The sequence below is a fragment of the Sphingomonas sp. genome (assembly GCF_042095875.1).
Taxonomy (GTDB): domain Bacteria; phylum Pseudomonadota; class Alphaproteobacteria; order Sphingomonadales; family Sphingomonadaceae; genus Sphingomonas.
The window spans coordinates 1-40,689 of sequence record NZ_JBELMJ010000029.1; the positions used below are offsets into that span (position 1 = coordinate 1).

The following is a 40,689-nucleotide window of genomic DNA, read 5'->3' on the forward strand; positions in this document are numbered from 1 at the left end:
GGGTTGATGCCGTTGCCGCCGTCCTGGAGCGCGGCGACCGCGGCGGCGAGCTGCAATGCCTCGGGCGCGGACAGGTTGGTGATCGAGGTGCCGAACAGCAATCGCGAGAGCAGTTCGTCCTGCGGCAGCGCGGGCGTGCTGCTGAAGGTGATCTCCGGCTTCTGCGCGACGCCGGTCACGCGGATGGTGGCGTTCAGCCCGGTCGTGTCGGCGTCCGCCTCGATGTCGAGCGCGGGGTTCGCGGGCGCCTCGCCGCCGAAGCGCAGCACGCCGCGTTCGAGCTCGAACTCGCGGCCCGCGAACTCGTAGTCGCCGCGGATCAGGTCGGCGCGACCGGTGATCGCGGGATTGTCGGGGGTGCCGGCGATGTTGACGTCGGTCGACCATTCGGAGGTCAGCCCCAGCCCGCTGACGCTCAACCCGCCCTTCGCGCGCGCGTGAACCGCGAGCGTCCAGGGCGCGGGACCGGCGTCGTCGTCGGTCTCCCCCGCGGCGCCCGGCGCATTACCGGGCAGGTTGATCTCGCGCACGTTGAGCCGCGGCAGCGCGCTCGCCACCGTCGCCTGGCCGAGGCGATAGCGGCTGGCGTCGAGCCGCACGTCGCCCGCGATCCGCCCGCCCGACCCGTCGGAGGTGAAGGTGAGCGGCCCCGTAACGGTCGCGCCGATATCGTCGCGGTCGATCAGCACCGCGCGGTTCGCCTGCATGCGCAGGTCGAGCGCGACGCCGTTCGCGCCCGCGAAGTCGAACCGCCCGGTGCCCGTCACCGTGCCGCCGCGCCCGGCATCGGCGGTGAACGTCTGTACCTGCAACTGCGAGCCCGCGAAGCGACCCGTCGCCTGCACGTTGGTGAGCGCGGTGCCGGTCGTCGCGCTGCTGATCCGCGCGCCGCTGGCGCGGACCTGCCCCCTGATCTGCGGCGCGCGCACGCTGCCCGACACGTCCGCGGCGATCGAGACCGGGCCGGCGAGGTCGAACAATTCGACCCGCGTCAGCCGCCACAGCGTGTCTGCCGGTCCCGCGTAGCGCAGTTGCGCGAACAGCCCCGCGCCGGCCAGCCGCTCGATCACGTCGCCCTGACCCAGCGGGCGCAGCAGCGCCTGCGCGCGGCCGATCGTGCGCCCGTTCGACGCCATCACCGCGCGCACCCCCGCCTTGTCCGCGGTCAGCACGCCCGCGATCCCCAGATCGATCGGGGTGGAGGATTGCAGCAGCCCCGAGCGCGTCAGCCCGCGCACGGTCATGTCGACGCGGCCGGTCGGCGCCTCGCCCCCGCGCGCGGCGTAACGGAGCGTACCCGACGCATTGCCGCCGAGCCCGAGCCCGGCATAGCCGATGTCGAGCACCGACAAGGGCATCGCGTCGACGGAGAGGTCGACCGCGGTGTCGACCGCGCCGAAGCGTCCCGACACCCGCGCGCGGCCGCCCGCGAACGCGAGGCTGGTGGGGGCGAGCAGCCAGTCGTCGCCGTCGCGCGTCAGCCGCGCGGGCGTGTCGAGCCGGATCGGCTGGTTGCCGACCTTCCCTTGCGCCTGCACCGAATAGCCGTCGGCGGCGATCTGCGTCACCGTCTGGATCTGGAACCCCGCGCCGCGCGAACCGGCGACGGAGGCGCGCACCTCACCAGCGTCGCCGTTCAGCCGCGCGGTGCCGGCGAAGCGCGCGATACTGAGCGAGCCGCGGCGCAGGCCCGTGCCGGTCGCGGTCGCCTCCACCCGCGTGCCGGCGGGATCGAGCAAGGTGGTGAAATCGACGTGACCCTGACGCACCGCGACGGTGCCGAGCCGCGCGGCGCGCGCGTCGAGCGCGCCCGCGATCCGCTGGATGTCGCCTTGCGGCGCGAAGTCGAGCGTGCCGGAGATGCCGCCGCCCGCGACGGTCATCCGCCCGAGAAAGCCGCCCGGCATGATGTCGAGCGCACCGGCCGCGCGCGTGCCGCTGACGTCGAGCCGCGCGACCGCGATGCGCGCGGTGCCGCCCCTGGGAAGCAGGATTTGCCCCTCCGTGGTGAACGGCCCGATCCGTGAGCCACCGGCGGCGGTGAAGGCGAAGCCGGTGGGCGTCGGGTCGAGGTGCGCGCGCACGCCCGTCAACCCAAGCGCGGCGTTCGGCCGCTGGAACACGAGGTCGATCGTCGGGCGCTCGATCTGCCCGTCGAGCCGGATCGTCAGCGCGCCGTAGCTCGCCTGCCGCCCCGCTCCTTTGAAGTGGAAGGTGCCGTCGCGGCGGCGATAGCCGTTGCCCGTGAGCCGGATCGACGGCGCGGTGAGCACGAGGTTGGTGAAGTGGAGTATGCCGTCAGGGGTGCGCTCCAGCAGCGTCTCGACGTGCGGCAGTCCGCCCGCGAGGCTGCGGAAGAAGGCGTTGTCGAGCCGCACCACCTGCGCGCTGCCGCGACCGACGACGCGCGTGCCGCGCCCGCCGGGGCCGGGCACGACGCTCAGGCGCGATTGCACGTCCACGACGCCGAGCCCCGGGATCAGCAACCGCCCGAGCGCGCCGTTGACGCCGACGTCGAACTGGCCAGTCGAGAGGTCGAATTGCAGGTTGATGCGCCCGATCAGCTTGTCCGAGCGGACGCGCAGGTCGTCGCCGGTCACCAGTTTCGAGGTGACGCGCAGCGTGCCGTCGACGGCCAGATTACGCAGGATGCCGCCCGCGACGTTGCCGACGCCGGTGACACGCGCGGCGGTGAAGCGGACGGGCAGCGCGACGGGCGCCTTCGACCAGCGGCCGCGCCCGGCGGCGCGCGCCTGCTCGAACCCGGTCTGGTCGAACGAGAAGCGCTGCGCGGTGATGCGGTAATCGAACGCGAACGCTCGCAGCGGCCCGTCGAGGATCGCGCGCAGCTCCATGCCGGTCGCGCGCATGTTGCGGAACAGCGCCTCCGGCCGGAGCAGCCGCGCGCGCAGGCGAAGGTTGTCGAAGCGCGCGCGCGCGAGGTCGACCACGCCCGTCGCCTCGGCGGCGAGCGCGGCGGAGCGGAGCGACAGCGTGCCGTCGAGGCGGCGGTTGGCGAAGGTGGCGGCGCCGTTGACCGCGACCCGCGGGGCGGTGAGCGCCTGGAGTTTGCCGCGCGTGATGCTGGCGGGTGCGATGCTGCCGGTCAGCGTGTAGCGCCCCGCGTCGTTGCCGAGCGCGAGGTCGAGCACGCGCGCGCCGCCCGCCTCCCCGCGCGCGGTCCCGCGCCAGCGCCGCCAGTCGCCGACGCCGTCGACGTCGAGCGCCACCGCGCGGCGCAGGCCGGTCAGCTGCGCGAGCACGCCCGACGCCGCGCCGCGCGCGCGTACGTCGAGGTCGAAGCGCCCGGCTTCCGGCACCGCGTCGATCCGCGCGGTGACGCGGTCACTGCCTTCGATCAGGGCGGCGAGGTCGACCGCGGCGTGGCCCGAGCGGATGTCGGCGCGCCCCTCCAGCCGGCCGTAGCGCAGCCTGCCGGTGACGCGCGGCGCGACGACGAGGCGCGAGACGCGCAGCCGGCCGATCGCGATGTCGAAGTCGGGCAGGATCGGCGCCTGCTTGCCCGTGTCGATCGTGCGCGGCAGCTTGGCGAGCGTCGCCTGCGGGATATCGAGCGCGGTGATGTCGAGCCGGTTCGACACCCAGGCGAACGGGTTCCAGTGGAGGTGCGCGCGCGGCACCGCGAGGAAGACGCCGTCGAGATCGCTCAGGCGGACGTCGACCAGTTCGGCGCGCGAGTAGAGCGAGCCGTCGATCCGCCCGACGTGGAAGCGCAACCCGTTGGCGGGGCGGAGCGCGTTGACGCGGTCGGCGACGAAGCGGTGGCCGAGATCGGTGTCGAGCACCAGCGCGGTGATCGCGACCAGCGCGGCGAGCGCCGCGACCGCGACCGCGAGCCAGCGCAGCAGCCGCCTCAAAACGCCTGCCCCAGCGACACGTAGACCGCGATGCGGCTGTCGCCCGGCTGCGGGTTGAGCGGGGTGCCGACGTCGAGGCGGATCGGGCCGAAGTTGGAGTAATAGCGCACGCCAATCCCGGCGCCGTATTGCAGCCCGCTGAAATCGGGCACGCCGCCGGTGTAGATGTTGCCGCCGTCGAAGAACGGCACCACACCGAAATTGCCGAACGCCTTGACGCGCGCCTCGATCGAGAATTCGGCGAGAGAGCGCCCGCCGATGGGATCGTTGTTGACGTCGCGCGGGCCGATCGCCTGGAAGCCGTAGCCGCGCACCGACGCGCCGCCGCCCGCGTAGAAGCGGCGGGACGGCGCGATCTGGTCGCGCGGCGCGCCCAGGATGGTGCCGACGCGGACGCGCCCCGCGAGCGTCACGCGGCCGGTCGCGGGCAGGTACGCGCTCGCGTCGGCCTGCGCGCGGGCGTAGCCGAACACGCTGCCCTGCAGGCTCGCCTCCGGGCTGAAGCGGCCGGACAGGCGGAATCCGCGCGACGGGTTGAGCAGGTCGTCCGACCCGTCGTAGCCCAAGCTGGTCGGCAGCGCGCCGATGAAGAAGGTGCGGCGGCGCGGCGCGCCGGTCGAGGCGATCACGTCGCGCTCGTCGGTGGCGACCAGCTCGGCACCGAGCGACCAAGTCCAGGTCTTCTGGAAGAAAACGTTGGTCTGCCGCTCGAACGTGCCGCTGAGCGTCAGCGTGTCGGCCTCGAACGCGTCGCGCTGAAGGTGCGCGACCGAGAATTGCCCCGTCAGCACCTGATCGCGGCGGCGGAAGTTGTTGCGGCGGAACACGACCGCGCCCAGTTGCTCGCGCGTGCCGAGCACGCCCCGCAGCGTCAGCGCGCCCTCGGGCGGGAACAGGTTGCGGTGCGTCCAGCTGACCTCCGAGCGCGCGCCCTCGCCGGTGCCGTAGCCGAGCTCGGCCGCGACCGTGCGCGGCGGCGCGGGCTCCAGCCGGACGTTCAGGTCGACCGTGTCGGGCGCGGCGCCGGGCACCGGCGTCACCTGCGCGGTGGAGACCAGCCCGGTCTGGATCAAGGCGCGGCGCAGGTCGTCGACGCCGGAGGTGGTGTAGGGATCGCCGGGAGAGAAGCGCGCGATTTCCGCCACGTGCGCGGCGTCGAACACGCGGTTGTTCGGGTTGGCGGTGATCCGGCCAAAGCGGCGCGCGCTGCCGGGCGCGACGTCGAGCGCCAGGGTCGCGGTGCGCGTCGCGTGATCGACCACGATCTCGGGCTCGCCGACGCGCGCGAACGGGAAACCCTGCTCGCCCACCGCGGTGCGCAAGCCCGCCTCGGCGGCGGCGACCCGGTCGGCGTTGACGGGATCGTCGTTCTCGACCGGGAACGCCCGTTCCAGCGCGCCGGCCTTGCTGCCCGCGGCGTCGATGCCGTTCAGCGTCACGCCGGCGAAGCGGTACAAGGGGCCGGGCGTCGCGCGGAGCACGATCACCGGGCGCCGGTCCGCGCGGGTCACCGCGGTGGCGACCGCGGCGTCGTAATAGCCCTCGCCCTTCAACAGCGTGACGAGCAGGTCGGCGTCCTCGCGCGCGCGGCGGTCGAGCTGCGCGGCGTTGGCGACCTTGTTGTGATTGGCGGCGAGCGTCGACAATTGCTCGAACCGCTGACGCAGCAGCGCGGAGGCGACGCCGTCGATCCCCTCGACGCGGTAATCGTAGCGGGTCGCCGCGTCGACCTCGGCGCGCTGCGTCGCGGCGCCGGCGGGCGATGCCGACAGGTCGGGCCAGTCGACCCCGATGTCGCGCATGGCGGCGAGCGGCGCGCCGGGATCGAGGTCGACCACGTCGCCCGCCTGCGGTGCGGCGGCGACCGGCGGCGGGGCAGCGGGCGCGGGAACGGGACGCGCGGGCGCTTGCTGCGCCTCCGCGCCGGCGGCCAGACCCAAAATTCCGCCCGCGGCGCACAGCAGCACGCGGCGGCGCCCCACACGCGGACCCATGACCGCGGCTTAGCCCGCGCGCGCGCGCCGCAACAGGGGCAATGCGCGTATGGCGGCGCGGATCGATAACGGCTGGTCGCGCCGGTGGCTGGGCTGGCGGCGCCGGTGGCGCTGGGGCTGGCGGCGCTGGCATCGCCGCGGCCGACGTGGCACAGCGCGCGGCATGAGCCAGCCGACCCCATCCTCCGCCGCGGGCGGGTTCTTCATCGCGCTGGGTGCGCTGGGCGGGACGATCGCGGGCCTCTCGCTGCGCCAGCCGTCGCTCGGCTTCCTGGCTGGGCTGGCGATCGGCGCGGCGATCGCGCTGGCGGTGTGGCTGATCGACCGGCGACGCCGCGGGGAGTAGCGCGCGGTCGCTCACTCACGTCATCCCGGACTTGATCCGGCATCCCGCTGCCTTCTCACGCTCGAGAAGCGGGACCCCGGATCAAGTCCGGGGTGACGAACGGCCTCACAGGTCGCGCAGCAGCAGCCGGGCGCGGCCGATCACCGCGACGTCGCGCTGGGCGCGCTCGATCGGCGGGTAGGCGGGATTGTCGCTCTCGATAACCAGCGTCGCGCCGCGGCGGCGCACGCGCTTCAACGACAGCAGGTCGTCGACGCGGATCACGAACAGGTCGCCGCCCGCGGGCACCGCGCGCGCGCTGCCGTCCACCAGCACGCGGTCGCCGTCGCGGATGTCGGGCGCCATCGAGTCGCCGCGCACGTCGATGATCGACGCCGACGCCGCCGCGACCCCGGCGGCGCGCAGCGTCTCGGGCGCGAACGGCTCGTACCGCCTCACCTCCTCGCCCACGACCGCGGCGCCCGGCCCGGCCGATGCGGCGAGCGCGAGATAGGGCACGCGCAGCAAGGCCGGGGCGTCGCGCGGCGGCCCGCCGAGCACCGCCTCCTCCACGTCGAAGAAAGCGGCGAGCAGCCGGCGGTCGCGCTCGGGCAGGTCGCGCGGCGTACCGCGTCGGACGTATTGCTGGAGATAGGCGATGTTGCGCCCCAGCATCCGCGAGAGCGCCGCGAGGCTGGTGCCGCGCGCCTGCGCCAGGCGATCGAGCGCGTCGCGGGGTGTCTCAACCATGGACGAGCGATAGCGCAGGAAATTTCCTAGACAAGTTGGAAAATGCGGAACAGACCGTGAACATGTTCGCAGGAACATGGAATGGTGGAGTGCGCCGAATGACCTTGCTGACCGACATCGACCGATACCTGCGCCGCACCGGCATGCCCGAAACCAAGTTCGGGCGGCTGGCGGTGCGCGACCCCCGGCTCGTTCACGACCTGCGCCGCGGGCGAGTGCCGGGGCCGAGCATCTGCGCGCGCGTGGCCGCGATGCTGGAGCAGCGCTGATGCGTGCCGCGGAACGCTTCGAGCGCGCGCTGCGTACCTCGGCTGCCTGCGCGGGCGCGCCGATCCGAATCGCGAGCCACGCGGCGAGCGAGTGGCGCTCCGCCACGTTCAACGGCGCGCGTCACGTCGTGGAGGCCAGCGGCGCGCGCGGCGCCGCGCTCGACGCGTGGCTCGCCGCGCTGGAGCAGGACGAACTGAGCGTGCCGGGGCACATGGTCGCGGAACTGCGCGTCGGCGCGCGCGACCACGCCGGGGCGGACGCGCGCTTCAGGCTGGAAGGAGTGACGGTCGCGCTGGCGTGACCGATCAGCCCGCGGCGAGCCGGCGCAGACGCTGCAGCGTCTCGTCGAGCGAGACGGGTTCGGGCTCCGAGTCGGGCGGCGCGGCCGCCGCGGTGGCGGCGGGCGGCGCGGGAGACGTGACGAGCGCCGTGGCGACGATCCGCCGCTGCGCCGCGCCGCGCTCCAGCCGCGCGAGCAGCCCCGCGATCGAGTCGTCGTTGATCGGCTCGGGCTCCGGCGCAGCGATCGGCGAGAGGGCCGGCTCGGCAGCCGCGCGGTGCGGTGCTGCTGGGGCCTCTGCCAGAGGTGACTCTGGCTGCAGCACCGGGGCTTCGATCTCTACCGGTTCCGGCTGGAGGGAACGAGGCCACGGTGCGCTCACCGGTTCGGCTGCCTCGATCTCGTGCAGCGTCGGCGCGGTTTCGACTTCGGGCGACTCGGCCCATGTCGGCGTGATCGACGGCGCGTCGTCAAACGCGGTGGCCGGCTCGACTGCCGCGGGCGATGCCTCCGCGAGCGGCACGGGCGCGGCGGGCGCCGGTTCGTCCGCCTCGTCGGGCGCGAGCCAGGCGAAACGCGGCGGCGCGGGCTCGGTCACCGGCCCAGCCTGGCTAGACGCCGCGACACTCGGCGCGGCGGGTCGGGCGAGCGGTGCGACCGGCTCGGGCGGCGCCATCGGGCGCAGCGGCACCGCCGCGGGGTCGAAGTCGGCGAGCGGTTGGTCGAGGTCGTCGGGCAAGGAGCGCTCGGCGGGTGGCGGCAGCGGCGCGGAGCGGCGATCCTCCTCGCCGAAGATCGGCAGCGGATCGCCCAGGTCGCTCGCCGCGCGGATCGGGCGGCGCGGCGGCGCGTCGGGGTGAGCGTCGGCGCGGCGGACGACCGGCGCCTCGTCGCCGTCCGCCGTCGCGGCGCGCGGGCGGCGCGCGAAACCGTCGACCCGCGCGACCAGCATCGCCTTGCCCCGCGGCACGAAGCCCAGTGCCGCGATCAGCAACCCCGCGAGCAGCGCGATGACCGTGCGCCCGGTCGCGCCGATCGGCGAGGCCGCGGCGGGCAGGATGCCGGAGAAGCCGCCGCGGTCGACCGCGGCGTTCAGCACGTCGCTCGGCACCGTGGCGATGCCGACCGCGACGCCCAGCCCGATCAGCGCGGCGACTGCGGGGATGATGTGATGCCTCACGCGTTCAAGGGTGAATGTGGCTGCCATGTTCCGTCCTGCCGCGCGCGCGCGATTGTTTGGTAAACGGGTTCGTAGCGCGCAATATTTGACGACCAGTTACGCTCGGCCTCGACGAAGGCGCGCGCGCGCCGGCGCCGCGCGGGCCATTCGCTCCGGTCGGCGAGCAACCGGGCGAGCGCGTCGGCGATCGCGGCGGGATCGTCGGCGCGGAACAGGGTACCGGTGTCGCCGTCGCGGATCAGCTCGCGGTGACCGCCGACGTCGGAGGCGGCGACGATCCGCTCCTGCGCCATCGCCTCCAGCGGCTTCAAGGGCGTGACGAGGTCGGTCAGCCGCATGTGCTTGCGCGGGTAGGCGAGCACGTCGACGAGGCCATAATAGCGCTCGACCTCGGCGTGCGGCACGCGCCCGATGAAGCGGATCGCGGCGGACACCGGCGACGCCGCCGCCTGCGCGCGCAGCGCACCTTCCATCGGCCCGCCGCCGACCAGCAGCAGTTGCGCCGCCGGCCGCGCCGCGACCAAAGCGGGCATCGCGGCGATCAGGTCGTCCAGCCCCTCGTAATCGTAGAAGCTGCCGATGAAGCCGACCACCTCGTCCCCCAGCCCCAGCTGGCGCGCGAGCGACTCGTCGCGCACCGGCGGCGTGCCGAACAGGTTCAGGTCGACGCCGTTGGGCGACACGACCATCTTCTCGGCCGGGATGCCGCGCGCGACCAGGTCGCGGCGCAGCCCCTCGCAGATTACCGCCACCGCATCGGCGCGGCGGCACAGCCACGTCTCCAGCGCCCGCGTCGCGCGGTAGCGCGCGCTGCCCTGGCGCCCCGTGCCGTTGCCGACCGCGGCATCCTCCCAGAAGGCCCTAATCTCGTAGAGCAGCGGCAGGCTTCGCTTGCGCGCGACGCGTAGCGCGGCGAGCCCGCCCAGCACCGGCGAGTGCGCGTGGATGACGTCGGGGCGGAAGCGCTCGGCCACCGCGTCCGCGCGCGCCGCCAGCGCGGCGATCTCGCGCACTTCGCCGAGCGGTGCGGGCAATCGGCGCGGCGGCGCGGTGCGGAAGAAGTCGATCCCGTCGACCCGCTCCTGCGCCGCGGCGGTCGCCCCCTGCCGCGCGCCCGTGACCGCCGCGACCTGCCACCCGCGCGCCATCTGCGCGTGAAGGATCGCGCGGGTGCGAAAGGTGTAACCGCTCTGCAACGGCAGCCCGTGGTCGAGGACGTGGAGGATGCGCATGGCGACCCTCCTGCCCCAACCAGGTTTAACGCCGCGTCAACCGCGCCGCGGCTATCGCGTCACCGATGGGAACGCGGCGGCCATGATCGACAATTTCGCGCTGGGACTGGCGCACGGGTTGATGATGCTCGCCGCGATCATGCTGCTGCGCCGCCCCGAGCTCGACCGCGAGGGCAAGGCGCCAGACGCGATGGAGCGCCGCCGCCGTCGTGCGTGACCTCGCGTTCATCGGATTCCTGCTGGCATTGTGGGGAACGGGGTTTCGCCGCCCGTTCCTGTTCGTGCTCGCCTACGTCTATATCGACATCATCTCGCCGCAGCGGCTGACCTATTACATGCTCAACAGCGTGCCGATCAGCCTGATCGCGGTGGTGCTGGTGGTGCTCGGCTGGGCGATCGCGGACGACAAAAAGGACAGCCGCTTCGCGCCGCGCCAGGCCTTGTTCCTGCTGCTGCTGGCTTACTGCTACGCGACGACGAAGGCGGCCGATTTCCCGCTGGAAGCGCTCGATAAATGGGAGTGGGTGTGGAAGAACCTGGCGTTCGCCGCGTTCCTGCCGCTCACCCTGCGCACGCGGCTGCGGATCGAGTCGCTGCTGCTGTTCGTCGTGCTCTCCGCCGCGTCGATCATCATCGTCGGCGGGATCAAGACGCTCGCCTCGGGCGGCGGCTACGGCGAGCTGAACCTGATGGTCGCGAACAATTCGGGGCTGTACGAGGGCTCGATCATCTCGGCGGTGGCGATCTCGCTGATCCCGATCATCCTGTGGCTGGCGCGCGACGGTACGTTGTTCGTGCCCGACTGGCGGGTGAAGCTGTTCGCCTACGCGCTCACCTTCTCGTGCCTGCTGATTCCGGTCGGCACCTCGGCGCGCACGGGGTTGCTGTGCATCGCGCTGCTCGCGGTGCTGATGCTGCGCACGGTCAAGCGGCGGATGCTGTACCTCGGCGCGCTGGCGTTCGCGGGGCTGGTCGCGGTGCCGTTCCTGCCGTCGGCGTTCAGCGAGCGGATGGGTACGATCAAGACCTACAAGGCGGACGAATCGGCCTCGACCCGGTTGGCGGTGTGGCAGTGGACGTGGGACTACGCCAAGACGCACCCGTTCGGCGGCGGGTTCGAGGCGTATCGCCAGAACCAGATCCGCTATGACACGGTCAGCGTCCAGGGGTCGGGTGCGGGCACCACGGTCAAGCGCGACCTGACGGTCGACAAGAGCCGCGCCTATCACTCGAGCTATTTCGAGATGCTGGGCGAGCAAGGCTATCCGGGGCTAGGGCTGTGGCTGCTCATCAACCTGATCGGGCTCGTCCGCATGGAAGTGGTGCGGCGGCGCTACATCCGCGACGAGGGTGAGGAGAGCGACGGTCGCGCCTGGGCCGGGCGGCTGGCGGAGGCGTTGCAGCACGCGCAACTGATCTACCTGCTCGGCGGCGCGTTCGTCGGCATCGCGTTCCAGAGCTACCTCTACTTCGTGCTCGGCGCGCAGATCGGGCTCGACACCTATCTCGCGCGGCTGCGCAAGGAAGCCGCGTTCGCGCCGATGCAGCGCCGCCGCCCGGCGCGCGGCGCGCAGGTGGCGGCGGCCTAGCTTCGTCATCCCGGCCTTGAGCCGGAATCCCGCTGCCTTCTCTACCCGTGAGACAAGAAGCGGGACCCCGGATCAAATCCGGGGTGACGGAACTTCGATGGTTCCGGGTGCTGGCGGATCAGGCGTCCTCGGCCGCCGCGACCTGCGTCAGCGCCTTGATGATCGCGTCGTTGAACGCGGGGATGTCGTCGGGCTTGCGGCTGGTGATGAGGTTGTCGTCGACCACCACCTGCTCGTCGACGACGTCCGCGCCCGCATTCTCCAGGTCGGTGCGCACCGACGGCCAGCTCGTCACCGTGCGCCCGTCGACCACGTCGGCCTCGACCAGCAGCCACGGCGCGTGGCAGATCGCGGCGACGATCTTGTCGTCGTCCATGAACTCCTCGACGATCTCGACCGCGCGGTCCTGCAGCCGCAGCTTGTCGGGATTGCCGACGCCGCCCGGCAGCACCAGCGCGTCGAATTCCTCCGTATCGACCTGGTCGAGCGTCACGTCGGGGGTGATCGACTTGCCCTTCTCGCTGTCGTTGACGACGCCCTGGATCGCGTCGGTCTTGATCGAGGCGAGCGTCACCTGGACGCCCGCGTCGAGCAGCGCCTGGCGCGGTTCGAACAGTTCGGCTTCCTCGAAACCGTCGGTGGCGAGCATCAGCACGCGCAGGGTGGATAGGTCGGCCATGTCGGGAAACTCCGTGAAAGGGGTCTGCCTGAACCCCCGCCCCCGCGCGCTCGTTCCGGGAACGAAGGCGGCACGCACGCATTTGCTGAGAGGACCAGGAGGCGACGGCGGGCGTGACGGCGACGATCAACTATTGCGACGACAGCGAGCCGGGCATCACCCGCGAGAAGACGCGCGGCGGCAAGTGGAGCTACTGGACGCCCGACGGCGAGCGCGTCACCGACCGCGACGAGATCGATCGGCTGAACGCGATCGGCCTGCCCCCGGCCTACGTCAACGCCTGGTACTGCCTCGATCCGTTCGGCCATATCCAGGCGGTCGGCTGGGACGAGAAGGGTCGCAAGCAGTATCGCTACCACACCGAGTTCCGCGCCGCGCAAGAGGCCGCGAAATATTCCAAGTGCGTCAGCTTCGGACTAGCGCTGCCCAAGTTGCGGCGGCAGGTGGAGGAAGACCTGGCGCATCGCCGCCACGACAAGGAGCGCACGCTCGCCGCGGTGATCAAGCTGCTCGACACGCACAACTTGCGGATCGGCAACGAGACCTACGCCAAGACCAACAAGAGTTTCGGGCTGACCACGCTGCGCGACCGCCACGCGCGGATCGCGGGCAAGACGTTGAAGCTCAAGTATCGCGCGAAATCGGGCAAGGAGCGGATGCTGACGATCACCGATCGCAGCCTCGCGCAGTTCGTCAAGCGGTGCCAGGATCTGCCGGGGCAGAAGCTGTTCCAGTACGTCGACGCCGATGGCGAGCCGCGCCCGATCACCTCGTCCGACGTCAACGCCTATATCAAGGAAGCGATGGGCGAGGATTTCAGCGCCAAGCATTTCCGCACCTGGGGCGCGAGCGTCGTCGCGTTCGAGACGCTGGCGACGGCGGACGAGCCGATCACGCTCAAGACGATGCTGGAGCCGGTGGTCGAGCGGCTGGGCAACACGCCGTCGATCGCGCGCAAGTCCTACGTCCACCCCGACCTGATCGAACTGGGCAAGAGCAAGCCCGCGCAGATCGCGTTTCGCCAGCAGCTGAAGCTGCCGCGCGCCACGCCCTACCTCAGCCGCGCCGAGCGCGGGCTGATCGCATTCCTGAGCACGGAGAACGAGACGGCAGTCGCCGCCTGACGGGTTCCCCGCGCGAATGACAGAAAACGGATGACTGTAACCAACAACGCAGCCGCGGCTGCCACTAAACCGAAAATCGACCCCGCAGAGGTGCAGGACCAGCTCGAGGGGCTGATCGGCTCCAGCGCCCTGTGGCTACGCACCCACTGGCTGCAGATCCTGATCGGCGTTGCCGCGGGCGTGGCGATCGCCGCCGCCTTGTTTTGGCTTCGCGGCCTCGGACCCAGGCTCAGTGCGCGCAGCCGCACCGGCCTGGGTTGGTCCGCCGTGTTCGGCCGCGCGGTGGAGCGGACGCACGGCTTCTTCATCGTGCTGCTGTCGGCCAAGCTGGTCGTCGGCTACGCGGGGGCGCCCGCCGACGTGGCATCCACGGTCACCTTCCTGTTCACCGTCGCCGCGGTGTTCCAAGTCGCGATCTGGGCGCGCGAGATCATCCTGGGCGCGATCGAGCATCGCACCCGCGACGAGCGGATCGGCGGCGAGGCGCTGGGCAGCGCGATGGGGCTGATCCGCGTGCTGGTCAGCTTCGCGGTGTTCGCGATCGCGTTCGTCGTCGTGCTCGACAATCTGGGCGTCAACGTGACCGGGCTGGTCGCGGGTCTGGGCGTCGGCGGCATCGCGATCGGTCTGGCGGCGCAGGGCATCTTCGCCGACCTGTTCGCCGCGCTCGCGATCATCTTCGACCGCCCGTTCCGCCGCGGCGACGCGGTGACCTACGACAATACGTCGGGCAACGTGGAGGAGATCGGGCTCAAGTCGACGCGCATCCGCGGCATCGACGGCGAGTTGCGCGTCATCAGCAACAAGAACCTGCTCGACAAGGAAATCCAGAACAACACGGTGCGCGAGCGTCGCCGCTCCACCTTCACGATCGGGCTCGCCTACGAGACGCCGCCCGATCTGCTCGAACGTTTCCCCGACATGATGAAGGAGGAGATCGAGCGGTGCGGCATGACGTTCGTGCGCTGCGGCTTCTTCCAGTTCGGCGCGTCGAGTCTCGACTTCGACGTCCGCTTCGACAGCCCCTCGGCCGACTTTATGGAAGCGTATAACGGGCGCCACCGCACCGGCGTCGCGATCATGCGCCGCTGCAACGAGGAAGGGCTGACGATCGCCTATCCGATGCAGGTCAACTACCTCGCCGCGCCCGACGGTCGCCTGGTCGATCCGTCGGCCGCCGCGTCGCGCGCGCCCGGTGGCTGACGCTACGGAAACTCGAATAAACGGCCGATATCACTCTTTTATGTCGGATCGTTTCGGCTAAAGGCCGGGTCGAAGATGACCCACGTACCGCTCCACGAAACGCTGCGGCAGTCGGCGATTACGGGCGCGGTGTTGCGGGTGCTCCACCTCAACTGGCCGCATCCGCTCGACCTGGCGCCGTCGACGCTCGACCCCGCCGCGGTCGGCGAGGATGGCCTGTTCGTGCAGTCGATCAGGGCACTGGTCGACGAAGGGCTGATCGCGATCGAGGCATTGCTGATCGGCGCCGGGGACGAGCCGGTGGCGCGCGGCGCGCTGCTGACGCACAAGGGCGCGGCGATGCTCGATCAGGTCACGCGTCCGATGTGATGGGCGCGAGCAGCCGCTCCTCCAGCCGCGACTCGATCAGGTGGACGACCACCTCGGCCAGCTTCTTGAGCACGGACAGCTCGCGCTCGCTCACGCTGCGGGGCTTCGCATCGATCACCGCCAGCATCCCCAAATTATGCCCGTCCGATCCCTTGAGCGGAACGCCGGCGTAGAAGCGCAACCCGAAATCGCCCGCGACCAGCGGGTTCGACAGCGCGCGCACGTCGACCGCGGCATTCTCGATCACCCAGGGATTGTCCTGCATCACCGCCGACCCGCACAGCCCCTCGTCGCGCGCCAGCTGGTCGAGCCCGTCGATACCGGGGGACGCCTTCAACCAGATGCGGTCCTTGCCGACCAGGCTGACGATCGCGATCGGGCAGTCTAGTGAGAGCGCCGCCACCTCGGCCAGTTCGTTCAGCATCGCATTGGGCGGTCGGTCGATCGCGTCGAGCCGCAACAGGCTCGTCAATCGCGCGCGCTCCCGCTCGTTCACTTGATCCATGTCTATCTCCGCGGCGGAAATCCCACATAGCCCGACGCCGACGCCGGGCAAGAAGCGGTGAGACGATGAACCCTGCCGATCTGTTCCGCGTTGGACGCGCGAAGGAGATTGATCGATGATCCGCAATGCCTTGTTCTCGGTCGCCGCGATGGCGACGCTGACCGCACCGATGGTTGCCACCTCGGCGGACGCGCAGCGGCGCGACCGCGATTATCGCTGGCACGGTGACGACCGGAACTGGAACCCGCGCGACGATTATCGCCCGCGCCGCGGCGAAGGCCGCCGGCTGGGGCGCAACGACCGCATCTACCGCGGGCAGGACGGACGGGCGTACTGCAAGCGCAACGACGGCACGACGGGGCTGGTGATCGGCGGCGTCGGCGGCGCGGCGCTCGGCAACCTCGTCGGCGGCGGGCTGCTCGGCACGCTGGCGGGCGGCGGCGCGGGCGCGCTGCTCGGCCGCTCGATCGACCGCGGCAACGTCAAGTGCCGCTGATCGGCTGAGCGCTCAGGTCAACGTCGCGGCCGGGTACCTCACGGTGCCCGGCCGTCGCCGTACTCGCGTCAGATGCCGCCCTCGTCGAGGCTGAGCAGCGTCGCGTTGCCGCCGGCGCTGGTCGTGTCGACCGATACCGCGCGCTCGGCGCAGAAGCGGTAGAGGTAGTTCGGCCCGCCCGCCTTGGGCCCAGTGCCCGACAGCCCCTCGCCGCCGAACGGCTGCGATCCCACGACCGCGCCGATCATCGAGCGGTTGACGTAGAGGTTGCCGACCGCGGCCAACGCCTCGGTCACCTCCGCCGCGCGCGCGATGCGGCTGTGCAGCCCCATCGTCAGCCCGTAGCCCTTGGCGTTGACGCGCGCGATCGTCCGCTCCAGCTCGCCCGCCTTCCACGTCGCGACGTGTAGGATCGGGCCGAACCACTCGCGATCGAGCTCCTCGATTTCACCGAGCCGGATCAGCGTCGGCGGCACGAAAAGCCCGTCCGCGCGCGCGTCGATCGTCTTGACCCAGCGACCCCTCACGCTGTCACGGTAGGTCATCAGCCGGTCGTAGGCGTCGCGGTCGATCACCGGGCCGACATCGGTCTTCGGGTCGGACGGATCGCCGAGCGTCAGCAGGTCCATCGCGCCCGACAGCATCTCGACCAGCCCGTCGGCGATGTCCTCCTGCACCAGCAGCAGGCGCAGCGCCGAGCAGCGCTGCCCCGCCGAGCGGAACGCGCTGGTGACGACGTCGGCGACGACCTGCTCGGGCAGCGCGGTCGAATCGACGATCATCGCGTTGATCCCGCCCGTCTCGGCGATCAGCGGCACGATCGGCCGGCTCGGACCTCCGTCCTCGCCATCGTCGAGCAGGCTGCGCGCGATCTTCTTCGCGGTGGCGGTCGATCCGGTGAAGGCGACGCCCTGCACGCGCGGGTCGGCGGTCAGCGCGGCGCCGATGTCGGGCCCGCCTGGCACTAGGATCAGCGCGTCGGCGGGGATGCCGGCCTCGTGCGCCAGCTCGACCGCGCGGCGCGCGATCGCGGGCGTCTGCGGCGCAGGTTTGGCGACCACGGTGTTGCCCGTCACCAGCGCCGCGACCGTCTGCCCCAAGAAGATCGCGAGCGGGAAGTTCCACGGCGCGATCGTCGCCCATACGCCGCGCCCGTCGACGTGGAGCATGTTGCGCTCGCCGGTCGGCCCGGGCAGCTCGATCGGCTGCATCTTCGCGCGCGCCTGCATCGCGTAATAGCGGCAGAAGTCGGCCGCCTCGCGCACCTCGCCGATCGAGTCGGCGATCCCCTTCTTGGCTTCCTGGACGCAGATCGCCATCAGTTCGTCGCGGTGGCGCTCGAGCAGGTCGGCGAGGCGGTCGAGGCAGTCGGCGCGCGCCTCGACCGGCGTCGCCCGCCACGCGGGGAAGGCGGCGTGCGCGCGCGACACCGCGTCGCGGACCGCCTCCGGGCTCACCGGCGCGACCGACAGGGTCACTGGCGCGCGCACCGCCTTCGTCGTCGCCTCCAGCACGTCGCGCTCGGCCAAGTCGATCCCCATCGAGTTGCGGTGCCCGTCGGCGGCGCGGAACAGGTCGACCGGCAGCGGGATCGACGGGTGGCGCGCGCCGCCGACGCCCGCGATCTTCACCACCGGGTCGGCGAGGATCTCGTCCTCGGTCAGCCGCGCGTCGGCGAGCTGGTGGACGAAGCTGGAGTTGGCGCCATTCTCCAGCAGACGGCGGACGAGATACGCCAGCAGGTCGCGGTGCCCGCCGACCGGCGCGTAGATGCGGCAGTGGTAGCCGTTGTCGCGCACCAGCCGCTCGTACAGCCCGTCGCCCATGCCGTGCAGCCGCTGGAACTCGAAGTCGCGGCTGTTGCCCGCCCATTCGACGATCGTCGCGACGGTCAGCGCGTTGTGGCTGGCGAAGGCGGGGCGGATGTTGGGCGCGTCGAGCATGTCGCGCGCGACCGCGAGGTAGCTGACGTCGGTCGACGCCTTGCGCGTGAACAGGGGATAGTCCGCCAGCCCCTCGACCTGCGTGCGCTTGATCTCGCTGTCCCAGTACGCGCCCTTGACCAGCCGCACGTTCATCACCCGGCCGAGCTCGTTTGCCCAGGCGACGATCGGGCGCGCGCGCTTGCCGTAGGCCTGCACCGCCATGCCGAACCCGTCCCAGCCCTTGAGCGACGGGAGGGCGGCGACGTTGCCGATGATGTCGAGGCTCATGTCGAGCCGCTCGCTCTCCTCCGCGTCGACGGTCAGCGCGATACCGTTCCCCGCCGCCTGCACCGCCAAAGCCTCGAGCATTTCGGTCAGCGCAGGGACGCACTCGTCCCACTTGGCGACCTCGTAGCGCGGGTGAAGCGCGGAGAGCTTGACCGAGATCGAGTGGCCGGCGGACGGGTCGCGCCCGACGGCGTCGATCGCGTCGGCGTAGGCCTTGAGGTAGCGCTCGGCGTCGGCGGTGGTGCGCGCCGCCTCGCCCAGCATGTCGAAACTGGCGGTGAAGCCGCGATGGTCGGGCTTCTTCATCCGGCGCATCGCCTCGTCGATGGTGCGACCCATCACGAAGATCTCGCCCATCATCTTCATCGCGGCGCCGACCGCCTGGCGCACGAACGGCTCGCCCGCGCGGCTCAGCAGGCGCTTGAGCGGCCCCGCCTCGCCCTCGCCGACCAGCGCGCGGCCGACCACCAGCCCCCAAGTCGCGGTATTGACCAGCCGCGAGTTCGACTGACCGGCGTGACTGCGCCAGTTCGCCTCGCCCAGCTTATCGGAGATCAGCAGGTCGGCCGTCTCTGGATCGGGCACGCGCAGGAACGCTTCGGCGAGGCTCAGCAGCGCGACGCCCTCCGACGAGTTGAGGCGATATTCCTGCAGGAACTGGTTCACCCAGCCGCGGCCCTGCGCCGCGCGCAGGTCGGCGAGCAGCCCCGAGGCAGTGTCCATCACCCGCTCGCGCGAATCAGGCGTCAGCGCGGCGCGGGCGAGCAGCGGTTTTAGAACATCCGGTTCGCTCGCGCGGTGCAGGCGACGCATGGTTTCGCGGGTTGCTGACGCTACGGCAGAGGACATGTTCAGGTTTCCGGTTCGTGGACTACTTGCGGGATGGGCCACCCCGCGCTTATGCAGTGCCGCAATGCAGCGCGGCGCCGACGCGTCGCTGTAGCGTGTCGTATCTCGAAGGGGAATTCGTCGTGACCGCAGACGAGATGAAGGCCAGCATCGGCCAGGAAAGCGTGTCCGACTGGGTCGAGGTGACCCAGGACATGATCAACAAGTTCGCCGACGCGACCGGCGACCACCAGTTCATCCACGTCAACCCGGAAATGGCGAAGCTGACGCCGTTCGGCACCACGATCGCGCACGGCTTCCTGACGCTGTCGCTGCTGCCGCAGCTCGCCGCCAAGACGCCCGACGCGCCGCGGCTCGACGGGGTGAAGATGGGGGTCAATTACGGCGGCAACAAAGTCCGCTTTCTCGCCCCCGTCCCCTCTGGCTCGCGCGTGCGGGGCCGCTCCAGGATCGTCCAGTTCGACGAGAAGCGCCCCGGTCAGTATCAATACACCACCGAGACGACGATCGAGATCGAAGGGTCGGACAAGCCCGCGATGATCGCCGAATGGATCACGCAGGTCTTCAACTGACCTACGCGTGAACCTCCACTTTCTCCACTTCGCATCCTGAAAGGCCCGCCCATGCGTTCCGCCGTTATCGTCTCCACCGCCCGCACCCCGATCGGCCGCGCTTACCGCGGCGCGTTCAACAACCTGCCCTCCCCCACGCTCGCCAGCCACGCGATCAAGGCCGCGGTCGAGCGCGCGAAGATCGACGGCGGCGAGGTCGACGACGTCGTGCTCGGCTCCGCGCTGCAGCAGGGGCACCAGGCCGGCAACATCGCGCGCACCTCGCTGCTGCGCGCCGGTCTGCCGACCACCGTGTCGGGCATGTCGCTCGACCGGCAGTGCGCGAGCGGACTGATGGCGATCGCGACCGCGGCGAAGCAGGTGGTGGTGGACGGCATGGACGTGACGATCGGCGGCGGCGTCGATTCGATCAGCCTCGTCCAGACGCCGCAAATGCGCGTCGCGCCCGACCCCGAGCTGTTGGCGATGCACAAGAACATCTACATGCCGATGCTCCAGACCGCGGAGATTGTCGCCAAGCGCTACGGCATCAGCCGTGACGCCCAGGACGAGTACGGCTACCAGTCGCAGATGCGCACCGCCGCCGCACAGGCTGCGGGCAAGTTCGACGACGAGATCGTGCCTGTCACGGCCACGATGGCGGTGACAAACAAGGAGACCAAGGAAGTCTCCCACAAGGAAGTCACGCTGTCGAAGGACGAGGGAAACCGCGCCGACACGACGCTGGAGGGTCTGAAGTCGTTGAAGCCGGTACTGGGCCCCGACCTGAACATCACCGCGGGCAATGCGTCGCAGCTGTCGGACGGCGCGTCGGCCAGCGTGCTGATGGAGGAGAGCGTCGCGGGGAAGAAGGGGCTGACCCCGCTCGGCCGCTACGTCGGCATGGCGGTGGCGGGTACCGAGCCCGACGAGATGGGCATCGGCCCGGTGTTCGCGATTCCGAAGCTGCTCGAGCGCAACGGCCTCAAGATGGACGACATCGGGCTGTGGGAGCTGAACGAGGCGTTCGCGGTGCAGGTGCTCTACTGCCGCGACAAGCTAGGCATTCCTGACGAGCTGCTCAACGTCAACGGCGGCGCGATCTCGATCGGTCACCCGTACGGCATGAGCGGAGCCCGCATGACCGGCCACGCTTTGATCGAGGGCAAGCGCCGCGGCGCGAAGTACGTCGTCGTCACGATGTGCGTCGGCGGCGGCATGGGCGCGGCCGGATTGTTCGAGGTGCTGTAATTGAACCGTCAGGATCGATACGCTATGTATCGATCCGGCGACTTCATCGGCGCCTTTCTGTGAGGAGCCCCGGCCGTTGCAGCGGTCGGGGCTTTTCGCGTTTGGGGTCCGGGTTGCAGCCCGAACCCCGCCCGTGTGCTAGTCCTTGCGAGCGACTTCGATCACCTTCACCACCAAGGTGGCGAATGCGATCATCAGCCCCAAGACCAGGCACAGATCGGCAACCTTCATCGGTTGTTCTCCATGAGGTCGACGGCGACAATGCCGCCGCCGGTGATCCAAGCAGGTCCGATACGCCCGCGCAACCAACGCCCCGCCCTCTCGTTCTCCGCTCGACACCTTAACAAGGAGAGACGACGATGGCCGACGCCAACACCGATCCCAAGAAGCTCAAGACCGACATGTGGAAGAAGATGGCCGAGAGCCCGTACCTGATGGTCGGCCCGGCGGACGGCAGCACGCATAGCGAGCCGCTGGCGGTGCAGCTCGACCAGGATCAGGTCGACACTTTGTTCTTCTTCATCGGCAAGGACAATCGCGTCGCTGGCAAGGACAAGCTGATGGTGCAGTTCGTGTCAAAGGGCCACGATTTCTTCGCCTGCATGCACGGCCGCGGCCACATCAACAACGATCGCTCGCTGATCGACAAATTGTGGGACAACCAAGTCGAGGCGTGGTTCCCGGGCGGCAAGGAAGACCCCAACCTCGCGCTGCTCCAGGTCGAGATCGACAGCGCCGAGCTGTGGGAAACCGACCTGTCGATCTCGGGCAAGGTGAAGCAGCTGTTCGGCGGCACCATCAAGGCCGGCGAGGAAGGCAGCCACGCCAAGGTGCAGACCACCGCGGAAAACTCGAACGCCTGAGCCGAGCCGCAGCGTCACGAGAGAGCCGGTCGCGTCCCTCGCGGCCGGCTCTCTTCGTATCAGGCGTTCGCCGTGATGAACTGCTCCACCACCGGCGCGATACGATCGCGCCACTTGGAGCCGTTGAAGATGCCGTAGTGACCGACACCCTCGGCCATCAGATATTGCTTCTTCTCGTCGGCCAGGTTGGTCGCGAGCGTCAGCGCCGCCCTGGTCTGTCCCAGCCCCGAAATATCGTCACGCTCGCCCTCGATCGCGAGCAGCGCCACGTCGGTGATCGCGCCCAGGTCGACCGCGCGGCCGCGATGCGTCATCATGCCGCGCGGCAGCTTGTGCTCCTGGAACACGACGTCGATCGTCTGGAGGTAGAATTCGGCGGTCATGTCGGCGACCGAGCGATATTCGTCGTAGAAGTCCTTGGTCGCCTGCGCGCTGGCATCGTCGCCCTGGATCAGGTGCTTGAACATCTCCCAGTGGCTCAGCATGTGGTTGCCGAGGTTCATTGACATGAAGCCGGTGAGCTGCAAGAAACCGGGATAGACGCGGCGGCCGGCGCCGGAATGGCACGCCGGGACGGTCGCGATCACGTTCTGCTCGAACCAGGCGAACGGCCGCTCGGTCGCGAGCGTGTTGACCGCGGTCGGCGCCTCGCGCGTGTCGATCGGGCCGCCCATCATCGTGAGCGACTTCGGCCTCGCCGGGTTCTTATCCGCGCTCATCACCGCGACGGCGGCGAGGCTCGGTACCGAGGGTTGGCAGACCGCGAGCATGTGCGTGCCGCCCTGCCCCTCGTTGCTGCCCATCGCCTCCAGGAAGGCGACAAGATAGTCGACGTAATCGTCGAGATCGAAGCGGCCCGCCTCTACCGGCACGTTCTTCGCGTCGTGCCAGTCGGTGATGTGAACGTCGGCGAACGGCAGCATCCGCTCCACGGTGCCGCGCAGCAGCGTCGCGAAATGCCCCGACATCGGCGCGACGATCAGCAGCTTGGGGCCACCCTCCACGCCCTCGCGACGGAAGCGTTTAAGGTCGCCGAAGGGGCGCCCGAGCACGACCTCCTCGGTGACCGCCACCTCGCGCCCGTCGATCGTCGTCGCGTGCAGGCCGAAAGCGGGCTTGCCGCGCGACGCGCTGGCGTGCGCGAACACTTCCAGCGCGCTCGCCATGACCGGGCCACCGCCGAGATAGGCGAACGGGTTTGCCGGATCGTTGAGCCAGCCGGCGGTCGCGGTCGCCAGCGCGCTAGCGGACGAGAGCCAGCTGCGCTGGAATTCGTAAGCGTCATAGAACATCGGGTATGCCTCTCTCGCCCCTAGATAGGGGCTTGTGATCGTAGCGGAAACGCTGCGCTGCACAATGATGTTGCATGCGCCCGCGCGCGGTGGTGCATCGTGGTGGCGATTGAGCCACACCCACCGCGCTGCTAGGGCGCGGCCATGGCCAGCGCACCCCCCGCCGCCGCTTCGACCGAGGTCGTCCCCTCGCGTCGTATCGGCAATCTCTCGATGGTCTGGCACGCCGCGCGGCGCTACCCGGCGCAGATCGCCGCGGCCTGCGTCGCGCTCGCGGTCACGTCGGCGGCGACGATCGCGATCCCGTACAGCTTCAAGCGCGTGATCGACCGCGGCTTCGGCAGCGGCGGCGACAGTGCGGCGGTATCGGGCGCGTTCCACTACATGCTGATGATCGTCGTGGTGCTGGCGATCGGCACCGCGTTCCGCTTCTATTTCGTGTCGTGGCTGGGCGAGCGCGTCGTCGCCGACATCCGCGCGCAGGTGCAGCGCCACCTGCTGACGCTCACCCCGCGCTTCTACGAGGAGAACCGCCCGTCGGAGATCGCCAGTCGGCTGACCGCGGACACCGGACAGATCGAGACGGTGGTCGGCAGCACGGTGTCGATCGCGCTGCGCAACGCCTTCACCAGCGTCGGCGGACTCGTTTATCTGTTCACCATCTCGCCCAAGCTGACCGGGCTGCTGGTGATCGCGATCCCCCTGATCATCGCGCCGATCGCGCTGCTCGGCAAACGCGTGCGCGGCTACTCGCGCACCTCGCAGGATCGGATCGCCGACGTCGGCTCGATCGTGACCGAGACGCTGGGCGCGATGAAGATCGTCCAGGCATTCGGGCAGGAACGCCGTGAGGGCGAGCGGTTCGGCGACGCGGTCGAGGCGACGATGGCGGCGGCGCGTCAGCGCATCCTGCTGCGCGCGATCATGACCGCGATCGTCATCGGGTTGGTGTTCGGCGCGATAACCTTGGTGATGTGGGAGGGCGCGATCGACGTCGCCGCCGGGCGCCTGTCGGGCGGCGCGATCGCCGCGTTCGTGCTGACCGGCGGCATCGTCGCGGGCGCGTTTGGTGCGCTGACCGAGGTGTACGGCGACCTGCTGCGCGGGGCGGGCGCGGCCGGGCGGCTGGCGGAGCTGCTCGCCGAGCGGCCGGAGATCGCAGCCCCCGCGCGACCGGTCGCGCTGCCGCAGCCGGCGCAGGGCCGCGTCGACTTCGCTGAGGTCGAGTTCCACTATCCCACCCGGCCCGACGTCGCCGCGCTGCACGACTTCACGCTGTCGGTCGCCCCCGGCGAGACGGTGGCGGTCGTCGGCCCGTCGGGCGCGGGCAAGTCGACCCTGTTCCAGCTCATCCAGCGTTTCTACGATCCCGCCGCAGGCACCGTCAGCGTCGACGGCGTGGCCTTGCGCGATGCCGATCCCGCAGAGGTGCGCGCGCGGATCGCGATGGTGCCGCAGGAGACGGTGATCTTCGGCACCTCGGCACGCGACAATCTGCGTTACGGCCGCTGGGACGCGGACGACGCCGCGATCTGGCGCGCGGCGGAGGCGGCCAACGCCGCCGACTTCCTGCGCGCGCTGCCCGACGGGCTCGACACGTTCCTGGGCGAGGGCGGCGCGCGGCTGTCTGGCGGTCAGCGGCAGCGCGTCGCGATCGCGCGCGCGCTGCTGCGCGACGCGCCGATCCTGCTGCTCGACGAGGCGACCAGCGCGCTCGACGCGGAGAGCGAGCGTCTCGTGCAGGACGCGCTGGAACGGTTGATGGCCGACCGCACCACGATCGTCATCGCGCACCGCCTCGCCACCGTGCGCGCGGCCGACCGGATCGTCGTGATGGACACAGGGCGCATCGTCGAGGAGGGCAATCACGCCTCGCTGTTCGCGCGCGGCGGGCTCTACGCGCGGCTCGCCAGCTTGCAGTTCAACGAGGCGGCGTGAGCGTGGTCAGCCGCCCCGACTATCTATTTTCGGCTTCGTACCCCATATAGGACCCATCGCGCGCATCCCGATCGTAGGCGCCCGCGACTGAGAGACCATCCGTGCTCCCGCTTACAACAAGGGGCGACCGGCATGGACATGAACTACCTGCTGCAACGACACCAGATTTCCCTCATGCGCGCCACCGCGGGCGCGAGCAACGAGGCGCGCATCGCGCATCGCGGACTGGCACGCGGTTACGGCGAGCGGATCGCGACGCTGCGCCACACGATGGGCGCGGAGACGCTGCTCACCGGGCGCGTCAGTTGAGCGAGGACACGGCCTCCGCGGCCACCACGCCCCGGCAGATGCCCGCGACGCGGCGCTTCCGCCCCGCGCGCGTCGCGATGGACCGCGGCGCCGCCGCGCGCCAGGGCAAGATTGCGCAGGCCGCCTTCGTCAAGCTGGGCGACCGCAACGCGGCGATGACGTTCCTCAACACGCACGACGACGCGCTCGGCAGCCGTCCGATTGACGCCGCGGTGGAGAGCGACGATGGTCTCGCGCGCGCCGAGCGCGCGCTGGAGATGTGGACCGGTCCGGCGTCGACCGCACAGGCGGCATCGCCCGCCAGCAGCTGACGCGGCTTGTGCCGCGGCCTGGCTTGCGATCTACTTATCGGCCGGCATCAGGGAGCAGCACGGCATGGCACAGGATCACGCGCGCGAATTTGACGTCATCGTCTACGGCGCGACCGGCTATACCGGGCGGCTGGTGGCCGAATATCTCGCGCTGACCTATCCGACGGGCGTCCGCTGGGCGATGGCGGGGCGTTCGGGCTCCAAGCTGGAGCAGGTGCGCGAGGCGATGAACGTGCCCGCGGACGTGCCGCTCGTCACCGCCGACGCGGAGGCGCCCGCGTCGCTGCGTGAGATGTGCGCGCGCGCCACCGTGGTCATCACCACGGTCGGGCCGTACCAGCTCTACGGCAGCGATCTGGTCGCCGCCTGCGCCGAGACGGGCACTGCCTACGTCGACCTGTGCGGCGAGCCGGCGTGGATGCGCGAGATGATCGACGCGCACCATGCCGCCGCGCGCGCGAGCGGGGCACGGATCGTCTTCTCGTGCGGGTTCGACTCGGTCCCGTTCGACCTAGGCGTGCTGACGCTGCAGGAGGCTGCGGTGTCGCGGCTCGGCCGGCCGGTGTCGCGGATCAAGGGGCGGGTCCGCTCGATGAAGGGCGGCTTCTCCGGCGGCACCGCGGCGAGCCTCAAGGCGACGATGGCCGCGGCGGCGAAGAAGCCATCGCTGATCCCGCTGCTCGCCGATCCGTTCGCGCTGACGCCGGGGCACAAGGGGCCGAACCAGCCGTCCGGTCTGCTGCCCGAGTACGACCCGACGATCCATAGCTGGGTCGCACCGTTCGTTATGGCACCGATCAACACCAAGAACGTTCACCGCACCAACTTCCTGCTCGGTCAGCCATGGGGCGACATGGTGTACGACGAGATGGTCGTGACGGGCCTGGGCGACATGGGACGCGCCGCGGCCGAGGCACTGGGCAAGCTCAACCCGTTCGGCGGCGACAAGGGACCCAAGCCCGGCGAGGGCCCGACCAAGGAAGAGCGCGAGGCGGGCAGTTTCGACATCCTGTTCGTCGGGCTGACCGACGCCGGCGATCGGATCGACGCGGTGGTGACGGGCGACCGCGATCCCGGCTACGGTTGCACGTGCAAGATGCTGGCGGAGAGCGCGCTGTGCCTGGTCGAGGACGTGCGCGGCGCGGGTGGCATCTGGACGCCCGGCGCGCTGATGGGCACGAAACTGCGCGACCGGTTGGTGGCGCGCGCGGGGATGACCTTCACGGTTGAGTGACCGCCCACCCCTCGCCGCGCGTCCTCACCCCCCGACCGCCATCGCCCCCGCCGCGGCGAACCCCGCCAGCGCGATCGCGCCGAGCACGCGCGCGAGCGACTCCTTCTTGAAATCGGACAAGCGGTCCTGGTCAAGCCAGAAGCGCCCCTGCTTGACCTCCACCAGCAATCCGAAATCGACCATGCGCCGGAACAGCCGCGCCTCCAGCCTGCCCTTGGCCGCGTAGGGGATCGCGGCGTCGGGCTTGGTCGCGCCGGCCTGCGTGAAATAGCCGACGATTTGCGACCGCGCGCGCGCGATCAGTCCGGACATTCGGTCGCCAATCATCGCTGTGTCCTATCGCTTCTTGCCGTCGTGACGGATATTCGCCGGGCGTCCGCGCCGCTTGAGCACGCGACCACCTTTGCCGGGTCCGCGCTCCTTACCCGACCGGCCGCGATCGCGCGAGGACGAACCGAGGGGGGCGAAGCGACCCTCGGGCAATTCGAAGCGCAGCGCGCCCGACACCGGATTCGCCTCCGCCAACCGCAGTTCGAGCCGCTGGCCGAGCGCATATTGCTCGCCGCTCTGCTCGCCGGTCAGCGTGCGCGCGCCCTCGTCGAAGCGGAAATACTCGCCGCCCAGATCGCGCACCGGCATCAACCCGTCGCCGCCGATCCCATCGACGGTCGCGAAGAAGCCGAAGTTGGTGACGCCGGTGATCCGCACCTCGACCACCTCGCCCTCGCGCTCCGCCAGGAACGCGGCGACGTAGCGGTCGATCGTGTCGCGCTCCGCCTCCATCGCGCGGCGTTCCAGCTTGCTGATCTGCTCGCCCAGATGCTCGAAATTCTCGTCGCCGTTCAACCCGCCCGGCCCCAGCGCGTAGGCCGAGACGAGCGCGCGGTGCACGAGGAGGTCGGCGTAGCGCCGGATCGGCGAGGTGAAGTGCCCGTAGCTGCCCAGCGACAGCCCGAAGTGACCGTGGTTGAGCGGCGCGTAATAGGCCTGCGTCTGCGTGCGCAGCACCTGCTCCATCACTTGCGGGCGGAAATCGGCGTCGCCGATGCGTTCGAGAATGCGGTTGAACGTGGCGGGCTTGATAACCTGCCCCATCGCGAACGGCACGCCGAACGTGTCGAGATAGTCCTTGAGCGCCACCAGCTTCTCGCGCGCGGGCGGTTCGTGGACGCGGTACATGACCGGCGCCTTCTTGGCCTCCAGCGCCTTCGCCGCGGCGACGTTGGCGGCAATCATGTAATCCTCGATCAGCCGGTGCGCATCCAACCGCTCGCGCGCGGCGACCGACATGATCCGGCCCTTCTCGTCGAGCACGACGCGCCGCTCGGGCAGGTCGAGGTCGAGCGGCTCGCGCTTGTCGCGCGCCGATGCCAGCGCGCGCCAGCAGTCCCATAGCGGGCGCAGCGCGTCGATCTGCGCGCCCTTCCCTGCGTCGATCGTCGCCTGCGCGTCCTCGTAGGCAATATTGGCGGCTAGCCGGACGGTCGCGCGCGTGAAGCGCCACGATTTCAGCGCGCCGGCCTTCGTCACCTGCAGGTGACAGGCGAGCGCGGCGCGGTCCTCACCTTCCTTCAGCGAGCACACGTCCGCCGACAGAATCTCAGGCAGCATCGGCACGACGCGGTCGGGGAAGTAGACCGAATTACCGCGGCTACGCGCCTCGCGGTCGATCGCGCTGCCGGGCCGGACGTAGAAGCTGACGTCGGCGATCGCGACGATCGCGCGCCACCCGTCCTCGTTCGCGGGATCGTCGTCGGGCGTCGCCCAGACCGCGTCGTCGTGGTCGCGCGCGTCGGCGGGGTCGATCGCGACGATCGGCAGGTGCGTCAGGTCCTCGAGATCGTTGCCAAGCGGTTGTCGCGCGACGCGCTCCGCCTCGTCGAGCGCTTCTTGCGCGAACGTGTCGGGAATGCCGTGCTTGGCGATCGCGATCAGCGAGAAGCTGCGCGGCGCGAACGGATCGCCCAGCCGCTGCACGACGCGCGCGGTGATCCGCGGCGGGCGCCCGGCGAGCTCGGCGGTGACGAGTTCGCCAGCCTCAGCGCCGCCCGCGTCCGACACGGCGTATTCGCACCGCTCCTTCTTGTCGGTGCTCTGCAGCCACAGGCGGCCACCCTCGCCGCGCAGCACGCCGATCACCTGCTCGGACGTGGGTTTGAGCACCTTCATCGGGTGCGCGGTGATCCCGCTGCCGGTCTCCTCGGTTCGCGCGAGAATGCGTTCGCCGATGCCGAGCGAGCCGCGCTTCTGCTCGCGCACGCGGATGCGCGGCAGCGGCGCCTCGCTGTCCCACTTCTCGGGCGCGGCCCAGACGTTGCCGCCGTCGTCGACGTCGGTGACGCGCAGCACCGTGACCTTGGGAACCCCGCCCATCTTGTGGAACGCGCGACCGGGGGCGGAGTCGATCAGCCCTTCGTCCGCCATGTCTTTCAGCAGCGCCTTGAGCCCAATCTTCTCCTGCGCGGAGAGCGCGAAGGCGCGCGCGATCTCACGCTTGCCCGCGGGCTGGGCCGACTGTGCGATGAAGTCGAGGATCTGTTCGCGGGTCGGCAAACCCGGCTTCTGTTTTCTTGGCACGCGCATGAGATAGGCGCTGCACCCGCCCGCGTCACCTGCGCGGACGTGCGGACGCGACAATCGCTGATTCGCCCGCCCGGCTGAGCGCCGGCGGGCCGGCCGCGCTCAGTACGCGCGGCCGACCAGTACGCGCTCGACGCACGGCTCGCCGGTGAAGATGCACTGCCCTTCCGGATGCGTCTGACCCATGGGTGCGTTGCGCAGCGTCAGCTTGAGCGCCTTTAACCGCTCGACCACCTTGTCCAGCGCCGCGCCGGTCGGGCGCGACCAGCGGACGTCGAGCCAGCCGGGGGTCTTGTTGCCCTCAGCAAAGTGCGCCTCGACCTCGGACCATTCGTCCGCGGGCGCGATGTTCGCCTTCATTCGCGCATCCGCCTCGTTGAACAGCGATTGCTGGATGTCGGCGAGCACCCCGCCCACGCCGCCGACGAACGCGTCCTTGGGCGTGCCGACGCTGTCGAGCTTGCCGTCGGCGCGGTACAGCCGGTCGCGGCGGATCACCGACACGTTGCCCGCCGCCATGTCGCGCCCGCCGACCTCGATCACGATTGGCGCGCCCTTCTTGACCCAGGACCAGCGCTTGTTGGTCGACTTGACCGCCTTCAAGTCAAGCAGCGCGCGAACCGGTTCGCCGAGCGCGCTCTCGCGGGCGAGCGCTTGTTGCAGCGACTTGCAATAATCGATCAGCGCGGCGTCTTCGGGCGTGTCGCGCAGCATCGGCACGATCACCACCTGCCACGGCGCGACGCGCGGCGGCACGCGCAGCCCGTCGTCGTCACCGTGCACCATGATGAGCCCACCAATCATCCGCGTCGACACGCCCCAGCTGGTGGTGTTGGCGAGTTCGAGCTGCCCTTCGGCATTCTGGAACCGGATGTTCTGCGCCGAGGCGAAATTGGTGCCGAGGAAGTGCGACGTGCCGGCCTGCAGCGCCTTGCCGTCCTGCATCATCGCCTCGATCGAGTAGGTCGACACCGCACCGGGAAAGCGCTCGTTCTCCGGCTTCTCGCCCGCGATCACCGGCAGCGCGACCGCGTTCTCGGCAAAGTCGCGATAGACCTCGAGCATCCTGAGCGTCTCGTCGCGCGCCTCGTCAGCCGAGGCGTGCGCGGTATGCCCTTCCTGCCACAGGAACTCGGCGGTGCGCAGAAACATGCGCGTGCGCATCTCCCAGCGCACGACATTGGCCCATTGGTTGATCAGCACCGGCAGGTCGCGCCAAGACTGCACCCAGCGCGAGAAGGCGGCGCCGATCACCGTTTCGCTGGTCGGGCGCACCACCAGCGGCTCCTCCAGCTTGGCGGCGGGGTCGGGGACCAGCCCGCCCTTCCCGTCCGACACCAGCCGGTGGTGCGTGACAACGGCCATCTCCTTAGCAAAGCCCTCGACGTGCTCGGCTTCCTTCTCGAAGTAGCTCAGCGGGATGAACAGCGGGAAGTAGCAATTCTCATGCCCCGTCGCCTTGATCGCGTCGTCGAGCAGCCGCTGCATCCGCTCCCAGATGCCGTAGCCCCACGGGCGGATCACCATGCACCCGCGCACGCCGCTCTCCTCGGCGAGGTCGGCCTCGGCGATGACACTCTGGTACCATTGGGCGAAATCACCCTCGCGGGTGACGGAAAGCGCGTGCTTGATCATGATGGCTCACGCGATAGCCGCGACCGCGCCCGCGATGGAAGCGAAACGTTGCCGCTCAGCGCGTCTCGTACGGCTTGATCCCCGCGCCCAGCCGGTTCTGCCCGACCGCCAGCCGGTCGCCGCTGGCGTTGGCAACGAAGGCGGGCTGCTTGTCCTGCCCGGGTGCGAGCGAGGCGGTGTTGCCCTCGACCTGCAGACCCGCGGCGGAGAAATTGTGCGCCTCGGCCGCCACCACGATCATCCCCGACCAATTCTCCTTGTGCGTGCCCTGCACGAACACGTTGTCGGCGATCCGCCCGGTCCCGCCCTCGGGCAGGTCGATCATGTAGTTGGTCTTGCGCCCGGCAGTGTCGTCGAAGCTGTTGTTGGTGATCGACACGCGCGGCGCGCGGATCTTGACGTAATGCCCGCCGCGCCCGCGCTCGAAGCGTGAGTTGGTGATCGTGACGCTGCCGTGCGTGCCGAGATACACCGAGTGCGCGCAATCGGGCGTCTCGTCGCACTGGCCGAGCCCGGCGAAGGTCGAATGGTCGATCCGGATGCGCGTCGGCTGGTCGGTCGCGCCCAGGATGCCTTCCTGGCTGTCGAGGAACATCGAGTTGCTGACCGTCAGGTCGCCCAGCTCGATGCGGATGCCCGCGCCGTTGCCGTCGTCGACGCGCATGCCGCGGAACACGATGCCGTCGACCGCCGAGCCTTCGCCGCGCAGCACCAGCGCCGCCTTGCCCTCGCACGTCGTGCCGTCGAAGATCACCGATCCGGGCTGCTGCGCCTTGAAGGTGACGCGCCCGGCCTGCTGGATGGCGCACTCGCGGTAGGTGCCCGGCGCGATCAGCACGGTGACGTCCTGCCCACGCACCGACATCAGCGCGTCCTCCAGGTGCGCGAACGATTGCCCGCTTTCCTGGATGGTGAACGGCCCGTTGCCCTGCGCCCAGGCGGGAGCGGTGAGCGCGAGCGCGACGAAGGGCAGGAACTTGCGCATGGACGACTCCTTGGTGAGCGCCGCCTTGCGGCCGTGCGCGTGAAGGAGCCACCAGCAAAGAGGGTTAATCGCAGCCGAAACGCGGTTGGCCCGTTAAGCCGCGCTCCAATCGTGCCAGCGTGGCACGGCCTCGGCGCGACACGTTTCGCCTTGCAACGCGTTCGCCCGCGCGCCATCACCTTCGCCAATCGAAGAAGAACAAGCGGTGGAGAGCGCGCGATGCAGAGCTACCTCAAGCAATATATCGACGGCGAGTGGGTCGAGAGCGACGGCGGCCGCACCTATCAGGTGATCGACCCGGCGACCGAGCAGCCCTGCACCGAGATCACGCTCGGCACCCCCGCCGACGTCGACCGCGCGGTGACAGCGGCGCGCACCGCGTTCGAGACCTGGTCGCAGACGAGCGTCGACGAGCGCAAGGCGGTGCTGACGCGCGTCATCGCCGAGTACAAGACGCGCATCCCCGATCTCGCGCGCGCGATGGCGCAGGAGATGGGCGCGCCAATCGGGCTCGCGATGGCGGCGCAGGCGCCGACGGGGCTCGCGCATTTCGCCGCGACGCTGAAGGCGCTCGATGCGTTCGCGTTCGAGGAGACGATCGGCAAGGCGCGCGTCGTCCACGAGCCGCTGGGCGTCGTCGCGATGATCACGCCGTGGAATTGGCCGCTCAACCAGATCTGCGCCAAGGTCGCGCCCGCACTGGCGGCGGGCGACACGATGATCCTGAAACCCAGCGAGGAAGCGCCGGGGTGCGCGGTGATCCTGGCGGAGATCATGGACTCGGCGGGGGTGCCCGCGGGCGTGTTCAACCTCGTCAACGGCGACGGACCCGGCGTCGGCGCGGCGCTGAGCGCGCACAAGGGTGTCGACATGGTGAGCTTCACCGGATCGACCCGCGCCGGGATCGCAGTCGCGCAGGCCGCGGCGGCGACCGTCAAGCGCGTGCATCAGGAACTGGGCGGCAAGGCCGCGAACCTGGTGCTGGAGGGCGCGGACCTGGGCAAGGTGCTGCCGCCCACCGTGGCGGGCGTGCTCGCCAATTCGGGGCAGAGCTGCATTGCGCCGACCCGCCTGCTCGTCCACCAGAGCCAGGTCGCGGAGGCCACCGCGATCGTGAAGTCGATGATGGAGCAGACAAAGGTCGGCAGCCCGCTGGACGAGGGGCAGCATATCGGGCCCGTCGTCAACAAGGCGCAGTACGAGAAGATCCAGGCGCTGATCCAGTCGGCGATCGACGAGGGCGCGACGCTGGTCACCGGCGGTCCCGGGCGCCCCGACGGGCGCAACTCGGGCTTCTTCGTCCAGCCGACCCTGTTCACCGACGTGACCCCCGACATGCGCATCGCGCGCGAGGAGACGTTCGGGCCGGTCGCGACGATCACGACCTACGACGCGATCGACGAGGGCGTGCGGATCGCCAACGACACCGAGTACGGCCTGTCGGCGACGATCTCGGGCGATCCGGCCGAGGCGGCGAAGATCGCGGGTCGCCTGCGCGCCGGGCTGGTCACGATCAACAGCTGGTCGCCCGACATCGCGGCCCCGTTCGGCGGCTACAAGCAGTCGGGTAACGGGCGCGAGAACGGCAAGTACGGCCTGTCAGACTTCATGGAAGTGAAGACCGTCGTCGGCGCGCCGGCCTGACACCGGCTGCAGGCGCGGGGTTGCGCACCGACCCGCGCCTGTCGCATGAGCTGTCCGGTAAAGGGATGGACATGCAGCATTTTTTCGTGCCCGCGCTCGCCGCGTCACTGGCGATCGCGGGCAGCGCCGCCGCGCAGACGGTGACGCTCGAACCGCTGGCCGAGGCGCGGCTACGCTACGAGGGGGTCGAGCAGGACGGCCTGCCGCGCCGTTCCGACGCGGTGACGATCCGCGCGCGGGCCGGGGTTCAGGCATCGATCGATCGCCTGTCGGCGCTGATCGAGGGCGAGGGGACGCTCGCGATCGGCACGCGCTACTTCGACGGGCTGGAGGGTGACACGGGACGCCCGACAATCGCCGATCCGCAGAACATCGAGGCGAACCGCGCGCAGCTGTCCTACGCGGTGCCCGACCGCGCGAATTTTACCGTCGGTCGCCAGTATCTCACGCTCGCCGACCAGCGCTTCGTCGGCGCGGCCAAGTTCCGGCAGAATGCGCAGACCTTCGACGCGGCACGCGCGGAGGTGACGCTTTTGCCCAAGCTGACGCTCGACGTCAGCTACGCGTGGAACGTGCGCCCGATCAACGGCATCGATGGGCGCGGCGCGCGCCCGGGCTCGATCGGCGGCGACAGCGTCTTCGCGCTGCTCGGTTACGCCTCGCCGATCGGCACGCTGACCGGCTTCGCCTATCTGATCGGCGCCGACGAGGCCGATTACCAGGGCTACCGCCTGTCTAACCAGACCTACGGCGTGCGGCTGGCGGGGAAGCGCGCGCTCGGCAGCGATTACGCGGTCGACTACGTCGCCAGCTACGCGCGGCAGAGCGACTACGCGCGCAACCCGAACGATTACGCCGCCGATTACTGGCTGGGCGAGGCCAAATTGTCGCGCAACGCGGTTTCCGCGACGATCGGCTACGAGGTGCTGGGCGCCGACGACGGCCGCGCGCTGACCAGCGTGCAGACGCCCTACGGTTCGGTGTTCGGGTTCCAGGGCTGGGCGGACAAGTTCACCACCACGCCGCCCGACGGCGTGCGCGACGTCTACGCCGGTCTGGGTGCGCACTGGCCGACGCTGGGGCCGGCGAGCGGCGTCGATTTGTCCGCCTTCGTCCACCATTACGACAGCGATCGCCGGGTGCGCAGCTACGGCGACGAGGTTAACCTGCTCGCCAGCGCAGACATCGGCGGGGTGACGTGGTCGGCGCGCTACGCCGATTATTTCGCCGATCGCTTCGGCGCGGACACGCGCAAGGTCTGGCTCACGGCGGAATGGGCGCTGTGACGCGTCACGCGCTGCCGCACGCGCGTATGACCATGCCGTCGAGCAACGTCGTCGCGACGTGATCGGCGTAGCGCCGGCTCAGCGCCTCGTCGATCTCCCCGACGCCGAACGCCCAGCGCAGCGCGTGCCGCGCGCTGAACAGATGCTCGCACGCGCCGAACAAGGTGAAGTAGAACAGCATGGGGTCGACGCGGCGGAAATGCCCCTCCGCCTCGCCCTGCGCCAGGATCGCGGCGTGCGCGTCGGCGATCGGACGGGTGAAGCGCTCGGCGATGAAGCGGGCGCTCTCCGTATCGGCGTCGGCGGTCATCGCGGCGACCAGCCGGCTGATGTACGGGTAGCGCCAGTAGACGCGGATGATCTCGCGCACGTGCAGCCGCAGCTTCTCCGCCGCGCTGCGGTCGGACGCGATCAGCGCGTCCAGGTCGGGGAACACGCCGCCCGCGTCGCGCTCCAGCAGCGCGCGGAACAGCCCCGGCTTGCCGCCGAAGCGATAGTGGATCAGCGCGGAGTTGAGCCCCGACCGCTCGGCGATGTCGGCGAAGGTGATGTGGACCGAGTTGCGCTCGGTCATCAGCGCGCTGGCGGCGTCGAGCAGCAGGTCGGCCGAATTGCGCCGCCGCGCCGCCCGTGCCCCGGCTGCGGGCACACGCGACCGTTCGCGCGACGGTTCACCCGCCGCCCCCCGATGGATGGGCATCCCTGTTCTCGCCCCAATGTCGGTGCCGTTGCGGCATCCTCTCCGTGGGCGAGGATACCGCGTTTCGACGCGAGCGCAACGAGGATTATGCCCGATCCGGGCTCGCCGCGAAGGTCCTGATGATCCCGGAGAAGTCGGTCGCGCCCTCGCCCGCCTCGTCGAACGCCTCGTACAATTCCTTCGCGCGCGTGCCCATCGGCACGTCGGCGCCTGCGTCCGCCGCCGCCGCCATCGCGAGGCGCAGGTCCTTGAGCATCAGCGCGGTCGCGAACCCGCCCTGGTAGCCGCGGTCGGCCGGGCTCTCCGGTCCGACGCCCGGCACCGGGCAGTAGGAGGTCATCGACCAGCTCTGCGCGGTCGACACGCTGCCGACGTCGTAGAACGCCTGCGGGTCGAGCCCGAGCTTCTCGGCGAGCGCGAACGCCTCGCACGTCGCGATCATGGTGGAAGCGAGGACGAGATTGTTGCACATCTTCACCGCCTGCCCCGCCCCGCTCGCGCCGACGTGGAACACCGACTTGGCCATCGCGTCGAGGAACGGTTTCGCCTCCGCCACCGCCTCGTTGCTGCCGCCGACCATGAAGGTGAGCGTGCCCGCGTTCGCCGCCGCGATCCCGCCCGACACCGGCGCGTCAACCGCGAGCAGGCCCCGGGCGGTCGCCGCCTCCGCCACCCGCCGCGCGGTCGCGACGTCGATCGTGGACGAGTCGATCAGCACCGCGGACGGGGGTGCGGCGTCGAACACGCTCTCGCGGTAGACCTGCTCGACGTGGGTGCCGGCGGGCAGCATAGTGATGATCGCCTCCGCGCCCTCCGCCGCCTCGCGCGCCGAGGCGACGGGCAGGCAGCCGGCCGCCTTCGCCTTGTCGAGCGCGTCGGCCGACAGGTCGAAGGCGCGGACGTCATGCCCCGCCTTGGCGAGGTTCGCGGCCATCCCGCCGCCCATGTTGCCCAGCCCGATGAAACCGACGCGTGCCATTATCTCGTCCTCTCCTCTACCCCTCGTCCCGAAAGGGAGAGGCAAAATCACCATGTCTCAGCGCAACGACCGACACAGGTGGTTAATTGATCCCACTCACCGTCATCCCGGACTTGATCCGGAATCTCGCTACTTAAACCCGCATCAAGAAGCGGGACCCCGGATCAAGTCCGGGGTGACGGTGATGGAAGCCGAAATCGCGGAAGCGGATAGCAACCGCCTTCCACACCGCAATCTAGCAGCCATCGAGTGCCGCATCCCTCCGTCGAGGGACGACGAGACCGGTCACTTTCCCAACCAATTGCCCTGACGCTTCTCGACGAAGGCGCTCATGCCTTCCTTCTGGTCGGCGGTACCGAACAGGCCGTGGAACAGCCGCCGCTCGAACTGGACGCCCTGCGCCAGATTGGTCTCGAACGCGGCGTTGACCATCTCCTTGTTGGCGATGACCGCGAGCGGCGCCATGCCTGCGATCGTCGCCGCGGTCTTGACCGCTTCCTCGACCAGATCGGCGGCGGGGATGACGCGGCTGACGAGGCCGGCGCGCTCGGCCTCGGCCGCGTCCATCATCCGACCTGTAAGGCACATCTCCATCGCCTTCGCCTTGCCGACCGCGCGGGTCAGGCGCTGCGAACCGCCCATGCCGGGCGACACCGCGAGCTTGATCTCGGGCTGACCGAACTTGGCCGAGTCCGCCGCCAGGATGAAGTCGCACATCATCGCGAGCTCGCACCCGCCGCCGAGCGCGTAGCCCGACACCGCGGCGATGATGGGCTTCCTCGTCTGCGTCAGCCGCTCGTACCCGCCGAAGAAGTTGCCGCCGTACATGTCGGCGAACCCCTGCGCCTGCATCTCCTTGATGTCGGCGCCGGCAGCGAACGCCTTCTCGCTGCCGGTCAGCACCGCGCAGCCCTGCGACGCGTCGGCGTCGAACGCGGCGAAGGCGGCGAGCAGGTCGGCAAGCACCTGGCTGTTGAGCGCGTTGAGCGCCTGCGGACGGTTGAGCGTGACGAGCGTCACGCGCCCGCGCTGCTCGACCAGGATGGTTTCGTACTCGGCCACTTGTGTCTCCTTCGGATCAGTCGTGCGGCGTCCACGCCTCGTGCTCGGGCAGCGGCGCGAAGATCTGGTCGATGACGTGGTCGCTCACCCCCTTGGGCGTGGCGGGGTCCCACCTGGGCGCATTGTCCTTGTCGACGATGACCGCGCGGACGCCCTCAAGGAAGTCGTGCCGCTGGACGACGCGGCTGCCGACCGCGTACTCCTGCCGCATCTCGTCGGCGAAGGTCGCCATCCCCGCGCCGTCCTTGAGCAGCTTGAGCGACACCTTCATCGTCTGCGGCGACTTGGTCTTGAGCGTGGCGAGCGTCTCTCGCGCAAAGTCGGACGCGTCGGCCTCCAGCGCGGCGAAGACCTCCTCCAGCCGGTCGGACGCGAACAGCCGGTCGATCGCGTCGCGGTGCGCGAGGATGCGCGCCTCGGGTGCGTCGACCGCGAGGTCATCGAGCACCGCCTGCGGTCCGTCCGCGATCCGCGCCTTCGCCTCGTCGAGCGCGCTCGCGGGCAAATAGTGGGTCGCGAGGCCAAGCGCGTGGCACTCCGCGCCGTCGAGCCGGTGACCGGTCAGCGCCAGATACTGCCCGATCCGCCCCGGCAGCCGCGACAGGTACCAGCCGCCGCCGACATCGGGGAACAGTCCGATCCCCGTCTCCGGCATCGCCAGCCGCGTGTTCTCGGTCGCGACGCGGTATCGGCACGGCTGCGATATGCCGACGCCGCCGCCCATCGTGATCCCGTCCATTAACGCGACCACGTCCTTGGCGTAGGTGAACAGCCGGTGGTTCATGCGATATTCGGTGAAGAAGAACTGCCGCGCCGCCGCGCCGTCCTTCGCCCCGCTGTCGGCGAGCATGCGGATGTCGCCGCCCGCGCAGAAGCCCCTGCCCTCGGCATGGTCGATCGTGACGACGCGCACATCGGCGTCGGTGCGCCATTGCTCCAGCGCATCCAGTACGCCCGCGCACATGGCGGTGTTGAGCGCGTGGATCGCCTTGGGCCGGTTCAGCCGGATGCGCCCGACCGCACCGGTAGTCTCGACGATCAAATCATCGGTGACGTGCCCCATCACTGGCGCACCAGATCGCGGCCGACGATCATCCGCATGACCTGGTTGGTCCCCTCCAGGATCGAGTGGACGCGCAGGTCGCGCCAGAAGCGCTCGATCGGGTAATCGCGCAGATAGCCGTAGCCGCCGTGGAGCTGCAGCGCGCGGTCGACGATCGACGAGCCGTTGTCGGTCGCCAGCCGCTTCGCCATCGCGGAGAAGCGCGACTTGTCGGGCGCGTTCGCCGACACCTTGGCAGCGGCGAGGTAGAGCAAAGCGCGCGATGCCTCCAGGTCGGTCGCCATGTCGGCCAGGGTGAACTGCGTGTTCTGGAACTCGGCGACTGGCTGCCCGAACTGCTGCCGCTCCTTGGTGTAGCGAATGGATTCGTCGAGGCAGCGCTGGGCACCGCCGAGCGAACAGGCGCCGATGTTGAGCCGTCCGCCATCGAGCCCCGCCATCGCGATCCTGAACCCCTCGCCCTCGCCGCCGACGAGGTTGGCAACGGGCACGCGGCAATCCTCGAAGATCACCTGTGCGGTCGGCGACGCGTTCCAGCCGAGCTTCTTCTCGGGCGCGCCGAACGACAGGCCGGGCGTGCCCTTCTCCACCACGATCGCGCTGATGCCGCGGCTCTTCTCCTCGCCGGTGCGGACCATGCAGACGTAGACGTCGTTGTACCCGGCGCCCGAGATGAACTGCTTGGTGCCGTTCAGCACGTAATGGTCGCCGTCGCGCCGCGCGGTCGTCTTGAGTGCAGCCGCGTCCGATCCCGAGCCCGGCTCGGTCAGGCAGTAGCTGGCGATCTTCTCCATCGTGACGAGGCTCGGCAGGTAGCGCGCCTTCACGTCGTCGTTCGCGAAGCGGTCGATCATCCACGCCGCCATGTTGTGGATCGAGATGAACGCCGAGGTGGTCGGACAGCCGTACGCCATCGCCTCCATCACCAGCGCCGCCTCCAGCCGGCCGAGCGCGATACCGCCCTGCGCCTCGCTGACGTAGATCGCGCCGAAGCCGAGCTCGCCCGCGGCCTTCCACACGTCGACCGGGTAGTGCGACGTCTCGTCCCACTCGGCCGCGAACGGCGTGATGCGATCGGCGGTGAAGCGCCGCGCGAGTTCCTGTATCTCGCGCTGGTCGCCCGTCAGATCAAATTGGGATGTCAGGTCGAACTGGTTGGTGTCGGTCATCGCTGATCTATCATGCTTGAGGATGTCGGGGGCGTTTAGCACCGCTGGTATCGGATCGTCTGCCCCGGCCGCGCCGCGTCGCCCTGCTCGACCAGCAGCAGGCGCGTGCCGCCCTGTTCGAGCGTCAGCGTCGCGTCGTGCTTCCAGCGCTCGCCACCCGCCTTGTAGGCGAGCGTCGCGGCGACCGCGGTCGGCGATTGCTCGCGCGAGGCGTCGACCGCGGCGCGGCGGTCGAAGAAGCGCAGCTGGTCGGCGTCGATCGCCAGCCGGCCGCGCGCATCGACGTTGGCGAGCGCGCAGTCGCCGGGTGTCTGCCCCCAATAGCCCTGGAACGCGACCGGCAGCTTGCGGCCCTGCGCCGCGGTCGTGGTGGCGGTGGCGACCGGCAGCCCGGCACCCGCGACGGTGCGCGTGCCCTGCGCGGCGGCGGCGCGGTCGATCGTCGCCTGCGCGCGCGCCTGCGCGGGATCGACGTGGACGGTGTTGTAGTCCGCTTCGTTCGACGCGGGCGAGCAAGCCGCGAGCGCACCCGCCGCCATCGTCAGCACCAGACCCGCACGCCACATCACTCACCTCATCCCATCGTCGGGATGACGAACGCGTCCTGGATGCGGGAAGGTCCACCGTCTTCGCTCCCGCGCGGCAGCTCCCCGCCCGACATGCCAAAACCGTCGGGCCAGCGCTGCGTCACCGTCTTGACCTTGGTCCAGAACTTGACGCCCTCCATGCCGTGCTGGTTGGTGTCGCCGAACGCCGAGCGCTTCCACCCGCCGAAGGTGTGATAGGCGACCGGCACCGGAATCGGCACGTTGATGCCGACCATGCCGACGTTGACGCGCGCGGCGAACTCGCGCGCGGCGTGGCCGTTGCGGGTGAAGATCGCGACGCCGTTGCCGTACTG

At 70.1% G+C, this 40,689-nt stretch carries 38 protein-coding genes; 18 read left to right on the forward strand and 20 right to left on the reverse strand.

Features of this window, described 5'->3' with window-relative positions:
• The coding region (locus ACFDS6_RS10990; protein WP_375272210.1) for a translocation/assembly module TamB domain-containing protein at nt 1-3,878 on the reverse strand (3,878 nt) is incomplete at its 3' end.
• The gene (locus tag ACFDS6_RS10995; RefSeq protein ID WP_375272211.1) at nt 3,875-5,872 is read right to left on the reverse strand and encodes an autotransporter assembly complex family protein; all 1,998 of its coding nucleotides are present in this window, start codon (nt 5,870-5,872) and stop codon (nt 3,875-3,877) included. The genes ACFDS6_RS10990 and ACFDS6_RS10995, both read right to left, overlap by 4 nt.
• 163 nt (nt 5,873-6,035) lie before the next feature.
• On the opposite strand from ACFDS6_RS10995, the gene ACFDS6_RS11000 reads away from it, so the two are divergent.
• Complete coding sequence (locus ACFDS6_RS11000) at nt 6,036-6,218, forward strand: hypothetical protein (RefSeq protein WP_375272212.1); 183 nt, start codon at nt 6,036-6,038, stop codon at nt 6,216-6,218.
• A gap of 105 nt (nt 6,219-6,323) precedes the next feature.
• On the opposite strand, the gene ACFDS6_RS11005 is transcribed toward ACFDS6_RS11000, so the two are convergent.
• Complete coding sequence (locus ACFDS6_RS11005; protein ID WP_375272213.1) at nt 6,324-6,947, reverse strand: helix-turn-helix transcriptional regulator; 624 nt, start codon at nt 6,945-6,947, stop codon at nt 6,324-6,326.
• Between the two features lie 98 nt (nt 6,948-7,045).
• On the opposite strand from ACFDS6_RS11005, the gene ACFDS6_RS11010 reads away from it, so the two are divergent.
• A complete protein-coding gene (locus tag ACFDS6_RS11010; protein ID WP_375272214.1) occupies nt 7,046-7,216 on the forward strand; it encodes a hypothetical protein in 171 nt (56 codons plus the stop codon).
• Nucleotides 7,216-7,518, forward strand: a complete 303-nt coding sequence (locus ACFDS6_RS11015; RefSeq protein WP_375272215.1) for a hypothetical protein — start codon at nt 7,216-7,218, stop codon at nt 7,516-7,518. The genes ACFDS6_RS11010 and ACFDS6_RS11015 overlap by 1 nt, the downstream gene beginning before the upstream one ends.
• 4 nt (nt 7,519-7,522) lie before the next feature.
• On the opposite strand, the gene ACFDS6_RS11020 is transcribed toward ACFDS6_RS11015, so the two are convergent.
• Nucleotides 7,523-8,677, reverse strand: a complete 1,155-nt coding sequence (locus tag ACFDS6_RS11020) for a hypothetical protein (protein ID WP_375272216.1) — start codon at nt 8,675-8,677, stop codon at nt 7,523-7,525.
• The gene (locus ACFDS6_RS11025; RefSeq protein WP_375272217.1) at nt 8,674-9,909 is read right to left on the reverse strand and encodes a TIGR04063 family PEP-CTERM/XrtA system glycosyltransferase; all 1,236 of its coding nucleotides are present in this window, start codon (nt 9,907-9,909) and stop codon (nt 8,674-8,676) included. The genes ACFDS6_RS11020 and ACFDS6_RS11025 overlap by 4 nt, the downstream gene beginning before the upstream one ends.
• Nucleotides 9,910-9,991: 82 nt before the next feature.
• On the opposite strand from ACFDS6_RS11025, the gene ACFDS6_RS11030 reads away from it, so the two are divergent.
• On the forward strand, nt 9,992-10,126 hold the full coding sequence (locus tag ACFDS6_RS11030; protein WP_375272218.1) for a hypothetical protein: 135 nt from the start codon (nt 9,992-9,994) through the stop codon (nt 10,124-10,126).
• Complete coding sequence (locus ACFDS6_RS11035) at nt 10,119-11,498, forward strand: putative O-glycosylation ligase, exosortase A system-associated (protein ID WP_375272219.1); 1,380 nt, start codon at nt 10,119-10,121, stop codon at nt 11,496-11,498. Before ACFDS6_RS11030 ends, ACFDS6_RS11035 begins: the two co-directional genes overlap by 8 nt.
• A gap of 118 nt (nt 11,499-11,616) precedes the next feature.
• Here the strand turns inward: ACFDS6_RS11035 and ACFDS6_RS11040 are convergent, their stop codons facing one another.
• Nucleotides 11,617-12,177, reverse strand: a complete 561-nt coding sequence (locus tag ACFDS6_RS11040) for a type 1 glutamine amidotransferase domain-containing protein (RefSeq protein ID WP_375272220.1) — start codon at nt 12,175-12,177, stop codon at nt 11,617-11,619.
• 113 nt (nt 12,178-12,290) lie between these two features.
• Between ACFDS6_RS11040 and ACFDS6_RS11045 the strand changes: the two genes are divergently transcribed.
• The 3 genes from ACFDS6_RS11045 to ACFDS6_RS11055 all read left to right on the forward strand — a co-directional run bounded on the left by ACFDS6_RS11045 (nt 12,291) and on the right by ACFDS6_RS11055 (nt 14,873).
• A complete protein-coding gene (locus ACFDS6_RS11045; RefSeq protein ID WP_375272221.1) occupies nt 12,291-13,301 on the forward strand; it encodes a DNA topoisomerase IB in 1,011 nt (336 codons plus the stop codon).
• A 30-nt stretch (nt 13,302-13,331) separates the two neighbouring features.
• Nucleotides 13,332-14,504 carry a mechanosensitive ion channel family protein gene (locus ACFDS6_RS11050; protein ID WP_375272222.1) on the forward strand — a complete coding sequence of 391 codons (1,173 nt, stop codon included), beginning with the start codon at nt 13,332-13,334 and terminating at the stop codon, nt 14,502-14,504.
• A 75-nt stretch (nt 14,505-14,579) separates the two neighbouring features.
• On the forward strand, nt 14,580-14,873 hold the full coding sequence (locus ACFDS6_RS11055) for a hypothetical protein (RefSeq protein ID WP_375272223.1): 294 nt from the start codon (nt 14,580-14,582) through the stop codon (nt 14,871-14,873).
• Here ACFDS6_RS11055 and ACFDS6_RS11060 read toward each other — a convergent pair.
• On the reverse strand, nt 14,857-15,378 hold the full coding sequence (locus tag ACFDS6_RS11060) for a GAF domain-containing protein (protein WP_375272224.1): 522 nt from the start codon (nt 15,376-15,378) through the stop codon (nt 14,857-14,859). The two genes, ACFDS6_RS11055 and ACFDS6_RS11060, sit on opposite strands and share 17 nt — an antisense overlap.
• Before the next feature lie 115 nt (nt 15,379-15,493).
• Here ACFDS6_RS11060 and ACFDS6_RS11065 point away from each other — a divergent pair, with 115 nt between their 5' ends.
• Nucleotides 15,494-15,874 (forward strand): hypothetical protein, encoded by a 381-nt coding sequence (locus tag ACFDS6_RS11065; RefSeq protein ID WP_375272225.1) that lies wholly within the window; start codon nt 15,494-15,496, stop codon nt 15,872-15,874.
• A 68-nt stretch (nt 15,875-15,942) separates the two neighbouring features.
• On the opposite strand, the gene ACFDS6_RS11070 is transcribed toward ACFDS6_RS11065, so the two are convergent.
• Nucleotides 15,943-18,900 (reverse strand): L-glutamate gamma-semialdehyde dehydrogenase, encoded by a 2,958-nt coding sequence (locus ACFDS6_RS11070; RefSeq protein ID WP_375272226.1) that lies wholly within the window; start codon nt 18,898-18,900, stop codon nt 15,943-15,945.
• A 173-nt stretch (nt 18,901-19,073) separates the two neighbouring features.
• Between ACFDS6_RS11070 and ACFDS6_RS11075 the strand changes: the two genes are divergently transcribed.
• The 3 genes from ACFDS6_RS11075 (at nt 19,074) to ACFDS6_RS11085 (ending at nt 21,601) form a co-directional block, all read left to right on the forward strand.
• Complete coding sequence (locus tag ACFDS6_RS11075; RefSeq protein ID WP_375272247.1) at nt 19,074-19,508, forward strand: MaoC family dehydratase; 435 nt, start codon at nt 19,074-19,076, stop codon at nt 19,506-19,508.
• A gap of 51 nt (nt 19,509-19,559) precedes the next feature.
• Entirely contained in the window at nt 19,560-20,738 is a 1,179-nt protein-coding gene (locus tag ACFDS6_RS11080) for an acetyl-CoA C-acyltransferase (protein ID WP_375272227.1), read from the forward strand.
• Between the two features lie 359 nt (nt 20,739-21,097).
• Nucleotides 21,098-21,601 carry a pyridoxamine 5'-phosphate oxidase family protein gene (locus ACFDS6_RS11085; protein ID WP_375272228.1) on the forward strand — a complete coding sequence of 168 codons (504 nt, stop codon included), beginning with the start codon at nt 21,098-21,100 and terminating at the stop codon, nt 21,599-21,601.
• Between the two features lie 59 nt (nt 21,602-21,660).
• Here ACFDS6_RS11085 and ACFDS6_RS11090 read toward each other — a convergent pair whose 3' ends face one another.
• A complete protein-coding gene (locus ACFDS6_RS11090; protein WP_375272229.1) occupies nt 21,661-22,893 on the reverse strand; it encodes a polyhydroxyalkanoate depolymerase in 1,233 nt (410 codons plus the stop codon).
• A 144-nt stretch (nt 22,894-23,037) separates the two neighbouring features.
• On the opposite strand from ACFDS6_RS11090, the gene ACFDS6_RS11095 reads away from it, so the two are divergent.
• From ACFDS6_RS11095 to ACFDS6_RS11110, 4 genes are all read left to right on the forward strand, one after another.
• Nucleotides 23,038-24,831 carry an ABC transporter transmembrane domain-containing protein gene (locus ACFDS6_RS11095; protein WP_375272230.1) on the forward strand — a complete coding sequence of 598 codons (1,794 nt, stop codon included), beginning with the start codon at nt 23,038-23,040 and terminating at the stop codon, nt 24,829-24,831.
• Between the two features lie 132 nt (nt 24,832-24,963).
• Nucleotides 24,964-25,140 carry a hypothetical protein gene (locus ACFDS6_RS11100; RefSeq protein ID WP_375272231.1) on the forward strand — a complete coding sequence of 59 codons (177 nt, stop codon included), beginning with the start codon at nt 24,964-24,966 and terminating at the stop codon, nt 25,138-25,140.
• Nucleotides 25,137-25,451, forward strand: a complete 315-nt coding sequence (locus ACFDS6_RS11105) for a hypothetical protein (RefSeq protein WP_375272232.1) — start codon at nt 25,137-25,139, stop codon at nt 25,449-25,451. The genes ACFDS6_RS11100 and ACFDS6_RS11105 overlap by 4 nt, the downstream gene beginning before the upstream one ends.
• Nucleotides 25,452-25,515: 64 nt before the next feature.
• Nucleotides 25,516-26,685 carry a saccharopine dehydrogenase family protein gene (locus ACFDS6_RS11110; RefSeq protein ID WP_375272234.1) on the forward strand — a complete coding sequence of 390 codons (1,170 nt, stop codon included), beginning with the start codon at nt 25,516-25,518 and terminating at the stop codon, nt 26,683-26,685.
• 24 nt (nt 26,686-26,709) lie between these two features.
• Here ACFDS6_RS11110 and ACFDS6_RS11115 read toward each other — a convergent pair whose 3' ends face one another.
• The 4 genes from ACFDS6_RS11115 to ACFDS6_RS11130 form a co-directional block, all read right to left on the reverse strand.
• Entirely contained in the window at nt 26,710-26,997 is a 288-nt protein-coding gene (locus ACFDS6_RS11115; protein WP_375272235.1) for a hypothetical protein, read from the reverse strand.
• A 24-nt stretch (nt 26,998-27,021) separates the two neighbouring features.
• Complete coding sequence (locus tag ACFDS6_RS11120; RefSeq protein ID WP_375272236.1) at nt 27,022-29,268, reverse strand: ribonuclease R family protein; 2,247 nt, start codon at nt 29,266-29,268, stop codon at nt 27,022-27,024.
• A 99-nt stretch (nt 29,269-29,367) separates the two neighbouring features.
• Nucleotides 29,368-30,900 (reverse strand): proline--tRNA ligase, encoded by a 1,533-nt coding sequence (proS, locus tag ACFDS6_RS11125; RefSeq protein WP_375272237.1) that lies wholly within the window; start codon nt 30,898-30,900, stop codon nt 29,368-29,370.
• A 55-nt stretch (nt 30,901-30,955) separates the two neighbouring features.
• A complete protein-coding gene (locus ACFDS6_RS11130; RefSeq protein ID WP_375272238.1) occupies nt 30,956-31,885 on the reverse strand; it encodes a right-handed parallel beta-helix repeat-containing protein in 930 nt (309 codons plus the stop codon).
• 219 nt (nt 31,886-32,104) lie between these two features.
• Here ACFDS6_RS11130 and ACFDS6_RS11135 point away from each other — a divergent pair, with 219 nt between their 5' ends.
• Both ACFDS6_RS11135 and ACFDS6_RS11140 read left to right on the forward strand, forming a co-directional pair.
• Nucleotides 32,105-33,529: an aldehyde dehydrogenase family protein gene (locus ACFDS6_RS11135; protein WP_375272239.1), complete on the forward strand. Its 1,425-nt coding sequence runs from the start codon at nt 32,105-32,107 to the stop codon at nt 33,527-33,529.
• A 71-nt stretch (nt 33,530-33,600) separates the two neighbouring features.
• On the forward strand, nt 33,601-34,815 hold the full coding sequence (locus tag ACFDS6_RS11140; protein ID WP_375272240.1) for a hypothetical protein: 1,215 nt from the start codon (nt 33,601-33,603) through the stop codon (nt 34,813-34,815).
• A gap of 4 nt (nt 34,816-34,819) precedes the next feature.
• Here ACFDS6_RS11140 and ACFDS6_RS11145 read toward each other — a convergent pair whose 3' ends face one another.
• The 7 genes from ACFDS6_RS11145 to ACFDS6_RS11175 all read right to left on the reverse strand — a co-directional run.
• Nucleotides 34,820-35,464 (reverse strand): TetR family transcriptional regulator, encoded by a 645-nt coding sequence (locus tag ACFDS6_RS11145; RefSeq protein WP_375272241.1) that lies wholly within the window; start codon nt 35,462-35,464, stop codon nt 34,820-34,822.
• Between the two features lie 136 nt (nt 35,465-35,600).
• Nucleotides 35,601-36,494, reverse strand: coding sequence for a 3-hydroxyisobutyrate dehydrogenase (gene mmsB / locus ACFDS6_RS11150; RefSeq protein ID WP_375272242.1), 894 nt, complete (start codon nt 36,492-36,494; stop codon nt 35,601-35,603).
• A 285-nt stretch (nt 36,495-36,779) separates the two neighbouring features.
• A complete protein-coding gene (locus tag ACFDS6_RS11155) occupies nt 36,780-37,556 on the reverse strand; it encodes an enoyl-CoA hydratase (RefSeq protein WP_375272243.1) in 777 nt (258 codons plus the stop codon).
• A gap of 16 nt (nt 37,557-37,572) precedes the next feature.
• Entirely contained in the window at nt 37,573-38,619 is a 1,047-nt protein-coding gene (locus ACFDS6_RS11160; RefSeq protein ID WP_375272244.1) for an enoyl-CoA hydratase/isomerase family protein, read from the reverse strand.
• Nucleotides 38,619-39,764, reverse strand: coding sequence for an acyl-CoA dehydrogenase family protein (locus tag ACFDS6_RS11165; RefSeq protein WP_375272248.1), 1,146 nt, complete (start codon nt 39,762-39,764; stop codon nt 38,619-38,621). Before ACFDS6_RS11165 ends, ACFDS6_RS11160 begins: the two co-directional genes overlap by 1 nt.
• A gap of 59 nt (nt 39,765-39,823) precedes the next feature.
• Complete coding sequence (locus tag ACFDS6_RS11170; RefSeq protein ID WP_375272245.1) at nt 39,824-40,354, reverse strand: hypothetical protein; 531 nt, start codon at nt 40,352-40,354, stop codon at nt 39,824-39,826.
• Nucleotides 40,355-40,362: 8 nt separating this feature from the next.
• Nucleotides 40,363-40,689: aldehyde dehydrogenase family protein (locus ACFDS6_RS11175; RefSeq protein ID WP_375272246.1), on the reverse strand; the 327-nt coding region annotated here is incomplete at its 5' end.

Excerpts from the sequence above, each read along its gene's own strand:
- ACFDS6_RS11015 (WP_375272215.1), top strand. The coding sequence starts at position 7,216 with ATGCGTGCCGCGGAACGCTTCGAGCGCGCGCTGCGTACCTCGGCTGCC.
- ACFDS6_RS11005 (WP_375272213.1), bottom strand. The coding sequence starts at position 6,947 with ATGGTTGAGACACCCCGCGACGCGCTCGATCGCCTGGCGCAGGCGCGC.
- ACFDS6_RS11135 (WP_375272239.1), top strand. The coding sequence starts at position 32,105 with ATGCAGAGCTACCTCAAGCAATATATCGACGGCGAGTGGGTCGAGAGC.
- ACFDS6_RS11085 (WP_375272228.1), top strand. The coding sequence starts at position 21,098 with ATGGCCGACGCCAACACCGATCCCAAGAAGCTCAAGACCGACATGTGG.
- ACFDS6_RS11070 (WP_375272226.1), bottom strand. The coding sequence starts at position 18,900 with ATGCGTCGCCTGCACCGCGCGAGCGAACCGGATGTTCTAAAACCGCTG.
- ACFDS6_RS11170 (WP_375272245.1), bottom strand. The coding sequence starts at position 40,354 with ATGTGGCGTGCGGGTCTGGTGCTGACGATGGCGGCGGGTGCGCTCGCG.
- ACFDS6_RS11080 (WP_375272227.1), top strand. The coding sequence starts at position 19,560 with ATGCGTTCCGCCGTTATCGTCTCCACCGCCCGCACCCCGATCGGCCGC.
- ACFDS6_RS11010 (WP_375272214.1), top strand. The coding sequence starts at position 7,046 with ATGACCTTGCTGACCGACATCGACCGATACCTGCGCCGCACCGGCATG.
- proS (WP_375272237.1), bottom strand. The coding sequence starts at position 30,900 with ATGATCAAGCACGCGCTTTCCGTCACCCGCGAGGGTGATTTCGCCCAA.
- ACFDS6_RS11000 (WP_375272212.1), top strand. The coding sequence starts at position 6,036 with ATGAGCCAGCCGACCCCATCCTCCGCCGCGGGCGGGTTCTTCATCGCG.
- ACFDS6_RS10995 (WP_375272211.1), bottom strand. The coding sequence starts at position 5,872 with ATGGGTCCGCGTGTGGGGCGCCGCCGCGTGCTGCTGTGCGCCGCGGGC.
- ACFDS6_RS11075 (WP_375272247.1), top strand. The coding sequence starts at position 19,074 with ATGAAGGCCAGCATCGGCCAGGAAAGCGTGTCCGACTGGGTCGAGGTG.
- ACFDS6_RS11050 (WP_375272222.1), top strand. The coding sequence starts at position 13,332 with ATGACTGTAACCAACAACGCAGCCGCGGCTGCCACTAAACCGAAAATC.
- ACFDS6_RS11025 (WP_375272217.1), bottom strand. The coding sequence starts at position 9,909 with ATGCGCATCCTCCACGTCCTCGACCACGGGCTGCCGTTGCAGAGCGGT.
- ACFDS6_RS11140 (WP_375272240.1), top strand. The coding sequence starts at position 33,601 with ATGCAGCATTTTTTCGTGCCCGCGCTCGCCGCGTCACTGGCGATCGCG.
- ACFDS6_RS11160 (WP_375272244.1), bottom strand. The coding sequence starts at position 38,619 with ATGGGGCACGTCACCGATGATTTGATCGTCGAGACTACCGGTGCGGTC.
- ACFDS6_RS11090 (WP_375272229.1), bottom strand. The coding sequence starts at position 22,893 with ATGTTCTATGACGCTTACGAATTCCAGCGCAGCTGGCTCTCGTCCGCT.
- ACFDS6_RS11060 (WP_375272224.1), bottom strand. The coding sequence starts at position 15,378 with ATGGATCAAGTGAACGAGCGGGAGCGCGCGCGATTGACGAGCCTGTTG.
- ACFDS6_RS11030 (WP_375272218.1), top strand. The coding sequence starts at position 9,992 with ATGATCGACAATTTCGCGCTGGGACTGGCGCACGGGTTGATGATGCTC.
- ACFDS6_RS11120 (WP_375272236.1), bottom strand. The coding sequence starts at position 29,268 with ATGCGCGTGCCAAGAAAACAGAAGCCGGGTTTGCCGACCCGCGAACAG.
- ACFDS6_RS11065 (WP_375272225.1), top strand. The coding sequence starts at position 15,494 with ATGATCCGCAATGCCTTGTTCTCGGTCGCCGCGATGGCGACGCTGACC.
- ACFDS6_RS11100 (WP_375272231.1), top strand. The coding sequence starts at position 24,964 with ATGGACATGAACTACCTGCTGCAACGACACCAGATTTCCCTCATGCGC.
- ACFDS6_RS11055 (WP_375272223.1), top strand. The coding sequence starts at position 14,580 with ATGACCCACGTACCGCTCCACGAAACGCTGCGGCAGTCGGCGATTACG.
- ACFDS6_RS11040 (WP_375272220.1), bottom strand. The coding sequence starts at position 12,177 with ATGGCCGACCTATCCACCCTGCGCGTGCTGATGCTCGCCACCGACGGT.
- ACFDS6_RS11110 (WP_375272234.1), top strand. The coding sequence starts at position 25,516 with ATGGCACAGGATCACGCGCGCGAATTTGACGTCATCGTCTACGGCGCG.
- ACFDS6_RS11115 (WP_375272235.1), bottom strand. The coding sequence starts at position 26,997 with ATGTCCGGACTGATCGCGCGCGCGCGGTCGCAAATCGTCGGCTATTTC.
- ACFDS6_RS11130 (WP_375272238.1), bottom strand. The coding sequence starts at position 31,885 with ATGCGCAAGTTCCTGCCCTTCGTCGCGCTCGCGCTCACCGCTCCCGCC.
- ACFDS6_RS11095 (WP_375272230.1), top strand. The coding sequence starts at position 23,038 with ATGGCCAGCGCACCCCCCGCCGCCGCTTCGACCGAGGTCGTCCCCTCG.
- mmsB (WP_375272242.1), bottom strand. The coding sequence starts at position 36,494 with ATGGCACGCGTCGGTTTCATCGGGCTGGGCAACATGGGCGGCGGGATG.